Source organism: Paenibacillus sp. Soil522 (assembly GCF_001428245.1).
Taxonomy (GTDB): domain Bacteria; phylum Bacillota; class Bacilli; order Paenibacillales; family Paenibacillaceae; genus Pristimantibacillus.
In genome coordinates this window covers 114234-171904 of sequence record NZ_LMRV01000088.1, presented here as the reverse complement: position 1 = coordinate 171904, position 57671 = coordinate 114234, and the positions used below count along the sequence as shown (strand labels likewise).

At 48.7% G+C, this 57671-nt stretch carries 51 protein-coding genes, 7 tRNA genes and 2 riboswitches (2 of these 60 cut by a window edge); of the genes, 46 read left to right on the top strand and 12 right to left on the bottom strand.

All coding sequences use genetic code 11. The features are described 5' to 3' along the window. The 11 genes from ASG81_RS26265 to ASG81_RS26210 form a co-directional block, all read left to right on the top strand. On the top strand, window positions 1-214 hold the end of the coding sequence (locus ASG81_RS26265; RefSeq protein WP_056641566.1) for a PilZ domain-containing protein. 227 nt of this gene lie to the left of the window's left edge; the window shows 214 of its 441 coding nt (coding positions 228-441); its start codon lies off the left edge, out of view; it ends in the stop codon at window positions 212-214. 48 nt (window positions 215-262) lie between these two features. Then, the gene (locus ASG81_RS26260; protein WP_056641563.1) at window positions 263-1645 is read left to right on the top strand and encodes a sugar phosphate nucleotidyltransferase; all 1383 of its coding nucleotides are present in this window, start codon (window positions 263-265) and stop codon (window positions 1643-1645) included. A gap of 11 nt (window positions 1646-1656) precedes the next feature. Continuing rightward, on the top strand, window positions 1657-2115 hold the full coding sequence (locus tag ASG81_RS26255; protein ID WP_056641559.1) for a hypothetical protein: 459 nt from the start codon (window positions 1657-1659) through the stop codon (window positions 2113-2115). 452 nt (window positions 2116-2567) lie between these two features. Then, the gene (locus ASG81_RS26245) at window positions 2568-3488 is read left to right on the top strand and encodes an ABC transporter ATP-binding protein (protein WP_056641553.1); all 921 of its coding nucleotides are present in this window, start codon (window positions 2568-2570) and stop codon (window positions 3486-3488) included. After that, window positions 3481-4275 (top strand): ABC transporter permease, encoded by a 795-nt coding sequence (locus ASG81_RS26240; RefSeq protein ID WP_056641551.1) that lies wholly within the window; start codon window positions 3481-3483, stop codon window positions 4273-4275. The genes ASG81_RS26245 and ASG81_RS26240 overlap by 8 nt, the downstream gene beginning before the upstream one ends. A gap of 311 nt (window positions 4276-4586) precedes the next feature. Beyond that, a complete protein-coding gene (gene rfbC / locus ASG81_RS26235; protein WP_056641549.1) occupies window positions 4587-5144 on the top strand; it encodes a dTDP-4-dehydrorhamnose 3,5-epimerase in 558 nt (185 codons plus the stop codon). Window positions 5145-5153: 9 nt separating this feature from the next. Further along, window positions 5154-6176 carry a dTDP-glucose 4,6-dehydratase gene (gene rfbB / locus ASG81_RS26230; RefSeq protein ID WP_056641546.1) on the top strand — a complete coding sequence of 341 codons (1023 nt, stop codon included), beginning with the start codon at window positions 5154-5156 and terminating at the stop codon, window positions 6174-6176. 1 nt (window position 6177) lies between these two features. Next, a complete protein-coding gene (gene rfbD / locus ASG81_RS26225) occupies window positions 6178-7053 on the top strand; it encodes a dTDP-4-dehydrorhamnose reductase (protein ID WP_056641543.1) in 876 nt (291 codons plus the stop codon). A 108-nt stretch (window positions 7054-7161) separates the two neighbouring features. Then, a complete protein-coding gene (gene cls / locus ASG81_RS26220; protein ID WP_056641541.1) occupies window positions 7162-8592 on the top strand; it encodes a cardiolipin synthase in 1431 nt (476 codons plus the stop codon). A gap of 122 nt (window positions 8593-8714) precedes the next feature. Then, window positions 8715-8897, top strand: a complete 183-nt coding sequence (locus ASG81_RS26215) for a hypothetical protein (protein ID WP_056641718.1) — start codon at window positions 8715-8717, stop codon at window positions 8895-8897. A gap of 54 nt (window positions 8898-8951) precedes the next feature. Next, window positions 8952-9137 (top strand): H-type small acid-soluble spore protein, encoded by a 186-nt coding sequence (locus tag ASG81_RS26210; RefSeq protein ID WP_056641536.1) that lies wholly within the window; start codon window positions 8952-8954, stop codon window positions 9135-9137. An 87-nt stretch (window positions 9138-9224) separates the two neighbouring features. Here the strand turns inward: ASG81_RS26210 and ASG81_RS26205 are convergent, their stop codons facing one another. Then, window positions 9225-9536, bottom strand: coding sequence for a hypothetical protein (locus ASG81_RS26205; protein ID WP_056641534.1), 312 nt, complete (start codon window positions 9534-9536; stop codon window positions 9225-9227). A 77-nt stretch (window positions 9537-9613) separates the two neighbouring features. After that, complete coding sequence (locus ASG81_RS26200; protein ID WP_056641533.1) at window positions 9614-10060, bottom strand: cupredoxin domain-containing protein; 447 nt, start codon at window positions 10058-10060, stop codon at window positions 9614-9616. Window positions 10061-10227: 167 nt separating this feature from the next. Here ASG81_RS26200 and ASG81_RS26195 point away from each other — a divergent pair, with 167 nt between their 5' ends. The 5 genes from ASG81_RS26195 (at window position 10228) to ASG81_RS26175 (ending at window position 15369) form a co-directional block, all read left to right on the top strand. Further along, a complete protein-coding gene (locus tag ASG81_RS26195; RefSeq protein WP_056641531.1) occupies window positions 10228-10836 on the top strand; it encodes a DedA family protein in 609 nt (202 codons plus the stop codon). Window positions 10837-10898: 62 nt separating this feature from the next. Continuing rightward, entirely contained in the window at window positions 10899-11465 is a 567-nt protein-coding gene (locus ASG81_RS26190) for a thioredoxin family protein (RefSeq protein ID WP_056641528.1), read from the top strand. A gap of 13 nt (window positions 11466-11478) precedes the next feature. Further along, window positions 11479-12138: an MBL fold metallo-hydrolase gene (locus tag ASG81_RS26185; protein WP_442952962.1), complete on the top strand. Its 660-nt coding sequence runs from the start codon at window positions 11479-11481 to the stop codon at window positions 12136-12138. Window positions 12139-12161: 23 nt separating this feature from the next. Then, window positions 12162-14417: a Tex family protein gene (locus ASG81_RS26180; RefSeq protein ID WP_056641521.1), complete on the top strand. Its 2256-nt coding sequence runs from the start codon at window positions 12162-12164 to the stop codon at window positions 14415-14417. A 277-nt stretch (window positions 14418-14694) separates the two neighbouring features. Further along, window positions 14695-15369 carry a nitroreductase family protein gene (locus ASG81_RS26175; protein WP_056641518.1) on the top strand — a complete coding sequence of 225 codons (675 nt, stop codon included), beginning with the start codon at window positions 14695-14697 and terminating at the stop codon, window positions 15367-15369. A 94-nt stretch (window positions 15370-15463) separates the two neighbouring features. Here ASG81_RS26175 and ASG81_RS26170 read toward each other — a convergent pair whose 3' ends face one another. The 3 genes from ASG81_RS26170 to ASG81_RS26165 form a co-directional block, all read right to left on the bottom strand. Further along, the gene (locus tag ASG81_RS26170) at window positions 15464-16084 is read right to left on the bottom strand and encodes a TVP38/TMEM64 family protein (RefSeq protein ID WP_056641515.1); all 621 of its coding nucleotides are present in this window, start codon (window positions 16082-16084) and stop codon (window positions 15464-15466) included. A gap of 235 nt (window positions 16085-16319) precedes the next feature. Then, a complete protein-coding gene (gene cmpA, locus ASG81_RS31445; protein ID WP_155971954.1) occupies window positions 16320-16463 on the bottom strand; it encodes a cortex morphogenetic protein CmpA in 144 nt (47 codons plus the stop codon). A gap of 80 nt (window positions 16464-16543) precedes the next feature. Beyond that, a complete protein-coding gene (locus ASG81_RS26165) occupies window positions 16544-16906 on the bottom strand; it encodes a hypothetical protein (protein WP_056641512.1) in 363 nt (120 codons plus the stop codon). A gap of 129 nt (window positions 16907-17035) precedes the next feature. Here ASG81_RS26165 and ASG81_RS26160 point away from each other — a divergent pair, with 129 nt between their 5' ends. The 9 genes from ASG81_RS26160 (at window position 17036) to ASG81_RS26120 (ending at window position 18981) form a co-directional block, all read left to right on the top strand. Further along, window positions 17036-17515 carry a SprT family protein gene (locus tag ASG81_RS26160; protein ID WP_056641509.1) on the top strand — a complete coding sequence of 160 codons (480 nt, stop codon included), beginning with the start codon at window positions 17036-17038 and terminating at the stop codon, window positions 17513-17515. Between the two features lie 27 nt (window positions 17516-17542). Next, a tRNA-Asn gene (locus ASG81_RS26155) sits at window positions 17543-17618 on the top strand. Window positions 17619-17623: 5 nt separating this feature from the next. Continuing rightward, window positions 17624-17714: transfer RNA gene (locus tag ASG81_RS26150), tRNA-Ser, on the top strand. 106 nt (window positions 17715-17820) lie between these two features. Then, a tRNA-Glu gene (locus tag ASG81_RS26145) sits at window positions 17821-17895 on the top strand. 51 nt (window positions 17896-17946) lie between these two features. Beyond that, window positions 17947-18022: transfer RNA gene (locus ASG81_RS26140), tRNA-Lys, on the top strand. 54 nt (window positions 18023-18076) lie between these two features. Then, window positions 18077-18161: transfer RNA gene (locus tag ASG81_RS26135), tRNA-Leu, on the top strand. A gap of 179 nt (window positions 18162-18340) precedes the next feature. After that, entirely contained in the window at window positions 18341-18655 is a 315-nt protein-coding gene (locus tag ASG81_RS26130; RefSeq protein WP_056641506.1) for a hypothetical protein, read from the top strand. A gap of 112 nt (window positions 18656-18767) precedes the next feature. Beyond that, window positions 18768-18842: transfer RNA gene (locus ASG81_RS26125), tRNA-Glu, on the top strand. 54 nt (window positions 18843-18896) lie between these two features. Continuing rightward, window positions 18897-18981 (top strand) — tRNA-Leu (locus ASG81_RS26120). A gap of 117 nt (window positions 18982-19098) precedes the next feature. On the opposite strand, the gene ASG81_RS26115 is transcribed toward ASG81_RS26120, so the two are convergent. Both ASG81_RS26115 and uraA read right to left on the bottom strand, forming a co-directional pair. Continuing rightward, on the bottom strand, window positions 19099-19437 hold the full coding sequence (locus tag ASG81_RS26115; protein WP_056641503.1) for a L,D-transpeptidase: 339 nt from the start codon (window positions 19435-19437) through the stop codon (window positions 19099-19101). Window positions 19438-19538: 101 nt separating this feature from the next. Next, window positions 19539-20837 (bottom strand): uracil permease, encoded by a 1299-nt coding sequence (uraA, locus tag ASG81_RS26110; protein WP_056641500.1) that lies wholly within the window; start codon window positions 20835-20837, stop codon window positions 19539-19541. Between the two features lie 105 nt (window positions 20838-20942). Here uraA and ASG81_RS26105 point away from each other — a divergent pair, with 105 nt between their 5' ends. From ASG81_RS26105 to hflC, 3 genes are all read left to right on the top strand, one after another. Then, window positions 20943-21242, top strand: a complete 300-nt coding sequence (locus ASG81_RS26105; RefSeq protein WP_056641497.1) for a hypothetical protein — start codon at window positions 20943-20945, stop codon at window positions 21240-21242. A gap of 169 nt (window positions 21243-21411) precedes the next feature. Beyond that, the gene (gene hflK / locus ASG81_RS26100) at window positions 21412-22470 is read left to right on the top strand and encodes an FtsH protease activity modulator HflK (protein WP_056641494.1); all 1059 of its coding nucleotides are present in this window, start codon (window positions 21412-21414) and stop codon (window positions 22468-22470) included. Further along, window positions 22467-23333: a protease modulator HflC gene (gene hflC / locus ASG81_RS26095; RefSeq protein ID WP_056641488.1), complete on the top strand. Its 867-nt coding sequence runs from the start codon at window positions 22467-22469 to the stop codon at window positions 23331-23333. Before hflK ends, hflC begins: the two co-directional genes overlap by 4 nt. Window positions 23334-23370: 37 nt before the next feature. Here hflC and ASG81_RS26090 read toward each other — a convergent pair whose 3' ends face one another. Next, window positions 23371-24324: a hypothetical protein gene (locus tag ASG81_RS26090; RefSeq protein WP_056641486.1), complete on the bottom strand. Its 954-nt coding sequence runs from the start codon at window positions 24322-24324 to the stop codon at window positions 23371-23373. Between the two features lie 302 nt (window positions 24325-24626). Between ASG81_RS26090 and ASG81_RS26085 the strand changes: the two genes are divergently transcribed. From ASG81_RS26085 to ASG81_RS26050, 8 genes are all read left to right on the top strand, one after another. Further along, window positions 24627-26393, top strand: coding sequence for a vWA domain-containing protein (locus ASG81_RS26085; RefSeq protein ID WP_056641482.1), 1767 nt, complete (start codon window positions 24627-24629; stop codon window positions 26391-26393). A 24-nt stretch (window positions 26394-26417) separates the two neighbouring features. After that, window positions 26418-29807 (top strand): tubulin-like doman-containing protein, encoded by a 3390-nt coding sequence (locus ASG81_RS26080; RefSeq protein ID WP_056641480.1) that lies wholly within the window; start codon window positions 26418-26420, stop codon window positions 29805-29807. A 2-nt stretch (window positions 29808-29809) separates the two neighbouring features. Then, window positions 29810-32239 (top strand): transcription initiation factor TFIID, encoded by a 2430-nt coding sequence (locus ASG81_RS26075; protein ID WP_056641477.1) that lies wholly within the window; start codon window positions 29810-29812, stop codon window positions 32237-32239. A 56-nt stretch (window positions 32240-32295) separates the two neighbouring features. Beyond that, the gene (locus ASG81_RS26070; RefSeq protein ID WP_056641472.1) at window positions 32296-33174 is read left to right on the top strand and encodes a vWA domain-containing protein; all 879 of its coding nucleotides are present in this window, start codon (window positions 32296-32298) and stop codon (window positions 33172-33174) included. Window positions 33175-33196: 22 nt separating this feature from the next. Further along, window positions 33197-33832 carry a hypothetical protein gene (locus ASG81_RS26065; RefSeq protein WP_056641470.1) on the top strand — a complete coding sequence of 212 codons (636 nt, stop codon included), beginning with the start codon at window positions 33197-33199 and terminating at the stop codon, window positions 33830-33832. A gap of 14 nt (window positions 33833-33846) precedes the next feature. Then, complete coding sequence (locus ASG81_RS26060) at window positions 33847-35106, top strand: TRAFAC clade GTPase domain-containing protein (RefSeq protein WP_056641467.1); 1260 nt, start codon at window positions 33847-33849, stop codon at window positions 35104-35106. Then, on the top strand, window positions 35106-38096 hold the full coding sequence (locus ASG81_RS26055; RefSeq protein ID WP_056641465.1) for a GAP1-N2 domain-containing protein: 2991 nt from the start codon (window positions 35106-35108) through the stop codon (window positions 38094-38096). Before ASG81_RS26060 ends, ASG81_RS26055 begins: the two co-directional genes overlap by 1 nt. A 174-nt stretch (window positions 38097-38270) precedes the next feature. Further along, entirely contained in the window at window positions 38271-39113 is an 843-nt protein-coding gene (locus ASG81_RS26050; RefSeq protein WP_056641715.1) for a hypothetical protein, read from the top strand. 114 nt (window positions 39114-39227) lie between these two features. Here the strand turns inward: ASG81_RS26050 and ASG81_RS26045 are convergent, their stop codons facing one another. Next, on the bottom strand, window positions 39228-39536 hold the full coding sequence (locus ASG81_RS26045) for a hypothetical protein (protein WP_056641461.1): 309 nt from the start codon (window positions 39534-39536) through the stop codon (window positions 39228-39230). A 1044-nt stretch (window positions 39537-40580) separates the two neighbouring features. Further along, window positions 40581-41882, bottom strand: a complete 1302-nt coding sequence (locus tag ASG81_RS26035) for a glycosyltransferase family 39 protein (protein ID WP_056641456.1) — start codon at window positions 41880-41882, stop codon at window positions 40581-40583. A gap of 194 nt (window positions 41883-42076) precedes the next feature. On the opposite strand from ASG81_RS26035, the gene ASG81_RS26030 reads away from it, so the two are divergent. From ASG81_RS26030 to ASG81_RS25995, 8 genes are all read left to right on the top strand, one after another. Further along, window positions 42077-42856, top strand: coding sequence for a YheC/YheD family protein (locus tag ASG81_RS26030; protein ID WP_056641454.1), 780 nt, complete (start codon window positions 42077-42079; stop codon window positions 42854-42856). A gap of 126 nt (window positions 42857-42982) precedes the next feature. Beyond that, a riboswitch (guanidine-I (ykkC/yxkD leader) is annotated at window positions 42983-43136 on the top strand. A gap of 73 nt (window positions 43137-43209) precedes the next feature. Beyond that, a complete protein-coding gene (locus ASG81_RS26025; RefSeq protein ID WP_056641452.1) occupies window positions 43210-44223 on the top strand; it encodes an ABC transporter substrate-binding protein in 1014 nt (337 codons plus the stop codon). Window positions 44224-44229: 6 nt separating this feature from the next. Then, window positions 44230-45030: an ABC transporter permease gene (locus ASG81_RS26020; protein ID WP_056641450.1), complete on the top strand. Its 801-nt coding sequence runs from the start codon at window positions 44230-44232 to the stop codon at window positions 45028-45030. A gap of 123 nt (window positions 45031-45153) precedes the next feature. Next, window positions 45154-45316, top strand: a riboswitch (guanidine-I (ykkC/yxkD leader). A 57-nt stretch (window positions 45317-45373) separates the two neighbouring features. Continuing rightward, on the top strand, window positions 45374-46093 hold the full coding sequence (locus ASG81_RS26015) for an urea amidolyase associated protein UAAP1 (RefSeq protein ID WP_056641447.1): 720 nt from the start codon (window positions 45374-45376) through the stop codon (window positions 46091-46093). Between the two features lie 33 nt (window positions 46094-46126). Further along, complete coding sequence (locus tag ASG81_RS26010) at window positions 46127-46777, top strand: urea amidolyase associated protein UAAP2 (RefSeq protein WP_056641444.1); 651 nt, start codon at window positions 46127-46129, stop codon at window positions 46775-46777. Between the two features lie 54 nt (window positions 46778-46831). Beyond that, window positions 46832-50467: an urea carboxylase gene (gene uca, locus ASG81_RS26005; RefSeq protein ID WP_056641441.1), complete on the top strand. Its 3636-nt coding sequence runs from the start codon at window positions 46832-46834 to the stop codon at window positions 50465-50467. Beyond that, entirely contained in the window at window positions 50464-52371 is a 1908-nt protein-coding gene (gene atzF, locus ASG81_RS26000; protein ID WP_056641438.1) for an allophanate hydrolase, read from the top strand. Before uca ends, atzF begins: the two co-directional genes overlap by 4 nt. 338 nt (window positions 52372-52709) lie before the next feature. Further along, on the top strand, window positions 52710-53360 hold the full coding sequence (locus ASG81_RS25995; RefSeq protein ID WP_056641436.1) for a hypothetical protein: 651 nt from the start codon (window positions 52710-52712) through the stop codon (window positions 53358-53360). A gap of 144 nt (window positions 53361-53504) precedes the next feature. Here the strand turns inward: ASG81_RS25995 and ASG81_RS25990 are convergent, their stop codons facing one another. Further along, a complete protein-coding gene (locus ASG81_RS25990; protein ID WP_056641434.1) occupies window positions 53505-53714 on the bottom strand; it encodes a hypothetical protein in 210 nt (69 codons plus the stop codon). A gap of 1011 nt (window positions 53715-54725) precedes the next feature. On the opposite strand from ASG81_RS25990, the gene ASG81_RS25985 reads away from it, so the two are divergent. Together ASG81_RS25985 and ASG81_RS25980 are read left to right on the top strand one after the other, a co-directional pair. Continuing rightward, complete coding sequence (locus ASG81_RS25985; protein ID WP_056641432.1) at window positions 54726-55310, top strand: SET domain-containing protein; 585 nt, start codon at window positions 54726-54728, stop codon at window positions 55308-55310. A 392-nt stretch (window positions 55311-55702) separates the two neighbouring features. Next, entirely contained in the window at window positions 55703-57178 is a 1476-nt protein-coding gene (locus tag ASG81_RS25980) for a protein adenylyltransferase SelO (protein ID WP_056641429.1), read from the top strand. Window positions 57179-57555: 377 nt separating this feature from the next. Here ASG81_RS25980 and ASG81_RS25970 read toward each other — a convergent pair whose 3' ends face one another. Further along, window positions 57556-57671, bottom strand: partial view of a LysR family transcriptional regulator gene (locus tag ASG81_RS25970; RefSeq protein WP_056641422.1) — the 3' portion only. The gene runs 763 nt beyond the window's last position; only the last 116 of its 879 coding nucleotides appear in the window; its start codon lies beyond the right edge, outside the window; the stop codon is at window positions 57556-57558.

Sequence of the window (57671 nt, the reverse complement as noted above, 5' to 3'; positions counted from 1 at the left end):
CGTACAAATTATTGTTCGCGGCCGAATCGTTTGGAATGCAAAGAAAGATAATCAATATGCTCACGGCGTGCTGTTTGAATGTTCAAATACGCTTCGTTCTTTAATTATAGGCGTGATGAATCAAGAAATATTGGAGAGACAGCCGCAGCAGCGAAAAATTCATTATTTATACAGCAGATTATTGAATAAAAAGCGGATGCATTACAGCGGCTAGCTCAATCATTAGCAGCTTGGCAATCGCATGAATGAAGGGGGACAAGCTTTGAAAATCATATTATTATCAGGCGGATCAGGGAAGAGACTATGGCCCTTATCGAATAGCAATCGTGCAAAGCAATACTTATCGGTGCTGGGAACCCCGACGGGCGGCATGGAATCGATGCTGCAGCGGCTTTGGCGTCAGCTTGACGAAGCCGATCTACAGGAGCATACCCGCATTGCGACCTGTCGTCAGCAGGTAGAGCTCATACAGGGGCAAGTAGGCGAAAAAGCACCGCTCATTATTGAACCTGAACAACGTGATACCTTCCCGGCAGTGGCGCTCGCTGCTGCTTATTTATATTCAATCGCTGGTGTATCTTTAAGTGAAACGGTCATTATTATGCCGGTGGACGCATATGTTGGTAGTGATTTCTTTACATGCATAAGAGGGCTTCCTAAGCTGTTCAGGGAAAGCCGGTCGGAGATGCTGATGATTGGGACAAGGCCTAGCTTTCCATCAGAGCAATACGGCTATATCGTTCCTATGGCAAGCCCTTATACCGACGATGAGGAGATGTATGAACGCAAGGTGCGTACATTCAAGGAAAAGCCTCATGAGGCGGAAGCGGAATCGTTAATCAAGAATGGTGCATTATGGAACAGCGGCATCTATGCGTTTCAGCTTGATTATATGATCTCGACGCTTATGGAACGCGGCCTGCCTATTCATTATGATGAATTATATAAACAGTACGGCAGAATGCCGAATTCAAGCTTTGAAGCCGAAGTCACACAAAAAACGTCTTCTCGATCAGTCATTTGCTTCGATGGGGAATGGAAGGATCTAGGGAGCTGGAAAACGTTGTCTGAGAAAATATCCTTTGATCGGCTAGGAATTGGCGAAGTATCGGATGATAGCGATCAGTCTCAGCTTATTAATGAGCTCGACATTCCTATCTCGATTATCGGTTTAAATAATGTGATTGTAGCCGCAAGCCAGGATGGAATTCTTGTAACAAGCAAGGATGCCGGTTCCGTGTTAAACGCGAAGCTTCTGTCTATGAATGAGCGACCCAAGTTTGAGGAACGACGCTGGGGACATTCGAAAGTAATTGATTCAGCCGTACTGCCATCAGGACTACATACCGTCACAAAGCGAGTGTTTATAGCTGCAGGACAGAACATCAGCTATCAAATGCATTTTAAACGAAGAGAGGTGTGGACTATATTATCTGGAAAAGGGCTGCTGATCTTGGACGAGGCGTATCGCGTTGTTGAACAGGGTGACGCCATAACCATTCCAGAACGCTCCAGACACAGTATACGTGCTGTTACGGATCTTGAGCTAATCGAGGTGCAAACCGGTAAACAAATCAATGAGGAAGATGTTATCACGCTTGGTGTGACGTGGGACGAGATTACGAGTCAACTAAATATGGCGTAGGAGACAAGATTATGGTTCGGAATGAGCTGGCTGTCATTATTGCGAAGGTCATTGAAAATCGGGGCTCAATCGATGTTACATGCTACGGTGATGCGATGTTTCCATTATTGCGTGATGGAAATGTGACGACTTTCGTTCGCGTGCGTGAAGAGGAGCTGCAGATCGGAGATGTGTGCTTGTTTGAAACGAATGAGGGTCACCTTTTGCTTTATCGCATGATTGATATTGACGATGAACAGCAGCCAGCGATGTATACATTCCGGGGCGATACATGCGATATACCACAACAACCCGTTACCTTTTCCCATATTATAGGTAAATTGAAAGCTGTCCACCGTGATGGAAAGGTATTGTATGTGAATCATTGGCGGTCGCGTCTATTGGAGGCAGCGGTGCTTCAAATTCCGTTCTGGTCGAAATTTTCCAGGTGGATGGCTAATCGGCGTTATGATCGGGCATCTGCCATTTAACGCAGCATCCCGCAAATTACCCTAGAGGTTGAGACATTCATTACGAAGAGAGAGGAAGCGATCTATCGGATGAAATGTTCAGAGGACCGTTTTTATTGTGTTAGTTGCGGACAGATGGTTTTAAGCCCTGAGGCGGATATTTTGTTTCGAACAGGATTTTTTCGAGTGGTGCATCCAATGGGTTATTGCTTATCATGCAGCATAGAGCAGGATAAGCTGGATGCTAAAGCCGGATCGCCGGGTAAGACCAGTAACTACGATTATAAAATGTTCCTTCGTGCAGACGCGAAAGCTGCCGAACATGTTATACAACCCTACCGGACGAATGATAATGAGAACCTCTGCTCTACAGTATAGCTGTAGAGCAGAGGTTATTTTTTGTAAACTTCCAATTGTTTCCTGAATCGTTTATAATAAATAGGATTTGGATTTTTGGAGGAGGAGCACTGAATATGGAGCAGCCCATCGTTAAATTGCAAAATGTGACTAAAAAAATCGGTAACAGAACGATTATTGACCGGTTGACACTTGATTTACCGCTCGGAGAAGTATTCGGTTTCCTCGGTCCCAACGGCTCGGGCAAGACGACTACGATTCGGATGATGGTTGGCTTAATGTCTCTTACAGACGGTGAAATAACAATTGGCGGACATAGCATTACGAAGCATTATGAAAAAGCGATTCGCCATGTTGGCGCAATTGTAGAAAATCCGGAAATGTATAAATATTTGAGCGGGTATGATAATTTAATTCATTATGCGCGTATGATTCCAGGGATTACAGAGCATCGCGTTCATGAGGTCGTTAAGCTTGTAGGCCTTGAAGGGCGAATTCGCGATAAGGTGAAAACCTACTCGCTTGGCATGCGGCAGCGGCTGGGCGTAGCGCAGGCAATATTGCATAAACCGCAGCTGCTTATTTTGGATGAACCTACAAACGGCTTGGATCCTGCGGGCATACGCGAGCTGCGTGATTACTTGCGCTTGCTTTCCAAGGAGGAGGGTATTGCCGTATTCGTGTCGAGTCACTTGTTATCCGAGATGGAGCTTATGTGCGACCGCGTTGCCATTATCCAGAATGGTAAACTGATTGACATCAGGACGATTCGCGGCGAGCATGCTGCTAAAGTAAATAACCGCGTCGTCATCGAAGTCGACCGCCCGCAGGGCGCTTTGAAGGTACTTCAGGCTGCTGGACGATCAGGGGAGTTTGATGGTGAGAACGCGCTCACGGTTGAGGCTGACAAGGAAGGTACCGCTGCTATTAATGCTTCGCTTGTGTCAGCCGGAATTAAAGTATACGGCATTCGGGCACAAGTCAAAACGCTTGAAGATCAATTTTTGGAAGTAACGGGAGGGGAACGCATTGGTTAATTTTTTGCCGCTTATTCAAAATGAGAATATGAAAATTTACCGCCGTCCCCGCACGTGGGTGATGTCAGCTATTATGGTTGTGATAGTGTTAACCATATCGATATTATGGCTCATTTTCGGCGGACGGGATACGTCGATGTGGGATGTCGCTTTTATGGAGTCATCGATTTTGTTTCTGCTTGTAACGATCTTTACAGTCGTTATCGCTGCGGGCGGAGTAGCGGAGGAGTTTACGAGCGGTACCATTAAGCTGCTGCTGATTCGTCCATGGTCGCGGTCGAAAATATTGTTGTCCAAATATATTTCGATTATGATATTTGCTATCATGCTCGCCATTCTATTGTTTGCAAGTACCCTATTTGTGAATTGGATTTGCTTTGGTATCCATGCTTCGCCGGATGTAAAGCCAACCTTTGCTGGAGCGGAAGGGGATAATCCCCTTACCTACATGCTGAAATATTATGGCTTAACTTTAATTTCACTTGTCGTGACGGTAACGCTTGCTTTCATGCTCTCGACAGTGTTCCGCAGCAGCGGTCTTGCAATTGGGATGGCGTTGTTCCTTCTGCTCGGCATCAACAGCTTTATCGGCCTCATTGCGATGCTGGACTATAAATGGATCGATTATCTGCTGTTTATCCATTTGAACCTGACGCAATATCTAGACGGCAACCCGATGCGGCAGGGCATGACCTTAGGCTACTCGCTTAGCGTGCTTGGCGTTTATTACGTCATCTTTATCGCGTTAACCTGGTATATCTTCAATAAGCGTGACGTTGCCTCATAGGCAGCTTAGTTTTAGCAAAAAGCCGTTCCTGCTGCTGCTGAGGCTTCTCCGGAAGCAAGGCAGCAGCAGGAACGGCTTTATTTTTGTTAAAATATAAGAGTGTATAAGTTTCACCCTTATTTCTGCTTATATTTCACCGCGAAACGAGCTGTTGCCGCCAAAGGACGGCGACAGCCGTTTACGCTTATCCTGCACCCTGTCCGGTCAACGTGTCTGCAGGTCGCTCCGCTGCCTGCATCTCGGACAAATTATTGTCATATGATGTAGGTATCGCTGAGGTGGCGGACAGATATAATGGGTGGTGATTGGCGTTGAAAGTGAATGCTACGAAATTTTCGGGCGTTATATTAATTGAGCCTACAGTTTTTGGCGATCAGCGCGGCTTTTTTATGGAGAGCTATAATCAAAGCACATTTAATAAACAGGGTATCACAAATCAATTTATTCAAGATAACCATTCCCTCTCCAGTGAAAAGGGTACCCTTCGCGGGCTGCATTACCAATTAGCCCCTAAGGCGCAGTCGAAGCTTGTAAGAGCTACCGCTGGAGAAATTTATGACGTTGTATTGGATATTAGGAAGGGTTCTCCGACCTATGGACAATGGCAAGGCTTTGTTCTATCGGCTTCGAATAAGATGCAGCTGCTAGTTCCGCGAGGGTTTGCTCACGGCTTCTGCACGCTATCTTCCTATAGCGAAGTTCAATATAAAGTGGATGAAGGATATAGCGCCGAACACGACCGGGGCATAGCATGGAACGATCCCCTACTGGCAATCGACTGGCCGACATCGAATCCGATATTATCGGATAAGGACAGCAGGCATCCGCTGCTGGCCGATGCGGAAATTAACTTTGTATATGAAGGGTGAGCCAGACACGTGAAATTACTCGTAACCGGCGGTGCCGGCTTTATAGGGAGCAACTTTGTTCTATACATGATTAAACGCTATCCCAGCTATGAGATTGTCAACGTCGATGCGCTTACTTATGCGGGTAATCTGGAAAATCTGCGCTCGATCGAGCAGTACCCGAACTATTCGTTCGTGAAAGCGGATATCGCAAACCGTACGCAGCTGGAGCCGTTATTCACAGCAGGCGTCGATGCAGTCATCAACTTTGCAGCTGAATCGCATGTGGATCGAAGCATATTGCATCCGGAAATATTCGTGCAGACGAATATCCTCGGTACGCAAACGCTGCTCGATTTGGCAAAGCAATATAACATCACTAAGTTCGTTCAGGTGTCTACAGATGAGGTTTACGGTACGCTTGGCGCTGCGGGGCTATTTACTGAAGAAACGCCTATTGCGCCAAACAGTCCGTATTCGGCAAGCAAAGCGGGTGCGGATTTGCTCGTTAGAGCTTATCACGAAACATTCGGCCTGAATGTCAACATTACACGCTGCTCCAACAACTATGGTCCATTTCAGTTCCCGGAAAAACTGATTCCGTTGATGATCCAAAATGCGCTGCAAGATAAATCGCTTCCGGTTTACGGGGATGGCCTCAATGTTCGTGACTGGCTGTATGTAGAGGATCACTGCAGCGCTATTGATCTGGTACTGCACAAAGGGCGCGACGGTGAGCTGTATAACGTAGGCGGCCGGAATGAGCGCAACAATCTGCAGGTTATAGGCACTATCCTTGAAGAGCTTGGGAAGCCGGAGACGCTTATCTCGTTTGTGAAGGACCGTCTGGGTCATGACCGCCGCTATGCGATCGATGCGGATAAGATCCGCAATGAGCTTGGCTGGCAGCCGAAATTCAACTACGAGGACGGGATTAAGGAAACGATTCGCTGGTATGTGAACAATGCGGAATGGATGGAGCAGGTCGCGTCCGGCACTTATCGGCAATACTATGATACGAAGTATAAATATCGCCCGGAGGCGAACGGATAACATGTCTAAATTAAAAATCGTCATTACGGGTGGGAATGGACAGCTTGGACGTGAATTGACGGAGTGGCAGTCAACTACTGCCGACATCATTGGCTTCGGCCGTCATGAGCTGGACATTACCAGCCTTCCAGCATGCCGCAATCTATTCACGCTTCACCGTCCGGATGTTGTCATTCACTGCGCAGCCTATACTGCCGTAGATAAAGCCGAGACCGAAAGGGATGAGGCTTTTCGAGTGAATGCAGCGGGAACGCGCAACGTGGCGGTTGCTGCCCGGGAGGCAGGCGCTAAGCTTTGTTATATAAGCACGGATTATGTATTTGATGGAACAGGCACAGCGCCGTACAATGAATTTGACCAGACCAATCCTCAAACCGTATACGGTATGTCGAAGCTTGCCGGCGAGCAAGCCGTACAGACGCTGCACGATCGTTTCTATATTGTACGCACTTCATGGGTATTTGGAAAATACGGCAATAATTTTGTGAAGACGATGCTGAAAATAGCCGGTGAACGCGAACAACTCAAGGTGGTGGCAGATCAAATCGGATCGCCAACCTATACGTATGATCTTGCTGCTTTCTTATTAGAGCTCGTGCATACCGATTTCTACGGCATCTACCATGCCTCCAATAGCGGAATTTGCTCATGGTTTGATTTTGCCAAAGTGATTTTTGAAAAAAGCGGCGCTGACATTACAGCGGAGCCCTGTACAACGGCTGATTTCCCAAGACCGGCGCCTAGACCAGCCTATTCGGCTATGGATCATTCCGCCATTCGCAGTAACGGGCTAAAATTGCTGCGGCCATGGCGTGAAGCGTTAAACCACTTTCTCAAACAAAACGATCATATTATAAAGCCAAGCCTGCCAGAATAGAAATAATCGGTGGGCTTTTTTTGAAAATAAGTATACGTATCGAAGCATGCGCTCAAACTAGAGACACTTGTCAGCGGCCCCTCGGCAAGGAGAAAAAGAGGTGTATTTATGGCTTTGTGGTGCATTTGGCTGATTGCGGCGCTAGTCATTTATATTGTTCAAATAGCGGCTGTGTTCTTAATGGAGCATCGACGTCCGGCACAGCTGACAGCGTGGCTGCTGCTTGCTTTTGTATTCCCGGTCCTCGGTTTTATCGCATATATTTTGCTTGGGAAAGATTTTACGAAGCGCAGGCGTATAGAACGCTTTAAGCAGGAGGCTGTACGTTACGCAAGCCAAATATCAGAAAAGGTCAGCGGGCCGGCTGATATGGGAAACGAGCAGCTAAAGGGACAAGAGAAGCTGTATGCCATGCTTACGGGGCTTGTCCCGTTTCCGGTTACCCGCAACAACGAAGCGCTAGTGCTCACGAACGGTCATGATACGTTTGAAGCGATATTAGAGCAGCTTGAGCAGGCAAGCCATCATATACATATGGACTACTATACGATTCGTGATGATGATATAGGCAAACGTTTTTTGCAGGTGCTGACGCGAAAAGCCCGGGAGGGTGTAGAGGTCCGGTTGGTATATGATGGAATCGGCAGCTTGCGTTTGAGTGAATCCTATATTGACGAGCTGCGCCAAGCAGGCGTTCGGACGAGCTGTTTTCTGCCGCCGCGGGTCGCCTTGCTCGACAGAAAATTAAATTATCGCAATCATCGGAAAATCGTCGTTGTAGACGGCAAGGTAGGCTTTGTCGGCGGTATTAATATTGGCGATGAATATATAGGGAAAGATCCGAAGTTGGGCTTCTGGCGCGATACTCATTTGCGCTTAAAAGGCGACTCCGTCTATTATTTGCAGGAGCTGTTCATGAACGATTGGGCTTTTGCGGCGAAAGAAGAGCTGGATGGCAGCGTTTATATGCCGCGGCATCTTTGCGAGGGGAAAGAACGTGTATTGATCGTCTCCAGTAAGCCCGGACAGCATGATCACAAAATCATCGAGGTGATGTTTGCGGCCATCACGGCAGCGAACACACGGATTTATATAACCACTCCGTATTTTATTCCCGATCCCAGTCTGATCATGGGTCTCAGGACAGCTGCGCTCAGCGGTGTGGACGTGAGGCTTATCATACCGGGCAAAGCCGATTCCAGGCTCGTGCTGCTGGCGACTTTATCGTATATACAGGACATGCTGGAAGCAGGAGTGAGGGTGTACCGTTACGAGAAAGGCTTCGTTCATGCGAAGGTGATGATCGTAGATCAAATGCTGGGAATGGTTGGGACGGCGAATGTCGACATGCGCAGCTTGTACAGCAATTTTGAGCTGAATGCGGTGCTTTTTGATGAAGGAACGATTAACCGTCTGGAAGCTGATTTTATAGAGGATTTGCGGCAAAGCCGGGAGCTGGAGCACAAAGCCTTCATGAACCGTCCGAAGCGGCAAAAGGCGGCTGAGGCTCTCCTTCGTATGCTCTCGCCGCTGCTTTGACCGATGCATGGTTGACTGCAATTTCGGGCATATTTTTCGTAATGGCTTATCATAACGAGCCGTCACAGCGAATGCAGAGGCAGCTGCCTCAGCGTTCGCAAAACTTTTGGGAGGGTATCATTGTGACCGATACAAATAATGATCAAAAGCAAGCAGCAGCAGATCCGAAGCATGAGGGTCGGGACGATTATTTTATGGATATCGACAGGATGGTAAATGAAGGATTAGGCGGCGGCAATGTGACGCTGCAGAACGGCCTGATTGACGAATCAACGACGGATACGATGGATCAGGAAACGAGGTAAAGGCTTACCGCGTTAGGAAATGTTCCTTAGAAAAGGGTAGGAGGTATAGACGGAATGGATACAGCGCGTGCGATGCAGATTTACGAGTCGGAGCAGACTTTTTTGGTTAAACTGGACGAGGATTCGGTTTGGATTGAGGATATAGACCAAGCGAACGGCATGGCCACCGTTATGGTCAATAACAACCCTGTGAATACGAAAACGGTATCTGTTGACAGGTTGAAGGAAGTCAGTAAATAAATAATTAGTTAATTCTAAAGCTTGTATAAAATGACAAGAGGCTATCCCGCAAAATGGCGGGGTAGCCTCATTGCGTGTAATCGGCGTTTACCCGCCGTACGCATCTCTAAACGCAGTGCATAGCTGAGAGCGATCAACTTCCCACAGCTCCGCAATTTCAGCGCTGACATTCTCTTCCCACCAATCGCATTGAACCTTGCGGTTGCTTTTATTTTCGTAGATCCAGGTCAGGTTTAGAATAACCTTTTTAAAATAAATGTCTTCGGCCTTCTCCATCTTTTCCTTCGATATCCACAGCTTCATCCGCTTGACGGTGCGGTACAGCTCGTTGCTGCAGGCTCGGCGAATTTTTCGCGCGGTTGGATAGCCGGCGGAATGCTTTTGCGCATCAGCTTTCATTGCAAACCGACTCCTCTCTATCCCATATGTATGCGCATGGCGAGGAGCAGGTCACTTCGATTAGCTGGATAATGCGGTCACTGCACGACGATATAGCCGACCATCGGTCCGCTGTTACGCATATCGGTATGGGTTAAGCACAGAATGGGGTAAGTGCCCGCCTTCTCTGCCGTAAAACGTACAATCGTGGTCTTCCCCTTCGTTACTTCGCCACGAAGCCCTAGGCCCTCCACGACAAAAGGATGACTGTTTCCGTTCACGCCGTTAATTTGCAGCTCGATTGCCTCTCCTTTGTTCACGATAATAGTGCCTGGGTCCCAGCGGTACACTTCCAGCTCCTTGCCGTCGGCGGTTTCCGTTTTGTATTCGCCCGTCACCAGCTGGATGACACGAGCTTCCGAGGCCTGTCCGCTAACCTCTCGCGACCGGTCCCAGCTTAAGTAAACGCCGGTCAAAATGATTAACGCTGCTACGACGATAAACAATTGAATTTGCCGTTTGCTTATAATAAAAATCTTGGACATGAAACAATCACCTCATCTATTCGTATCATTTAAGGCTAGTCTATGCGTAAGCTTGACAGCACATGACAAAAGTGGAAGGCTGTCCGTATCGTATGATAGAATAGCTTCAGCGCTGAGTAGAAAGAGAAAGCTATATTTTATTAAAGGAAGGCGGATTGAGAGAAGAGATGGAATGGATTCATGGGATTTTGGATGGTGCGCTGCAGTGGGTTGAAAGCTTAGGGTATTTTGGCATTTTAATTGGACTTTTAATTGAAGTGATTCCGAGTGAAGTCGTATTGGGCTATGGGGGGTACCTTGTATCGCAAGGGGAGATTAACTTCTGGGGAGCTGTTCTATTCGGCACGCTCGGCGCGATTGGCCAAAACTGGATCCTTTATTGGATTGGCAGATACGGCGGACGTCCGATCGTAGAGAAGTACGGGAAATATATTAAACTCAAACAGAAGCATGTCGACACCGCTGAAAAATGGTTCAACAAGTACGGCGCTGGAATCGTGTTCACGGCACGCTTCGTTCCGGTGATGAGACAGGTGATTTCCGTTCCTGCTGGTATGGCACGCATGAATTTTGGATTATTTACGCTTCTTACAGCACTGGCTTCGCTGCCCTGGTCTATTTTATTTATTTATTTAGGAAGCACGCTTGGTGAGAATTGGGATAAAATCGACGAAAAAGCCGCGCCATATGTACAGCCTGCCATTTTAATCGCAATAGCGCTGCTTATCGTATATGTGCTGTTCAAATTTGTACGTTCGCGCGGCAAATCGGTATAATGGAAAAATGTTGAATGCGTCATGAATGGATTAACCATTAAATAGACGAAAGAAGGATTATTGTGAGCAAAAGCGTAGCAGATAAGCTCGGCAAAGGAATTAGTCCGCAGCAATTTATTGACGGCATGACAAAAAATAAAGAGCAGTTTACCGATTGGTCTGAAAAGTTCATCTGGACGGATGAGAGTGATAAAGAGTATTTTGAGTCGCTAAACAATCGTGACGATCTTCGCGTTTTGATTTTGATGGCGGATTGGTGCGGTGATGTCGTGCGCAATATCCCTGTCGTGTTCAAAGCGCTCGAGAACAGCGGAATCCCTACTGAGGTGCTTATTATGGAAGAGCATCTCGATACGATGGATCAATTTCTGACGATGGGCGGCCGTTCCGTACCGGTTGTTATTTTTGCGGACACAGGCGGAGCTGTGCTTGGACAATGGGGACCGCGTCCGAGCCATGTACAGGAAGCGATGATTGCGTTCAAGAAAGAAAATCCGGACCGCGAAGCAGCTGATTATCAAGAGAAGCTTACGGTTACCCGGCAAGAGATGGGCCGCCGTTACGGTGAAAGCACAGCTTATCAGTCCATTATTGTGAAAGAGCTTCGCACTTTGCTGGAGTCGTTTTAAAAGGGACAGGAGTATGAATATGCGAATTGAAACATTTACATTAGGGCCTTTGCAAACGAATGCGTATTTGATTACGGTGACGGAGCCTGCGTCCAGCGAAAGCGAACAGCCCAGGGAGCGGGCAATCGTCATTGATCCGGGCATGAATCCAAAAAAGCTGCTCGAGCGTCTTGAAGGCGTAAAGGTGGAGGCTATCCTGCTGACCCATGCCCATTTCGATCATATGGGCGGAGTGGATGAGGTGCGCAAGGCGGCTGATTGCCCTGTCTACATACATGATCTGGAGGCGGATTGGCTGACAGATCCGCGCAAGAACGGTTCGATGAGATGGCAGGACGTAACGCCGCCTCTCTCGACGGATGCGGCCGAATACGCGCTTGCGGAAGGCCAAAACTTAAATCTGCTCGGCTTATCCTTCCGGGTCATGCATACACCAGGGCATTCTCCCGGCAGCGTCAGCTTCTTATGCGGCAGCCATCTATTCTCAGGCGATGTGCTGTTTAAATTGTCGGTTGGCCGCACGGATCTGCCTGGCGGACGTGAGCGGGATTTGTATGATTCCATTCGCTTGAAGCTGTACAAGCTAAGTCCGGATGTTATTGTATATCCAGGACATGGCGGACGTACGACGATAGGGTTTGAAATGGCGAACAACCCGTATACGGGAGCATAATGCATTAGGAAGGGGCATGACGTTTGGCGGATACGAAGGTACAGCATTTTACAGAGGAATCAGAAGAGGCGCAGGGGAAGAAGCTGACAGCAGAGCAGAAAGCGGCTGAGAGCGTACGGATCATTAACGGCATCGCCGCAGAGTTATCCCTCCCGGTAACAAAGGTGAAATCGGCAGTAAGCTTGCTCGATGAAGGCAACACGATTCCGTTTATCGCCCGTTACCGTAAGGAAATGACCGGCGAGCTCGATGAGAATGCCTTAAGATCGATTGAAGAGAAGCTGCAATACATGCGTAATCTGGAAGAGCGGAAGCGCGAGGTTATTCGTCTTATAGATGAGCAAGGTAAGCTGACGGAAGAGCTGCGTACGGATATCAATAAGTCGGTTAAGCTGCAGGAAATCGAGGATCTTTACCGTCCTTACCGGCAAAAGCGCAAAACGCGTGCCAGTGTAGCGAAGGAAAGGGGGCTTGAGCCTCTGTCTGAATGGCTGTGGTCGCAGCCCCGCAGCGGTGATCCGCTTGCCGAAGCAGCCCGCTATGTGAATACGGAAAAAGGGGTGCCGACTGCGCAGGATGCCTTGAGCGGCGCTATGGACATCATCGCCGAAAATATTGCAGATGACGCTTCGATTCGCGCGTGGGTGCGCAAATTTACGTTCGATCAAGCGCTTCTAAAGACGGAAGCAAAGAACGCCGCCGAGGAATCGGTTTACGAAATGTATTACAGCTATCAGGAGCCGGTTCGCAAGCTGCCGCCCCATCGCGTGCTCGCCATTAACAGGGGCGAGCGCGAGGAGGTGCTGCGTGTCGCTTTCGACGTTCCAACTGCCCGTATCCATGAGCATATTCAGCGGAAGCTGCTGCGAAACGGTACGATCCAGTCTGTACGCGATGTGCTTGTTGCAGTCATTGAAGATTGTTACAAGCGTCTAATCTCGCCTTCCATAGAACGCGAGGTGCGCGGCGAATTGACGGAGAAAGCAGAGGAGCATGCGATCTCGATCTTCTCCGAAAACTTGCGAAACCTGCTGCTTCAGCCGCCCGTTAGGGGTAATATCGTGCTCGGTGTAGATCCGGCGTTTCGTACCGGCTGTAAGCTGGCGGTAATTGACGACATTGGAAAGCTGCTTGAGGTCGCGGTCTCCTATCCGACGCCTCCTAACAATAAGGTGGCAGAAGCGGAGAAGCTGATCAACAGCTTGATCGACAAGTATAAAGTGGAATTGATCGTCATCGGCAACGGAACGGCCTCGCGCGAAACGGAGCAGTTTATCGCTGCCTTAATAGGCAAGCGTAAAGCGGCGTCAGCGGACGGCCCCGAGCTGAAGTACATTATTGTCAATGAAGCGGGCGCGAGCGTCTATTCGGCCTCTAAGCTCGCTCAGGAGGAGTTCCCGGCGCTTGATGTGGCAGAACGCAGCGCGGTATCGATTGCCCGCCGGCTGCAGGACCCGCTTGCCGAGCTTGTCAAAATTGAACCAAAGGCAATCGGAGTCGGCCAATATCAGCATGACGTGAGTCAGAAGCGGCTCGATGAAACGCTTGGCGGAGTAGTCGAATCGGCTGTTAACCATGTCGGAGTTGATGTGAACACCGCATCGGCATCACTGTTATCCTATGTTGCGGGCATTAATGCTACGATCGCGAAGAACATCGTGAAATACCGCGATGAGAACGGCCGCTTTGTAAAGCGTACGCAGCTGCAGAAGGTGCCGCGCCTTGGCGCTAAGTCGTACGAGCAGTGTATCGGGTTTCTGCGGATCGCCGAACCGGTTAATCCGCTCGACAGCACACCAATCCATCCTGAGTCGTATGACGTGGTAGACAAGCTGTTCAGCGAGCTGGGCCTTACGCTTAAGCAGCTGGGTTCCGAGGAGTTGAAGGCTAAGCTTGCTCAGCTTGATACTGAACGAACTGCCCCTGCGCTTGGTGTGGGCGTTCCGACCTTGCGCGATATTATGGACAGTCTGCTCAGGCCGGGACGTGATCCGCGCGAGGAGCTGCCTCCGCCGATTTTTCATACGGATGTGCTGAACATTGAAGACTTAACGCCGGGGATGGAGCTTCATGGAACGGTGCGCAATGTTATCGACTTCGGCGCTTTTGTCGACATTGGCATCAAAAATGACGGTCTCGTTCATATTTCTCAGTTGAGCGATAAATTCGTTAAGCGGCCGATGGATGTGGTATCCGTTGGCGATACAGTAACCGTGTGGGTGCTAAGCGTTGATTTGAAGAAAGGCCGCGTAAGCTTGACCATGCGCAAGCCTGATTAACAGCATCTAGATAAAGGGTTTGCCTGTCATAGGGCAAGCCCTTTATACATTTATGAAAGAGCATGGGCATCCGGCACCACCAAGAACCTTATTGCATTCATCAACTAAAAGTTAATTTATTAAAGTAAGTCGATTGACAAACGTAACGACTCGAACTATACTGTGTATATAAATCATACAGTTTGTCGACGGTTAACTGTGCCATTCTGGTTTCTATTTGAAATTAACGGAGTTGAATTTTGCACAGATAAAAATTAAAATTTTGGAGGGAACTATTATGTCCGCAACTCAAATCGATTCGCAAGTAACGGTTCAAACAAATGGCCAATCGGAGCCTTCTTTTTTCCAAGTGCTGAATGATCGCCGTTCCATTCGCAAGTATGACAGCAGCGTCGTTATTACCGAGGAAGAAATACGTGATATTTTAGAGATCGCTACGAAAGCTCCATCCTCCTCGAACATGCAGCCTTGGCGTTTTCTCGTTATAACCGATCCGGAGCTGAAGAAGAAGCTTCATCCGATCGCATTTAATCAGCAGCAGGTTTTAGAAGCATCGGCAATCGTTATTGTACTCGGCGACTTGGAAATGTACACTTTATCGGATAAAATCTATGGGGCGGCTGCAGCTGCGGGCTATATGACAGAGGAAGCCGCGAATAACTTTATTGCGAACTCGACCAAAATGTACCCCTCGCTTCCGGCAGAACGCTTGAAGGAAATCGTCGTATTTGACACAGGACTTGTAGCAATGCAAATTATGCTGACTGCACGTGCTAAAGGATACGATACCGTTCCTATGGGTGGCTACAATCGCGATCAAGTGAAAGAGCTGTTTAATATTTCGGACCGTTATTTGCCAACGCTGATGCTTCCAATCGGTAAAGCGGCTGTCGAAGGCCATCCGACGACCCGCTTGCCGGTCGGGGATATTACTTTTTTCAACGGGCTGTAATAGATAGTCTACAAAAAAGTGAAAATATAAAGACCGGCCTTCCTTGCGGAGGCCGGTTTTTTCGTTGCTGAAGAGATACGCCTATAATTAGTTATCATTTTTCCAGCTGCGTGCCCCGCCAGAGCCGGTAAACGAATAAGGACAGCGCAAGAAATAGACCATATATCCCAATAACAGCTAACATATTTATTGGATTGCTTATGAGGTTGTCGCCTACTGTCACGAAGAGCAGCATGGCCGGCATTTTGCCAAGCGACGAGGCGATTGCGTAAGTGGTAAAGGAAACACGGCTTAAAGCTGCATACATATTGATAGCGATTGACGGGATAAACGGTATAAGCCTGGCAAACAGAATGGTCAGAAAGGCGTTGCGCTCGAACAGCTCCGTCAGTCTCCCTATGCGGTTATAGCGATGCAATACGTGTACGCCCCATTCCCGGTAACCGTATCGAATGAACAGAAACATAACAATAGAAGCGGCCGCCGAACCAGCCCACGCAGCGAATCCGCCAAGCGCGGGTCCAAGCGCCGCACCGATTATTCCTGAGACAACCGGGTAAGGAATAATGGGAAATAGAGCCATCAAAGCAGCCATGAGGATAACGAGAGGAACGTTGTCCGCCTGCTGAAGCCATGCCAATATCGCGTCGCCGTATGTATAAAGTATGAATGCAGCAGCTGCATAAATGATTGCAAGGCATAATTTTTTTAACATTATTTTCTCCCGACATGTAATTGCCTATATCATACCATAGCCTAACATGAAATTCAGATGCTGAAAATGCAGGCCTCCCAGATATGTGAAACGCGCAGGACCAAATGGTCCTGCGCGCTTTATTTTACTATTGTTATGAGCTTCGCCTTTGTACTCTGCTTATATTTCACCGTGAAACGGTTTTTTTTCAGGAAAAATGGCTGCATCCGCTTGCGATTATGCGATCCGATTGGAATCATTGAAACTCGGTGACGCTGCCTTGTTCCTTCGGACTTTGTTTGTTACGGTAGAAATACCAGCAGTCGTTAAGCAGCTTGATTTGCCTGCGGTCTTTTTTCTGAAATGCGCGCATCAGTTGATTGCACAGCCACTGTGGCATATATTTCGTCCTCCTCCCGGGGCCTAACTTATTGTAATACTACAATATGGAGGAGGGCGGGTGTCCGTGCAGGTCCAAGGCTAAATGCTCTGTTCTTCTTCGTACTCCTCGTACCACTGCTCAAGTTGAGCTTGCAGTGCGCGTATTTCCGTCAGCAGCGAGATAAGCGGATAGGATTTCTCTTGCACGCTTGCAAAATCCTGCTCTAAGCTGTTGATGTAATCCAGCCCTGAGACGATGGAGATCGATGAATCGTGCAGCAGGACATCGTTGCACTCCGCTACCGCGTAAGGCAAGCTTGGAACGTGCTCGGCCGTCAATTTATCGATTTCTTTATGCAGCCGCAGGTTAAGCGCGCTTAGCTGATAAGCGTGCGAATCGGGCATCTCAACGAAAAAGATGGTGTCGCTTTGTTTCAATAAGACGTAGCGCATATTTGCCATAGTAGTTATTGGACTCCCCTCGGTTATTACCATACTTCGAATGCAGGATTTTTTCGTATTTAATAATTCCTACTTGACAGTGTAGCGTATCGCGGCTTTAAAATTCAAGTAGTTGGGGGAGAATAATCGATGAATAATGAAGCACTGCAGCAATGGGTTGAACATATTTCAACAGCCTTTTTTGGTCGGCCGTTCTTGCATCAAGCGACATTCAACAGCCGTTTGAAAGCAACGGGAGGACGTTATTTTACGCGGACGCATAACATAGAAATCAGTCCTCATCAGCTTTCTGCCTTCGGGCTTGAGGAAACAGAAAAAATTATTAAGCATGAGCTATGTCATTATCATTTGCATATCATGAAGCGGGGATACCAACATCGCGATGCCGATTTTAAAAATTTGCTTGCTCATGTCGGCGGCTCACGCTATTGCCAGTCACTTCCCGAACGCGCGCAGCGCAAGCAGCAGCCGTTTCGGTACAAGCTTGTTTGCAGCAAATGCGGCATGGAGTACTTACGGAAGCGGAAGCTTGATCCCGCAAAGTACGCCTGCGGAAAATGCCGCGGAAAATTATTATTAAAATCGATTGACAATCAAAATGCTACGTGATATATTATTACTTGTCACTTTTACTTTTCCCTGATAGCTCAGTTGGTAGAGCACTCGACTGTTAATCGAGTTGTCACAGGTTCGAGTCCTGTTCGGGGAGCCAAATTTGGAGAGATACCCAAGTGGCTCAAGGGGACCCTCTGCTAAGGGGTTAGACTGCGTAAGTGGTGCGAGGGTTCGAATCCCTCTCTCTCCGCCACATTTTTTCACAAGTGTTTGCAACGGTAAGACCGTTCAACCGGTCTTTTTTATTTGCCTTTCGAGGCTGCGCCATTGTGGAAATCCATTATTGATTAGATCGATACGGCCCGTTGGTCAAGTGGTTAAGACACCTCCCTTTCACGGAGGTAACAGGGGTTCGAGTCCCCTACGGGTCACCAATTATCCTCAAAGTGTACAAGTTCTAAGGAGCTTGGTTACAATCACAGCGAGAGCCATTAGCTCAGTTGGTAGAGCACCTGACTTTTAATCAGGGTGTCGAAGGTTCGAGTCCTTCATGGCTCACCATTTTCTTGGCAGGACTAAGGAATTGTGAATGAAGATTGCTCGGCTTATAAATGTGCGGTAGTGGTGGAACGGCAGACACGCTATCTTGAGGGGGTAGTGTCCCATGGACGTGCAGGTTCAAATCCTGTCTACCGCACCATAACTTACTCTTTGCCGATGTATATAGGTGAACTTAGAAGGTGTCAGTAATAAGCACTTTTCTGATAGATGATGCCACTTTATATTCAGATCATAAATCTGACTAGAGAGTGGTTTTTTCGTTATAAGTTACTCGAGCCGTCCAAACAGATGCATCATTAGAGATGAGGAGCTGTAAACATGAGAATCAACTTAAACTTTACGAACAAGGGTCAAGCAGCGATTGGGAAATTTAATAATGAGGAATTGCTTGAAATTTTTGGGCGTTACAGCAACACTTTAATGAAAAAATATTCGATCGAGGTTACTGTGCCTGCCGAAGGTAATGAAGCGATCATTGAAAAAGGCAAGCTATCGGTTTATGTAGATAAAATCGAATGCGACGTGGAAACTTTCTTTAAAGAATTGGGAAGAGATGTTAAAGTGCCATTGAAGAAGAGACTAACGCCGGAAGACAAATTAGACAATGTATTTAAAGCAGAGACTATCGAATAAAAGCTGCGCTTATTGTGCTGAAATTTTTTTTGGGAAAGTACTTGTACTCCAGCGTATAAGCTGATATAATCATTTTTGTTGCCAAAAGATTATATGGATTTATGTTCTGAACGGCCCGTTGGTCAAGTGGTTAAGACACCTCCCTTTCACGGAGGTAACAGGGGTTCGAGTCCCCTACGGGTCACCAATTCCTTTGCAATCCGAAGCGATGCGAGTGAAGAAACGTCCTAACTTCAAATGTGCGGTAGTGGTGGAACGGCAGACACGCTATCTTGAGGGGGTAGTGTCCCATGGACGTGCAGGTTCAAATCCTGTCTACCGCACCATAACTTATTAAATGGAAAGCCTTGCGCAGCAAGGCTTTTTTTGATTTTAGCTCATATTTTCGGACAGGTATGCCTGCGTGAACTTTTGCCGGTCATGATCATGACAACGAAGCTAGGCTAGGGCCGGATCGTTACACGCGTATGGATGGGGACGAGCTTTGACAAGGCTAGAACGTCGGCGTTATACATGCGAATGCAGCCTTGTGAAACCAGATGGCCGATGGAGGAAGGATTGTTAGTGCCGTGGATGCCATAATGGGGCTTGGAGAGTCCCATCCAGAATGCACCGAAAGGACCGCCTGGATTTGCTTGCTTGTTCACGATCGTGAATTCGCCAGTAGGCGTCTGGGTAACCATTCTGCCGATGCCAACGGGAAAGGACCGAGTGACGATGTTGCCGTCCAGCAAGTGCAGTTGGCGATCGGAAAGATCGATGATAATGCGGTAGTCGGGCATAGAAGCTTCACTCCTTTCCACTTATGTTATGTATGGAGGCGGAGATTTGCTTCATCGGATATAGAACGAGGGGCGCCTGCAGCGAGGCGCCCCTTTCCTATTTAATGCTCCGAAAATTCATGGTCGTTGGACAGCTTTAGTACGTCAAACACTTTAAACAGCAGGCTGAGCACGATAGCGACTACGGTTGCGAGAGCCATTCCCGATAGAGAGAAATCCGAGATCGTAAGCTTCACACCGCTAAGTCCCGTTACGAGAACAACCGTTGTAAGGAATAGGTTAGTAGGCTTGCTGTAATCCACTTTGGATTCAACAAGCATCCGAAAGCCGGAAGCGGCGATAACGCCGAACAGCAGCAAGGAAACGCCGCCCATAACCGGACCTGGAATAGCGGAAATGAGTGCGGAAAATTTTCCGGAGAACGAAAGCACAATTGCAATGACTGCCGCGCCTCCAATAACAAAGGTCGAGTAGACCTTCGTGATAGCAAGCACGCCGATGTTTTCCCCATAGGTCGTGTTTGGGGTGGACCCTACAAAGCCGGATAGGATAGTAGAAATGCCGTTGCCCAGCATAGAGCGGTGAAGGCCGGGGTCCTTCGACAGGTCTTTGTCCACGATGTTGCCGGTTACGACCAAATGCCCGATATGCTCGGCAATGACGACAAGCGCCGCAGGCGCGATTGCAATGATTGCCGTCCACTGGAACTCAGGGAAGGTGAAATGCGGCAATTGTACGAAGCTGCTCTCGGCAACCTTGCTGAAATCGGTAAAGTCCATGAAATAAGCGAGCACATATCCTGTTACGATACCGATCAAAATCGGAATGATGCGCATGAATCCGCGGAATAGCACGGAGCCAAGCACGGTTACGGCAAGAGTAACGGTGGAAAGGGCTACGATTTTCGGATTTGGCGACCATGCTGCATCCGCTCCAGGCGGCTTTATCCAGCCGGCCATGTTTGCTGCGACCGGAATAAGCTCTAAACCAATAATCGCGACGATAGCGCCCATAGCTGCCGGCGGAAACAAGACGTTGATCCAGCCGGTGCCGGCTGCTTGAATGATAAGCGCGACGATCGTGAAAATTACGCCCGATATAATAAATCCGCCTAGAGCAGCCGCATAGCTGCCGCCTCCTGCAGCCTGATCGCCGATAACGGCGCCAGCCGGCGCAAGGAAGGCGAAGCTCGAGCCCAGATAGGCCGGGATTTTGTTGCTGCATACCCAAAGATAAAGCAGCGTTCCGATTCCGTTCATGAGTAAGCAGATAGCCGGATCAACGCCAAGTATATTTGGAACGAGCACGGTGGAACCGAACATAGCAAATAGATGCTGCAGACTAAGCAGTAAGCTTTGCAGGGTAGGAGGTCTTTCATGGACCCCAATTGCGTTTTTCATTTGATTAAGCTCCTTCTATGATGTAAGTTGTCTGTTTTGGCCCTTGTCGATTCTACATAGTTCTGCAATGGTTGGCAAGTGTTTTCTTATATAGGATGGTCATAAATGAATCCATTAATAATGAAGGGGAGGAGGCAGAATGGAGGGCAGAAGCGGCAGCAAAGGCGAAGACCTGTTTCGCTGAACGCCCGGGAAGGCACTTACGTTGCGGCCTTCAACTTCGATGCGGAAACGGAAATGGTTAAGCATGCATCATTTGCAAGAATGGGCATAGATTCGTCTAAGGGGATAGTCGTTCGGGATTTATGGAGCGGACAAGAGTGGCGTATAGACCCGGCGGACGACGAGCATCGGATTGATCTGGCGCCGGCTAAGTCTAAACTGCTGCTATTTAAACATGCTTAATTTTAGCTAGGACAGCTTATAACGCAGAAAAATGAAGATATGTGAATGTTTATCAGGAAAAATTATGAAATTTGCGAAAATCCGTGACCTAAAGGCTTACTTCCCGTATTATCCCCGATAGCGCATTTTTTGAAAAATATGACAAATGCTTGAAAGGGGAGAGATGTCAGTGAGCTTAACGGATCTTAACCAGAATGAAAAACCTGGTATGGGCGGCCGCAGGCCGCCGGAATTCAAGCCAGGCACGGTAAAGAAAATCGTTATCGGTGTCGTTGCGGCAATTATTATCATTTCTATAGGGACGTCTTCCTTCTACACGGTACAAGAGCAAGAACGTGCTGCCATTTTAACTTTCGGGAAGTATTCGAATGAAACCTCGGCAGGACTGCATTTCAAATGGCCTTATCCGATTCAGCAGGTCATTACCGTTCCGGCCGAGCTGACGCAGCGGATACATATCGGCTACCGTCAGGAGGGCTCGGAGGCGGTTCCGGTCGAAGAGGAAGCGATGATGATTACGGGCGATGAAAATATAGTATCGGCGGACGCGGTTGTGCAGTGGAAGATAAGCAACATTCGCGATTACTTGTATAACATCTCGGACCCCGAGCAGTTTTTGCGTAATGCGGCAAGCTCCTCGATCCGTGCGGTAATCGGTTCAGAGAAGCTGGATTATGCCATCACAGACGGTAAAACGGTCATTCAAGACAAAGTTCGGGAGAAGCTGATCGAGCTGCAGGCCAAATATCAAACAGGCATCCAGATCATTGATATTAAGTTCCAGGATATCGAGCCGCCAAGCGGTCAGGTAGCGGAAGCCTTCCGCGAGGTAACGAACGCGCGCGAGGAGAAAAATACGAAAATCAATAACGCCGCAAAGTACGAAAATGATCGCATACCGAAAGCGCGCGGTGAGGCGCAGGCTCTTCTTGAGAATGCGGAAGGCCAGAAGAAGTCGCGGATCTTGAATGCGGAAGGTGACGTTGCCAAATTTAATGCGATATACGGAGAGTACAAAAATAACCCGAATGTTACAGAGAGCCGTTTGATTCTCGAGACGCTGGAGAAAATATTGCCGGATGCCAAAATATTTATTACGAATTCCAACAGCGATACGGTAAATTATTTGCCGCTCAATGAGCTGCTGCGCGGATCGGGCAGCGCGGCGGCTCCGCCGGCAGCAACGCCGCCAGTCACGGAAGCTCCGCAAGGAGGTGACGCGCAATGAAGAGAAACCAATGGCTAACCCTTATCGTCGTGCTGGTTGTTTTTATTTTGGGCTCAGGCTCAATGTATATCGTGAAGGAAGGCGAATATAAAATCGTGCTTCGGTTCGGCGAGGCAATGAGGACCGTATCTGAGCCAGGCTTACAGTTTAAGCTCCCGTTTATTGAGAACGTATCGATGCTGCCTAAGTACCAAATGACATATGAGAGCAGTCCGACTTCGATATTGACGAAGGACCAGAAGCCGATCGTAGTAGATAATTACACGGTGTGGCGCATCACCAACGCATCGCAATTTTTGAGAACGGTGCAGTCGGTCAGCGGAGGCATTCAGCGGATCGACGAGGCGGTTTATAACTCTGTCAGACGCAAGCTGTCGGAGGTCAATTACGATAATATCATTAGCGAGAACACGGCGCGGGGCAACATTAACGACGAGATTACGAAGGATGTTGTAGCGGCGCTAACAAGAGATAACTACGGTATCGAAGTTATTGATGTCAGGATTAAGCGCACCGATTTGCCGGAAGAAAATAAGCAAAGCGTATACAACCGGATGATTTCAGATCGTCAATCGATCGCGGCCCGCTATTTGTCCGAGGGAGACGAGGAATCCCGCAAAATTACTTCAAAAGCGGATCGCACAGCTACGGAGCTGATCGCGCAGGCTCAGGCCGACGCGAAAAAAATTGTGGCCGAAGGCGAGCGTGAGGCGGCGGTTATTTATAACAAAGCGTATGGCAAAGATCCACAATTCTATCATTTCTACCGGACGCTGGAGAGCTATGCGGTGACATTGAAAAATGAACCTGTCATTATGATACCGATTGATTCTCCGTATGCCAAAATTTTGCTGGGACAATAATCGAGAAGCCCTTCGCTGATGCGGAGGGCTTTTTGTGCTACAAGCCCCGATCCTTGCCCGCGCGCTGGAAGTCCTCATCCCATTTGAACTTTTCGTTATAAGTATTCATGACCTCTTCATATAAAGGACCGAAGCTTGCGTTCGGGCTGCTCTGAATGATCCGGTATAACCGCAGAAACCGGTCTTTAGGAAGCTTGCGCGCATAGCGCAGCACCAAATACGGATAAAGGGCAACGTATCGTTTCATTCTGACTGCAGCACCGGCAACGCCGACTAATATGTTCTCGCCATGCTCCATTTTCAGAATCTGGGCTTCATGCACCAAAATATACCGGAACGTATTTTCCTTGAGCAGATCCCGCCTGATTTTCGCGAGCTCGCCGATATATTCAACAAGATCGGGATTAAAATGGTCCATTAGCAGCGGGTCCAGCATAAGGTCCATGTCCTTGCGCAGCACAAACGATTGAAGCAGCAATATTTGCTCGATCCGAAGCTGGTCGGTATGGACGAGCGCTCCGATTTCTCGCAGCATTTCATAAGCGAGCGGTTTATTGCCGCTATGAAACACCTGAATAGCCGAATCACGGTCATTAACAAGGCCTGCAATGAGGGTATAAGCTTCATTTTGAAATAATTTTTGTAGCTGCAAGCGCAAAAGTGCAGGGGTCGACCGTCTCTGGATCGTCCATAATAGAGCGAGTAACGCCAAGCCTCCTGCGGCGGACAGGCTGGACTGCATAGTGGACCCGCTCATCGCCAGGCCGGCGCCGATAATTAACAATGCAATGAGCCGCGCTTTCCACATCGATCGCTGCAGCATGGAGGATGCTCGTTTCTCCACGCTTTGCAGGGCAGCTTTGCCGCATATTGGGCATTTTGCATCACCAAGTACAGTGAAGTAATTGCAGCGTCGGCATATTTTAAGCTTATTATAAGGGTAGCGTGCTTTAATATAAGGGTTAAGAAGTACCGGCAGCTTCTTTGTCATTCGCGGTCACGCTGCCCGCTGCTTCTCAGGATAGATAAGACAAGCTTGTTAAGGTCCTCATGAGAAGGAGCCCGCTTCCGGCGTGAATGGCAGCTAATAGCATTGATCATGACAAAAAGAAACAATAATCCAAGACAGACGTATGTAACCATGTATTATTCCTTTCTTACAGTAAAAGTGATTTCTGGAAATCTATCAGGTATACTTATTTAATAGTATATCATCATCTTGGGAGCAGTTACTAACCGTGACTATTGGTCTAGGCGGCAGATGCTCTCGTCCCATTGCAAAGGAGTACAATAATGAATCGACTTAAACGTTTGTCACATCAACTTATATGGGTTTCCGCCCTGCTATTGCTGCCGTTCAGCGGCTTATCCACGGCGTACGTGGCGCAAGGCGCCTCTCGAATCGATGCGGTGCTGGTGCTCGATGTGAGCAATTCGATGAGCACAAGCGATCCGGGCAAAATTGGCAACGAAGCGATGAAGATGTTTATCGACATGCTGTCGGCGCAGGGCGATCAGGTTGGAATCGTTGCCTATACCGATGAGATCCAGCGCGAGAAGGCGCTGTTGGAAATCCAGTCGGCGGCGGACAAGGAGAACCTGAAGGGCTTTATCGATCAACTGAACCGCGGCGCCTACACTGACATATCCGTCGGAGTTAAGGAAGCTGTGCAAATTTTGGATGATGGAGCTGATCCCGGTCACGAGCCGATGATTATTTTGCTTGCTGACGGCAATAACGATTTTAATGAAGATTCCGGCAGAACAGAGGCCCAGTCCGACGCGGACATGAAGAAGGCCATTAAAGAAGCGAATGAAAGCGGCGTTCCGATCTATACGATTGGTTTGAACGCCAACGGTAAATTAAATGAGGAAGCGCTGGCCGAGCTTTCGGATTTGACAGGCGGAAAGTCGTTCTCAACCGATTCGGCAGATGATTTGCCGCAAATATTAAGTGAGATTTTCGCCAGCCATCAGGAGCTGAACGTCGTGCCGGTCGATTCGTTTACGGCGGACGGAAACTATCAAAATGTGAAAATCTCCGTTCCAAATGCCAATGTATTGGAAGCGAATATTTCGATCATGTCATCTAAACCGGTTGAGGCGAAGCTGGTTGATCCGGCAGGCAACGCTGTTGCGATTCCTTCGGACGGCGTCCTGCAATCGAGGTCGAAGAGCTACTCCCTGCTCAAGCTGCTTAAGCCGTCCGAAGGTGAGTGGACGCTGCAGGTTAAAGGCGTGAATCGCGATAAAATCGATATCAATCTTATTTTTAACTATGATCTGAGCCTTGCGATGGACCCGCTCGGTTCAACGGCCTATTCGAAGGGCGATAAGGTGCAATTCAGCTCTTATCTGGTAAGCGGAGGGAAAAAGCTGGAGGACAAGACGCAGTACAGCAACATGAGCGCGGTTTTACTCGTTAAAGATTTGGACACCGGTACAACCGAGGAATTACCGATGGAAAATGCGGGCGATCATTTTGAAGGAACGTATAAAATTGCCGAAGAGCATGACTATGAGATCAGAGTAAAGGCCGAGGAGGAAAGCTTCTTCCGTGAGACGGATGCGGTTACCATTACGGCCAAAGCAGGAACGGCACCGGCCAAGCCGGAAGGCAAAGCAGAGAAGCCATTCCCGGTTGTGCCTGTCATTATAGGCGCGGTAGGTCTGGCGGTTTTGCTTGCAGCAGGCTACTTCATGCTCCGTCTTCTAAAGCAGGCGAACCGCGGCTTTGTCGGCCAGCTCGTCATTGAAATCCGGGACGAGAATACGGGTGACAAAACGTCGCCGCAGTATAAGAAGCTGTCTGCTTTCAAAGGCAAGCTGCTGCTCCATCAGCTGCTGCAGCTGGCGCCTGAGCTGAAGGAAACAGAGAAAGTCGTCTTCAAACCGGGCAGCAACGACCGCATCGTACTGGAAAACGGCTCCTCATGCACGATTGAGAGGTCGGGACGGGCAATCGATGCGGCCCGCCCATTGGAAATGAAGAGCGGAGACCGCCTTACGGTTTCGCTGAAGCAAGTGGATAAAACGATATTAATTGAATATCTCGTTTAAATAGAGCTCAGGAGGTAGTAATGAATGAAACCCATCGTAAGAGAACATATTCAGCAGCTCGACGTTTCACTTGGCGGAGGTATTGTCAGTGAGAAAATTCGGGTAGACACGATTGATAACCCGATTTTGATTATTGGACTTGGCGGTACCGGCATCGATGCGCTGCTGCGCTTGAAATATCAGATTAACCGCCGTTTTAAGCTGCCGGAGGATCCGGTTTCCAAGCGAAAGCGCGATAAGCCGAACAACGTGGAGTTCCTTGCCTTCGAAACGAATGAACAGGACCGCAACAAAAAGTATAAAGGGATCGGTCTCGATCCGATTAATGAATTCGTGCTGCTGTCCAATCCCGAGGTTGGGGGACTGCTGCAAAACCGCAGCATTTTGGAGCCGTACATTACAGACTGGCTGTCGCCTGAGCTGAGCATTACCGATGGGATGAACGGTGCGGCTGGCGTGCGTCAAGCAGGCCGGCTGCTGCTGTTTACGAAGATAAACCAAGTCGTGCAAAGCATCGACAAAAAAATTAAGACGCTGTCTGTCGGCACGAATAAGAAGCTGATGGTATTTCTGCTCACTGGCTTATCCGGCGGAACGGGCAGCGGCTGCTTCCTCGATATTTCGTATATCGTCAGAGGGATTATCGAGCGCGATCACGGCTCTGCAGGCATCGACCGGGTTAACACGCTTGGTTATTTGTTCACGCCGGACATTAATCTTGCGAACAAAAGCTTGAGCGATCATACGCGCGAGTATATCAAGAAGAACGGCTATGCCGCACTGAAGGAATTGGACTATTGGATGAATGTGGACAGCCGGGGAGAGCGGTTCAAGCAGCAGTACGGCAATATCCTGTCCGTTAATTCGCCGCTTCCGCCCTTTAACCTGTGCCATCTCATCTCGGCCACAAATGCGGAAGGCAAGCTGCTCGAGAATGCCTACGATTACTGCATGAACGTGACGGCGGAGAACATTACGAACTTTATTTCGAGCGAGGAGAAGCAGTCCGGCGAAGAATTCGCCATTCATGATTATATTAGCAACATTCGGACGAATATCGCTCAAATGAACAAGATGTATCCGGCCAACTACGACTACAACATTATCGGAGCTTCTTCGGCGGTACTGCCAATCGAGGAAATGACGACGTATTTAGCCTACCGGCTCTTTAATAAAATGGACAAAATGTTCGAGAAGGCGCCGAGTCAGGACGATGTGGAGAAATTTGCGCGCAAGCTTGGAATCGACCTCGAAACGATGATGAAGACATTCGATTCACGCGTACCGGAGCCGCTGCCGGGCTTCGAGAACAGTGAGCGCCTCAGCTATAATAACGTGGTGAAAATGCAAGCCGTGAACATGGATACCGAGCTGGAGCAAAACTTCCTGACCCGTGCGCGCGAGGAATATATCAAGGCCAAAAAACAGCTTCCGGGTGAAATCGTCGGGCAATTTACCGATCAAATTCGCCGTACGTTCCTTCATCCGGAGCAGGGACCGTTCTACGTATCCCGTCTCCTGTATACCGAGAAAGGCTTTTGCCTGCTAAAGATGCTGCTCTCTTATATTGAGACGCTTCGCGAGGGGCTGTCGCGGCTTCCGCGGGAAATTGAAGCGGCCAGAGAACAGGCGAATGAGCGCATGGGTGATGCGAAGAGCGCGTTCGTATCCAAGGAGAAGAAGAAAAACAACTATATTGAAGCGAAAATCAATGAGTACTGGCTGCATGCCGATGTCGAGCGTATGGAGCAATTGATTGAGTTTTATGAGGATCTGCACCAGCTCTTGAACAACGAGAATAACCGGATCTATAACGTGTTTACGGAAATTTTAAATGTACTTAATTCGATTTTTGCCAAAAACGGTGACATTCTCACAAACGGGGAAGAGCAGTCCGACCATAAGGGGAACAAAACGTATTATTGGAACATCGTCGGCGTGCCGGACATATCCGATGTCATCAGCCGGTTAATGGATAAGAAAGATGGGGACGATCTGATTCGCGACTTTACGCAGGAGCTGCTGGATCATTCGAACCTATGGGTGAAGGAGCAGGAAATCGATATCGTCAGCTCGATCTCGGAATTTTTGACCGATAAATTCGGCGACCTTATTACGAAATCGATGGAAGAATTCCTCGTTATGAAATACGGAAACGATGAATCGATCGAGAAATTTGTTGAGCGTCATATCGCAAGCAAGCTGGATGAGGAAGCAGTTCCAGTATTCCATCTCAGCAACAGCTCGGGCAATTTGCATGTCCCGTCATGGGGCTTCGTGTCGGTGCCGGTGCAGGCGCCCAGCATTTTGCGGGGAATTCGGAACTATCAAAATAACTCGATCGGTAAATCCCACTTTACGATCAAGGAAAGCGAAGTCAAAAACCGGATTTTCTGGCTGAATACGAGAAACGGCGTGCCTCTATTCGTTTATACGCCGCTCAAGGTATACGAGGAAAGCTATGAACGAACGATTTTGGACAAGGAAGGTATCGGGCGCCACCTGGTGCAGACTGAACGGGTCAATTGGACGTATTTGCCGTCGCCGATTCCAGAGAAATCATGGGGAGACACGTACGTCAATCCACGCGTGAAAAGCTATAACGCCAGAGTCCGCGAAGAGTTTGCTAAAGCGAAGGGCTACCGCATTATCGAGGAGAAAGGCATCGATAACAACATGAGCAGCCGTTATTCGGTTCGTTTCACGAAGCCGTTTCAGCTGTCTGATGCGCTAAAACCTTTCAATATGCAGCTCGATGCGGCAAAGCCGAATTTGGGCGAGGTCAAACGGGCGTGGAGCGAGCTGAAGCGCCTTCTATCCGAAGGGCTGGAACTCGAAACGACGAAAGATATATTCGGAAGCTTTACGGAGGAGCTTGCACAGGAAAATCTGATTCGTTCGCCGGAGCAGCTAAGACGGGTTCGCGAGGAACTCACGAAGTACGAGTCTATTGCGGTTAAATCAAACGAGCTTGAGCAGCTGCTTCATCAGCATCAGGATGAGGAAAAGTGGCTCGATCATTTTATCGAGGCGCTGTACACGGAGACGATCTGCAAGAAGGGGGCGCTTTATGTGTACGACCGCGAACCTGAGGAGGAGGCTTGGCAGCCTTTCGCCAACTTAATGAAGAGCAGCAGCTTTGTTGAGCATGTGGTGTTCGAGAGCTTCCGCCAGCTGGATGAGAAGAGCCGCGGTACGCTCTTGCGCAAATCAGCGCGCAGAGTAACGGAATTGACGGCAACGGAGGATACCTCACTGCTGGTTGCTAAGCTGGATGAGCTGTTCGGCATATTCCTTGATGCGCGCGAGCGTCTCGAATATGAGAAGGTCGAGCTTGCAAACGGTGAGGACTTGCACCGGTTTTATAAGGAAATGACTACAAAGCTTAATGAAATTCGCAGAAAGTTGAAATAGTTATGAGAGTATTATTGGATCGATATGCGGCCGGCTATTCGGCCGCTGAACAGAAGCTGAGCGGTCTTGAGGATGATCAGAGCAGCATTTACTATCCAACCGTGTTTCTATTTATCGGCGATGAAGCAGGGCATGCGATTGAGCCGATGATTTACTCGAATGAATTGAAATGGGACAATAATGCCGGGGTTATTTACTTTCATGTAGCATCAAGTGAAACGAATGCCAGCGTCGAGATGGGGAATCCGTCTAAACCGGCGTCATCATACCGTGAGGGTAAGACTGGCCAATCTGCTCCGAAGGTCATGCGGGCTGCGCTGACCGGAATTGCTGAGGGTCAGGATGATAACCGGACAAGACGCAAGGATATAGGGGCCGCCTTCTACGCTGAGGGCCGTTATTTGGCCTTGCTCAACCGGGCGCTGCGGCAGGTTAGCGACACGATTGCAGATTTTGGCCGCTTGTACTCCTCCTTTGACCGCCTTCATCTTGCCGTTATTACTAGGGTTGATGATCCGCTTAACGTGCTTGTCCCAGAAATATCGCTGCTCGCGCAATCGATTTTTCTGCAGCTGTTCAAATCGGTACAAATGGATTTGTATGTTTTGATTAATGAACGGGAGCAATCGGAGACGTTCGGTTATGCCAGCGCGGCGGGAGTCAGCTTCTTGCGCGAGCTTGACGGCATGCAGTCACCGGATTATTCGTTCTCCGCGCGGCTGCAGGTGACCGGAGACGGCTTATCGATTCCGGTCGTTCATAAGCCGTCTCCATTATTTGATCTTGTCTATGTATTATCTGACCGTAACGAGCGGGGAATTACGACTCTTAACGGGATGCAGGACAACTATGAGATCATTTGCCACATTCTGCTGTTGAAAAACAGGAAGAGGAAGGATGCCCAGGTACAGTCCAATGACGTAAGCTACAATAATTCGTCCTTCAAGAATAGCTTAATGGCCGAATCAGGAAGACAAGGCTACGTCTCAGCCGGGCTTGCCAAGGTGAAGCGTCCCAATTATTCGATCGCCTTAACCGTGCTGTACCACTTCTTCAAGGAAATGAAAGCGCGGCTGCAAAGTGTGCCTGATCCGGGTACGAAGGAGAAGCTGGCGTTTTTCGGGCTCGATATGGCGGCGACGGAGGCGCGTTTGGCCGAACTTGTTCCAAGCGAAGATAACCTTGCCGATATGACCGGGCTCTTAACGAGCGGCATTCGATACGAGCAGCTGCGGCGTATGTCGCTGCGCGAGGCCGAGGAGGCTTTGTTCAGCGGCGGCTGCGCCGCTTTCTTCCGTAAGCATTTCACAAGTACAGCTGAGGAGCGCCTCGGCTATGTAAAGGCTGGGGAAGAGCTGCGGCGCACTGTTAACCGAAATATGCAGGAGCGTCCGCAGATCAGCTTTTATCAGGTGTCCGAGTGGACGGACGAGAAGAATGAGGCAGGCAGTGCGCTAGAGGCCGTTCGCGCTCGAAAACGCGATTTGGTCAGAGAAATCGATTTAGCCGGGGAGGAGCTTGAACGCGTCCGCGAAATACGTGTCGAGGACTTGAAATTTCAACGGCTTCCGTTTATGGATAAGCAAAATTTACGCTCCTTTATACGCGTTTTTTTCGAAACGGTCTATCGGCAGCAGTGGCAGCTATTACGATTGGAGACTGAACTCGCCTTGTATCGAAGGTTCGCAAGCGAGTTGGAGCTTCTGCACGAAGGCCACCGAAAACGTGTTGAGCAAATGGCTGCGCTTGCGGAAGAGCTTAAGACGGCGTCGCTTCAAAGCATCCGCTCGGCGGATGACTATATCGGGCAAAATATTTTCGATTATTACGAGCGTGTAACCGGGGATGTCGTGAAGGACATCGAAGAGAAGCGCGGCGCATCAGCGTTCTTCGAGGACCGATTGTTGGGCAGCGTGACAAGGCTTCTGGAACAAGAAGATCATGTATTTGTAGAGCGATTGATCGATATTTGCCGCAAGCACATCCTGACCGCAGAGCCCTTTGCTCAAACCTTCGAGGAGGAACTGCTGCTGCGGGCGAACGTATCCGTTGCTTACAGCAATCGCAAAGCCTTATCTCGGGATGAGCTGTTCCACCTTCTGTACCGGACGCTTGAGGATAACGCGGCTATTCATATCCGTCTGCTTGACTATACTCACGAGCATCGCTACGAGGAAAAATATTTGTTCGGAGACCGGGAGAGCGAATTTATCCGCTATGCTCTTGGCGTTGACGAAACAACGCGCATCTACAAGCTGGGCTGTGTGCATGAGAAGCGCAGCAGCGGAGTCGAAAAATTAAATATAATGGGCGGCTTTCATTTAGAAGATTTGATGTATTACCGCAACGGCAAAGTATACTATGAAACTTATCTGCAGAATGGGTACGAATTTCACACGATTCATCCATCCCTTCTGCCTGAGCTTCGCTGACTGTTATACATCGATAATCGCTGCGGTCCACCAGCAAGGGAAAGGATGCTGTCATCATGCAACGAAAAATGAATATGCTTCTCCTCTTGTTCAGCTTGATAGGCGGTACAATTGGATTCGCGATCGGCGAGGTTATACTGGGCAAGCTGTCGGAAGGGTGGCCGCGCTTTGTCGTCGTTGGCCTCTACTACGGCGTCCTTGCTCTATGCATTGGACTGTCCTGCTTGATTGCCGAAATGATTTCGCCGCGTTTAAACGGGGCTTCCTGGCGGCAGCGCTACATCGATTTATCCTGGAAGCTGCTCGTACCTGCGACGCTGGCGCTGCTGTTCGTGGTCGGCGGATTGGTTCAGCTTATTTATGGGCTGCAATTCGGCGGCTTGAAGCCGGTGAAGGATATCGTGCTTGTCATCGATAATTCGGGAAGCATGCTGGAAACCGATCCTGACAACGAGCGGTTTTCAGCTGCGAAGCAGCTGATTAACAACATGGAGAGCGATAATATTTACGATAAGATCGATAAGCAGACGCTCTTAACAGAGCGTACAGGTACGATTGCAGATAGTACGTTCTACACGCTGCTTCGTATTTTATCATTAGTCATTATCGGTGCAGCGATTGGTGTAGCGCTAGGAATTCTGTTCGACAATCGGTTTTTGGCGGTTAGCTTTGGCGCTGGCGGCATAGTCGGCGGATTGCTGGCAGGCTTTATTCTAGACTTCGGCTTGTCTGGGCATGTGCTCTCGGACGGATTATCCCGTCTAGCCGCTGTGCTCGTGTTGGCGGCAATCATTGCTTTATTTACGCTTGTTGTTCCAGTGGGAGAGAAAAACGGCACTAAGCCGCGCGGAGGCGGAAGAAAAGGCAGTTTACAGGACCGTCCCGCCGCGGGCTTGGGCGGACGGACGAAGGATAGCCGCAGCCATGGATTTTAAACGATGCGGGAGGCGGATATAAATGCGGTTTATCGATGCGGAGGACAGTTCTCCGATTATCAGCGGCTTGACCCGCGTGATCGAGGAGGACCGCTGCACGCTGCGCTGGATTTGGCCGGGAGGCATAGAAGCGGTTTACATCGGGAAAACGCCTGCCGAACAGGCGGAGAACGGTTCCGGAATCACCGGAAACGTAAAGCTGTATACGAAGGCGGAGTATAAAGCGAATAACGGCTATCACAGCCGGATAGAAGGTTTCGGACTTTACGTCTTTACGGTATATGCCTGTCAGGAGGGGAGCGGCGGCCTGCAGCTCATCCTTCAGCAGGATCGTGAAAATAGCATAGAAATCAGTGCCGACAAGGCTAAAATTTATTATTCGGTCTCGGATAAAAGCTGTTTTTTTAGAAAGTTCAAAACGATTCAAATTCAGGTGACGACAGAAGTCCCGATCGCGAAGGACGTGCTCTGCTATGTGAAGAAGCAGGGCGGTTACCCCTTAAATAAAGAAGATGGTATGTTGTATCCGTTTGTCGCGCCGTTTGCAGCGGGGAAAAATGTTCTGCCTGCAATTGAGATAGGAAAACAGGATTTTATCCGGTTGTTTTTCACCGATGGCCGGAAATACGGGCAAATTTACGAATTGATTTCAGTATAAAGGAGGAAGATCGTTTGAGCATTTTCGATATTTTCAAAAAAAAGCCGGAGTCGAAGCCGCGGCCATTATTTTACGATATTGTCTGTCCCTACTGCTTCAGCAAATTCACGCCGGAAGAGGTCGTGTTCCGCGCCACCCATTCCCGCGAGGACGATGAGGATTATGCGCTTGGGGAAGACGAAGAGCTGAACAAATACCGCGAGCGCTTTGGCCTCGATTCTGTACATGATATGGAAGCGGTGCTCCGTCCGCACGACGTGCCTGAAGAGCACCTTGTATACTCCGACCATGTGTTAATCGGAATTAATGACCGTTACGGCGAGTTAACCCGCAGAAGGCTTTGTCCAAAATGCCATAACGAGCTTCCGGTGACGGCAGGCAAGGTGCCAAGCAACATTATTTCCATTATTGGCGCTTCCCAAGTAGGTAAATCGGTGTATATGACCTCATTGATCCATACGCTGCAGAACACGACGGCGGATCATTTCAATGCAGCCTGCATGCCGCTCAACGCTGAAATTAGCCGAAAGTTCCGTACCTATTACGAAGAGCCGTTATTCGAGCGCGGCGATCTGCTTGCATCCACCCAGAAGGAGAAGATGCAGGAGCCGTTTATTTTCCAATTCGTCTTTAAAGATGAGAAGAAGCCGCCCTTGACGCTCGTATTTTTCGATGTGGCGGGCGAGGGCATGGTAGAACAGGATTACCTCGGTCTGCACGGTCAGCATATTAAAAACTCGGCAGGCATCCTGCTGATGGTTGATCCGCTGCAAATCCGTTCGATCCGCGAGAAAATTAGAATGAACCTGGGCGATAAGCCAGGTGTTTGGGTCTCCCAATACGATGAGCCGCGCGACGTGGTGCTGACGATGTTCGGTGATTTCATTGCCTATCAGGAAAATAACAAAACGGATATTCCGACTGCCGTCGTTCTGACTAAGAGCGACATGCTTCATTCCTTGAAGGATGAGGATGGCGAATATATTAAATCAAACAGCAATATTTTCAACAATATGGTGCACCGCAATTATTTTAACCTGACTGAATTTGAAAATATCGACGGAGAAATCCGCCGCTTCATCGAGAAGGTCGACCGGCCGTTCAAGGGTACGATGGACGTTTATTTCAGGGATACGGCTTATTACGCGGTATCCGCTTTGGGAAGCAATCCGGTGGATCAGAAGCTGCAGACCGTCGTTAGTCCAATCCGGGTCGACGAGCCCTTCATTTGGCTGCTTTATAAGCTGAATTTCATTGAGGGGAGAAGAGAATAGTGCGCGATTCTACGCCCGGCAGAAAGATCCAGCAGCAGATGTACGCACGGGAAAGACGCGGCATTTTTAGGTCCACGGAGGGCTATGATACGATTGCCAAGTCAAGCGGTTTAGAGCCTTCTTTTATCAAAAAGGTGCTCCATCCGTTCTGCGTGTACGATGCGCCAGCCGAGCTGGCAGCGCGCGGCGAGAAGGACGGCGCCTTATATCCTGAGACTATGCATTTGCTCCATCTGGAAAATGGTGACGTTCTGCTGGGGCGCAGCGTCTATCAGGCAGCGGATTTTACTGGACTTCGCAGCGCGTTCTTTACGCATAACTATATTATTCCCAGCGGGTACGGCAGCAAGTCCGCTAGTGATTACAAGAACTGGCTGCAAGCAGCTTTCACGGATAGCTATGATATCGATAGCGGCATGGAGATAGCGGAACTTACCAGCCTGCCGCTTCATGCGGCTGCAGCGGTTAAGCCTGCCTATCATTCGATATTAACACTGCTGAATATAGGAGAAAAGCGATTTAAGCAGCTGTTGTATGCGGTGATGGCGGCAGTCGGCGGCAAGAAAAAGATTTACGTTGCGCTTGATGTGCCGATTAAGCAGCTGCCGGATAAAGCAAAGCTGCTGCTTTCGCTGCTTTATGCATGTCTGCCTTACGCCTTCCGCAAGCAGCTTGGCTTTATTACGTACGCGAAAGAGCCGCAAAGCCGAAAATCGGTGCATCTCACGTTCGTGGAGAAGGGGAGCCTGCGGCAAGGGGACCGCAGCATCGAGAAGGATTATACGTTTGATTTTGTAAACGACCGCATGATGAATGTCGATCTAGACGGAACGGATCAGCCGTATTTGGATTTTGCGTGGGACAATTTAGACCGCCCTGAGCGAGCGGACAGCTTCTTCCAATTTGCTGAGCAGATGCTTGCAGGCATGGAACCGGAGCGTCAAATTACTGCGGCCAGCTATCACGAGCTAAACGTCATCTATCAAATCGAGGAAGGCAACGATTCGTTGTATGAAGAGCATAAAACCGCAGTGCTGCGCGGCTTGCTCGAATATATACAGCCGTCCGGCTCGATAGATTACAAGATTCGCCTGAATGATTTATTTCTGTCCCGATTTGACTATGAGTTTGACCGTGTGCGGCAAGGAGTAGTGCCGGAAGCGTTCATAGTGGATGCCTTTAAGGATTACTACCGGATCGTTGGCAGAAATATCGAAAACAAATTCGTCTCGTTCCTCATCCTGGCGCTCAATAACGCGAAAAGGCAGAACGAGCAAGAAACGGCTGCTTTTTTCTATGCGGCCGTTGAAAGCAATTCAGCCTTAAGCAAGGCTTTCTTTACAAGGCTTCTGGCTGATTCTAGATACGCCTCCACCTTGTTCATTCCCTATCTGGAGAAGAAGCTGAAGGCTGCAGCGGGAGCGAAAAGCGTGCTTCAGATGATTGAGCATTGGGGAAACAATCATCCGAGGCTTTTCGGCTATGAACCGTTTCATACGTTTGCCCGTCAGCAGCTGACGGACAGGCTGGAACGCGAGTGCTATTCGATACCAGCGGTAAGTAGCGCTCTAGATCAGCTGCGCAGGCTGGAAGGGGAAGCTCGGCTAGGAAGAGAGAAGCATCCGTCTTCTCATAAAGAAGTTGACTTGTATCAGGGGCTGGAGCTTGCAATCTATCGTGCGATGCTTTCCGAGCTGGATTTTGACAGCCTCACCAAAGATCAGCTCGCGTCAGCGCAATTTCTCAGCTATAAGGATCAGCTGCAGCGGTGGAACGGACAGCTGCAGGATCCTAGGCAAAAATCGGCTGCTCATGAGCTGCTAGCCATATATGAATGGTTTGTGCTGCCGGAGCCGGCTGAAGCGTTATTCGGCCGTCTGTCTCCGGCAGAGACAGACCATGTTCAGCAGGCAGGACGCCGGCTATTGGCGGGAGAACTGGAGCCCGCTGCATTTTCTCGCCTCGTACCTGCCTTCTTGCGCAGCACGGATATGGTAACGGTAGATTATACGGGGATGCTCGACTATTTGCAGCGGAATGCTTCGAATAAGGAGATGATATACCGCTTCTTCCAATGGTCGGAGAATCATCCCGATTTCATGAGGTCAAGAGGCTTCGTGCCAGCCTATACGTCAGCCATAGTCGGTTATTTTATGAAATATGACCGCGATGCTTTCAAAAAACGTGCGAATCGCAAGCAGCTTTTCGATAAAGCGGGGTCTTCTCTTACTGCCGTTTATAAGCAGGCTGAACAGGAGCTTTCCTCGAAGCGATCCAAATTATTTTTTCGGAATCGTAAAGCGACGATAATTACATCTATAGCAGTGCTGGGAATAATTGCCGCAGGCATCATGTATTCATTCTCCGGCAAAGGTGATGAGAATCCAAAGGGTGCGGCTTTGCCTGAGGTGAAGCCTACAGCAGAAGCAGGCACAGCCCCGCCGGATACGCTCGTATACGCCGAGCAAACTGCTGGGACTGAGGGCGGGATGGCAGCAACCTCCCTTGTGTTCTTATTCAAGGATGTATCAGCTTGCACACAGTTTGCGCCGGGTTCATTAGCGATAGAGTCTCCGGGTGTTGAAGCAGTGGAATACACGGAGCTTGAGCTCTCTCCTGCTTGCAGCGGTGATACGGCGAATGACAGCACGGAGGGTAATCCGTCCGAAGGTTCGGCGCAGCCGGCAGAATCCGCTGCTCCACCTGCGATTTTGCCTACAGCAACGCCCGTTTCAAATGCCGGTACTGCGACCGATTCTTCCAGTACCGATGAGAGTGACAGCCTGAATGCTGCTGCCTCTGATTCGGTGGGTCGTACCGGTACAAGCTCTCAGCCAGAGCAAAGCGGCAGCCCGACGCTTGAGCAAGAAGGCTATACGAGCCGGGTTGTTGTTCATCTCGGCAAGCAGACCGATATTCCGGCTGACAGCATCATCCGGGTTGGCGAAGCAGAATATGAGGTTACTGTGCTGCGCGTTGTCGATAAATAAAAGTGATTTAGAACCTTTTTCTATACGACTTTAGTCGAGAACAAAACCATTCCACAGGTCCGCTGGAATTCAGACCGGGGCCCGTTAAATTTGGTATATCCTTCCTTTAGAGTTGGAGTAACAACTTCTCTATAGAAAGGGTGTACGAAATTGAATAATCAAACGGTTGGTGAAATGAACCCGGCGGTCAAGTTTTTTGAAGGGGAAAAATGGCTGGTACTTACCGGGTTACTTGGCTTTCTGCTTGCAGGGGTATGCGCGGTATGGGTAATGTTGTATGGAGGACCGGTAGCCCCGGACGGCGATTTGGCCAAAGCAGTCTCGTTTAATGCGGCACTAGGTATATTTTTATTGTCTACGGCGGCTATCATTCCGTTTTCTGCGATGGGGGCAAAAAGTAAAGCATCCTTTCGATGGTCGTACATCATACTTGCGCTTTATTCTTACTTTGCGGAAACCGCCCAAAATTTTCGCGGCGTAAATCCGAGGTTCGTGAAGGATGGCACAGCCTTTGATACTTCAGTCGCTACCATTTTTGGTTTGGTGGCTCTGCTTTTGGTACTGTTTTATTTAATCCTGGTGATTCAATATTTCCGCAAAAAAGCGTATAAGCTGCGCCCGGAACTGGTACTAGGTATACGCTATGCAATGATTGCGGTAATGATCTCGTTTATGGCCGGTATCTGGATTTCCTTCAATCAGGGCCGAATCATAGGGCTGCATGGAAATATTATTTGGCTCCATGGTCTCGGTTTCCATGCTTTGCAAGCAGTACCCTTTGTCGCTTGGTTGACTGAACGCAAATCGCTTCACACCCCGGTTCGCCTTAGGTTGATCCATATGACAGGTATCGCTTACTTGCTCGGTCTAATAGTAATCGGCTGGCAAACGTTTCTAGGATCCTCTATTTTTGAGTGGGCCTTACTTCCGCTTCTTGCCTCCTGCTTTTTCCTGATCGCGTTAGTACCAGTAGTGCTTATGCTGCGTCGTGCAAATTTCATGGATAGAAGTTTTTAAAATCTATGTAATTCCTCGGGTAACAATAGAATATCCAAAGGGCTGCCTTATAGCAGCCCTTTGCTTCGTAAAAAGCACAGGATGAATGGGCGGAGCGAAGCGAAGCGTCATTGTTTACCCTTCCACAATATCCGCCCTTAATTCGCCCGCAACCTCAATCATTAGGGGGATCACTGCTTCATTGGTGCCGGATACGTAAATATCTCCCTGATAATGCCTGAATGGGATCTTAGTATCGCCGTAGCTCCACATGAAAAAATCTCCCTCAATGGACATGCTGGTAGTACCTGTCACCGTAAATATGGATGAATAGGAAAAATCAGGTTTTGATGCGAAATACTGTTTGCACTCTTCTAAAGATATTGTTTGCGCTGAATTGCCATTTTCCTGAAATGCTCTTGTAATTCGATAGCGTTGACTCATTGAAATGCCTCCAATATTATCTCAACAATGGCTCTCGATCATGCCGACAGCCTTTATCTTGTTGTTGAACTAACGTTCTCCGCTAGCATAGCAAATTGTTATATATTTTGAAACCACTCGGTTGATGCCCATTATTATTAGTTAGCCTTGCTTTTTTTTCGAAATGATAGAAATGCCAACCGAATTGTGATGTAAATCAGCCAAATAAAAAAGCTGAACATAATAAACACATTCATTTTGTGCTCTAAATGGTATGATTTAATTCTAAAGAAATAAGACATCTGATCAATAAGAGTATCAGGCAGTAAGAAAAGAAGAAAATATAAACCAATGAATAATAGGAATCCCCTTGCCATTTTTAGACACCCCCAAAAACTGATTTAACCATTAAACGCTACAAAATACTAAATGTTTCTTGTATATAAATTGGTAATATTATCAACATTGCATGTTTTCAAACTCCTTTACCTTGCTACCGATCACGAAAGTCTTTTATGATGTCGTTAACATCAAGTCTTAATATCATTATTGCTGCCTCCTGAACTTTCCCCATATCATTCAATTGTAATATCTCCGTTGATTTAAATACTAGATACAGTTTGGGAATATTTTAATTATCTTGCCATTTAGCTGAGCGAGGGGCTGCTCTCGCGTTAGCTATTCTGGTATTTAACTAGCGCGTCCTTTTAGCACAATAGCGAATGCCTCAGCTGCATTATCTTCAATACCTATCAAGCGCGAAAAACCCTGATCCATAACCGCTTCGGATAACAAATCAGGGTTTGCTCTCTCGTATTCGACTAATATTGAACATAAAAGTAAAGCGTGTCCCAAAGGGACGAAAGCGTTCCAATGTAAACATCCCCACCATGCGTCTCTTTTTCTCTAACGTTAGTCCCGCGCGGGTGTCCAGAGGGCGCAGCGCCTCGGGGCCCTCCCTTGGAAGGGAGAGTTTGGGAGGGTTCGAAACGCCTTTGAAGGTTTTGGTAGTAAAGCCTTTAAAGGTTTGGTAGTAAAGCCTTCAAAGGCTTGGTAGCAAACTTTTTAAAGGTTGGTTGCAGAAGGCCTCGCTACCAAGCGTTTAATCACGCGAATGCTCACCAGCCGATCAATAAAATAAGCACCCGCCAGGAAAATAAGAAAAATATTCGGGTAGCCGTATCTTGAAAACGCGACGAAAGGAACATAAATAACGGTGAAATAAGCTAGCGTAAGCAGTAAGAGCAAATAGGGTATATTTCGCTGCCTAACGGCTTTGAATAACATGAGCAGCAATCCGGCGGAACCAATCAGCATCATAAGGGTATGAGGGACAAATACGAACGCGATAGATATATCGAACACCGTTCTCCAGTAATAGGGTCCGAGGTACAGCCCTTTTACTTTTTCGACGGTATACCATTTGAGATAATCCATCGGCTGATGTGTAAATCCGTAGCGCATAATTTTTTTCGCTGTTTCTGCCATGGCATCATCTGAGCCTACGAATAAGCTGGCTCTATCGCCGGCATATTCCGGGTGAGCGTCGAAGAAAGGCTTTGCAGGAGCCGCGTATTTTATTAATGCTCCCAGCAGCATCGGATTTCCTGCTGATTTGGTGAAGGGAATAAACTCGTCAAACGTTATGTAATTGCGGATCCACCAAGGGCTGAGCAGAAGCACCATCGTAACGGATATGACGACTGTATGCTTCACGATCGTTTTCCAGGACACTTTATTGATCATCCATAACATAAATAGAACGATTGGAAAAAGTCCGGTATGCGGTTTAAAATAGCAAGCCATAATGACGAGAACGGCTACGATGACATAGTGCTTGGTTTGATTGCTCTTTAAAGCAAGCAGGCTGAAGCAGATTAACAGCATAAATATCGTCCGGAATATCGTTTCGGATAAAATAACGCCGGAAGAGAAATAATCGGGTAAATATAGCGCTGTTGCGATGCTGGCAATAAGAGCGGCCCGGCTATTAAATAAATGATTCGCGATTACAAAAATAAGATAGATAGAGAAGGCTTGCAGAGCTGCCTGCAAAATTCGAAATGCGATTACGGCTGCTTCTCCTTGTCCGAAAACTAGCATCAGGCCTGACAAAACTAGAGGCATACCGGGCATAATAAAAGAGGAAGGAGACTCCCCGCTATTGTAAGCAAGTGTATGCTTATTCAATAAAATTTTTGCGCTGTTCACGTATTTCACGTCATCATTATTCAATTTTTCATAGGAGCCCAGTAAAAAATGATCGCCGTAAATGAGAACGGATGCTGCGCTGATAGCGAATACGAGAGGAATGATGACGAGAAGAGCGATTTTGACCGACCTAGATATTTGACTTAAATTAAACAAGAACGACACACCTTTCGATTATATTAATAAAAGCTTTAAAAAGAAGTTTCTTCCATTATAAATTAAAACGAACAAATGTAGAAAAATGTTCCAGCACATTCGAAGTGTACTGCAGTTTATTATTTTTGGTGTCTATAAACAAACGTACAATTGCTATCGACCGTTCTTTCATATAGTAAGATGAGGTGATAGCAATGCTCAAAAAAAAATATGCTAGCCGAAGTATAGTAGGGAAGCAGCGCGTCTGCAAATACTTATCAGCCAATAAAACGCTGAAGCGTCACGTTCCGCAAACCGTATCATTCAGTCTCGATCATCTGGAAATGATGATTAACAAATATGATATGCTCTACGTGAAGCCCGATGTGGGCTCGCATGGAATTGGAATCTTTAAACTGAAGCGGTCTGATTCAGGCTATGAGCTGTTTGAGGTTGTCAAAAAGAAACAAATAAGCAATCATTATCATTCTATTTCGGACGTGTATGACCGCTTGAAGAAACAAAAGTCGGCAAAGCTCATTATTCAAAAAGGGATATCCTTAGATACAGTGAAAGGTTGCCCGTACGATATTCGGGTGATGGTTCAACGGAAGCCTGGAGGTTCTTGGGTTTGTACGGGCTTTATCGTAAAGGTAGGGGCACGCAATAAAATTGTAACGAACTATTATCAAGGCGGCACCATTCATACGATGATACAGCTTGGCAAAATGCAGGGAGTATCGAATGCAGCAACCGCTGCCCGGGTACGGAAGATGACGGAATTGGCACTTCGAATATCGGGTGCATTAAGCAAGAAACGTTCAGGGATGCATGAAATGGGCATCGACTTTGCTTATGACAAGCAGAATCACCTTTGGTTGATTGAGGTGAACTCCAACCATCCGCAATTTCATCCGCTAAAACAGCTTGATCGCAAGGCTTACAACAAAATGATGCACTTCGCGGCCAGCTACGGCAGACGCGGTGCAAAATAGTTCGAAGAGATTATGTAATAAAACCTGACATACTTATTGACATATCCGTACGTTCCACACTATAATTCGGATAAACGTAAGGTTTCGTGACAATCAAATAGGGTTCTCGAGCACGAATGATGAGAACAACAAGCAGTCTAGGGTTCCGTTAACGATGGCTCGGCGCAAGCAAGAAAGCGTCCGGCAAATGGTTAAGTCTGGTCCAAGAGACGGCGTATAGATGATGCGGACGTACCGTCCGCCCATCTATATAACACGGAAGGATAAAAGCCTGGGAGATCACTCTCCCTGGCTTTTATTTTTTTTTTATAGTCCTATTTGGTGCTACTTAAAAGATGACAGGAGTGGGGAAAATGAAAAAATCATTTAAGGCGACACTGGTTCTGATGCTAATCGTATCGATGACTTTTTTGGCTGCTTGTTCCGGAAATACTAAGGAGACAAAGGAAGGAACGACGGATGATCCGATCACGATTGCGCTTAGTCCTTGGCCGGGTTGGTATATCTGGTATTTGGTAGAGGAGAAGGGGTTCTTCGAGAAGCATGGCGTTAACGTAAAGCTGGAGTTTTTCCCGGTATACAGTGACTCGCTCCAAGCGATCGCAGCCGGCAAGGTTGACGCGAACAGCCAGACGCTAAGTGATTCGCTGGCGCCGCTGTCGAAGGGTATTGGTCTGAAGGCTGTTCTCGTTAACGATAACTCCTTTGGCGGCGATGCCATTGTAAGCAAACCTGACATTGATTCTGTCAAAGATTTGAAGGGGAAAACGGTTGCAACTGAGCTCGGTACGGTGGATCACCTCCTTCTGCTTACCGCACTTGCTGAAAACGGGATGGACGAAAAAGACATTAATTTCGTCAATATGACGGTGAATGATGCCGGACCTGCTTTTATTTCCGGCAATACGGATGCATCGGTGCTTTGGGAGCCGTTCCAAACGACTGCCTTGAAGGAAGGCAAGGGCAAGGTGCTATTTTCTTCCAAGGATACGCCGGGACTCATTCCGGATCTGCTTGTGTTCCGTGATTCGGTCGTGAAGCAACGTCCGGAGGATGTGCAAAAAATCGTCGATGCCTGGTTTGACACGCTGGCATGGTATGAGGATAACAAGGAAGAAGCGATCAAGCTTTTAGCTGAGAAGGCAGAGACAACGCCGGAGGACTTTAAGCTTGGCTTAGACAGCATCAAGCTATTCAACGTAGCGGATAACATCAAGGCGTTCGAGGAGCGGGAGGAATACACTTCGCTTAGCTACACAGGCCTGAAAACGGCAGATTTTCTTTTGAAGCTCGATATGGTTGATAAGCTGGATAGCGTTGATGAGCTGCTGGATCCTCAATTTGTAAATAATAAAGCAGGGAAGTGATGAACGATGGGGACGCCAATGCGGCGTAAACCGTATAAGTTTCAAATATACAAAGATATCGGACCAAAGCCGTTTGCCGTAACGGCGGGATTCTCCTTCGTTTTGCTGCTTGGCCTATGGTCACTGCTAAGTTATACGGAGACGGTCAGTCCGATCTTCCTGCCGAAGCCGCATGCCGTGCTCGTTCAGCTCATTCTAAATCTCAGCAGTCCGGAGTATTGGGGACATATCGGCATTAGCGTATTCAGGGTGACGGCCGGTTTTTTACTAGCCTGTGTGATAGCAATACCAATCGGACTTTTTGCCGGTACGTTCAAATTCGGAGAAGCTTTCGTGGAGCCTCCGATGGAATTTATCAGGTATATGCCGGCGGTTGCTTTCATTCCGCTCATCATGGTATGGGCCGGAATCGGAGAGTGGGCAAAGGTGCTGCTCATCTTTATCGGCTGCTTCTTCCAGCTCGTTCTGATGGTGTCGGATATTACGCGGCGCGTACCGCATGATCTGCTGCATGCATCCTTTACGCTGGGGGCGAGCAGATGGAAGGCGATCGAAACGGTTATTATTCCGGCTATTCAGCCGCAGCTGATGAATACGCTCCGTCTTATTCTCGGGTGGGCGTGGACGTATCTCGTCGTAGCGGAGCTCGTGGCAGTAAGCAGCGGACTGGGCTACCAGATTATGAAGGCACAGCGTTTCCTTAATACCGATGAGATTTTTGTCGGCATTATCGTAATCGGTTTGCTGGGGCTTGTAAGCGACCGGGTGTTTGCTTTTCTGAACCGCCGGCTCTTCCCTTGGGCCTAGAGCTTGCGTCATAATTTCTGACATGAATGATTGACAATGACGGTTGGGCGCTATTATACTCCGATTAAACGTCAGGAAACATGACAACAACAACATATAGGTTCTCATGATTGCCATTGAGGACGACAAGCTGTCTAGGGTTCCGCTAATGACGGCTGATGCATTTATTTTGACCAAATAAATCGTCAGCCGGAAGCAGGTCTGGTCCGAGAGACGGCATATAGCAGGCTGTTTTTTCGCTGAAACAGCCGGCTATAGTACACGGAAGGACAAAAGCCTGGGAGATTACTCTCCCGGGCTTTCTTTATTTTTAAAACCAACATTTATTTGAGGGGGAACAACGATGAGCAGCATTTGGAGCACAACCGTTCGTCCAGGCGGCAAATGGTCAGGAAATATCAGCCGGGGGAGATTGCTGAGGTTCACCGCGCTGGGAGCGGGAGCGAATGTATCTTTGCTTTTCTATAACGCGAAGGATTTGACAGAACGTTACAATATGCCGGATACGCTAAAAGCGCAGCATACCTCGCATTTAACCAAGGGGAATGTGCTGATGAGCGATAACGGCCGGTCACTGGTCAGCATCGTAGACGATCAGCTCGGCTGGCATGATACGATATGCGGCTATACGAGCCGCGCGGCGACGGATGCGAAATACGGCAAGACCACCTACCAGGAGCTTCGCAATGAGTGGCTGCGCAGCGGACAAGAAAATTTTGCGGTGGAGCTGGTCAGAAACGGACTGGGCGTACGTGATCTTGCTCCTGTCATGAATCTGTTCTCCAAGGTGTATTGCGATGAGCAAGGCGTTATGCACTTTAGCCCGGAGCATTGCCAAGCTGGAGCAGCTGTAACGCTAAGAACGGATATGGACGTGCTGCTGGTGCTGTCGAACACGCCGAACCCGCTTGATCCAAGCGGCGATTATCCTTCCGTGCCCGTTCAAATCGAGGTGCTGGAAGCGGAGGCTGTTCAGGAGGATGATTTCTGCTTGAACTTCCGCCCGGAGAACCGGCGCGCTTATGAGAATACACAGCAATATTACTTGCTGCAAGGTCTATAAAGCTTATCAATCATTGATTAGGAGGAAAAACAGATGTCTGTTTTTAATCGAGTAGAAAGCCCGCGTAAGGAAGAGGATGCCATATACGATGAAATGATAGCAGCCGGTGATGGCTGGATGTACGATCTGCAGCCGGGACAGGTGCTGAGAATCGTCGATTTGGATGGCAATCAAGCGGCAGACACGTTATTTTACGATGCAGATCATCCGGAGGATCATTACAGCGCGGTTGCGACAATTGCCGGACAAGGCAACATTTATTTAACGGCAGGCACGGTGCTTCTCTCCGAATCCGGCAAGGAGCTGCTGAAGATCGTAGCGGATACCTGCGGCCGGCATGATACGGTCGGCGGCTCTTGCTCCGCTCAAAGCAACACGGTTCGATATTCGCATGACAAGCTTCATATGCATAACTGCCGCGATACGTTTATGCTGCAGCTGGCGAAGCGGAATGAGCATTATACGAAGCGGGATTTGGCACCGAACATTAACTTCTTCATGAATGTTCCGGTTACGGCTGACGGAGGGCTTCAGTTCGCAGATGGCGTATCGTCGCCTGGCGCGTACGTTGAGCTTCAATCCCTTTGCCGCACGACTGCGCTGCTCAGCAATTGCCCGCAGCTTAACAATCCATGCAACGCCTATAACCCAACGCCGGTGCGGGTGCTCATTTGGGACCGATAGTTTCCTTCAGCTTACAATAAAAATAGTAGAACGACTTTGCGAGGAGAGATTACGATGTTCACAAAAGTATTAATCGCAAACCGCGGCGCTATCGCTGTCCGCATCGAGCGCACGCTGCGCAAGCTTGGCATTGCATCGGTTGCCGTATACACGGGAGCCGATCAAGACAGCATGCATGTCGATCATGCGGATGAAGCCGTTCTAATTGGTGATGGTCCTGCCAAAGAAAGCTATTTGAATGCAGATCTTATTTTGCAAACGGCGCTTGAAACGGGGGCTCAGGCGATTCATCCCGGCTATGGCTTCCTCAGTGAAAATGCTGATTTTGCCCGTGCTTGCCGCGAGCACGGTATCGTATTCATCGGACCGACGCCCGAGCAAATGGAGATGTTCGGCCTAAAGCATTCGGCGCGGGAAATTGCCGAGCGGGCAGGGGTTCCGTTATTGCCGGGCACGGCATTAATTACGGAGCTTGCGGAAGCGCTGGTGCAGGCTGCTCAGATCGGTTATCCGGTCATTCTAAAAAGCACGGCGGGCGGCGGCGGCATCGGGATGCGGGTATGCGCGGACGAACAAGCGCTGCGCCTCGCTTATGACGGCGTTAAGCATTTGGCGGAAACGAACTTCAAAAACGGCGGATTGTTTTTGGAGAAATATATTGCGAGAGCGCGTCATGTCGAGGTGCAGATTTTCGGCAACAGCTTTGGCGAGGTTGTTACGCTGGGCGAGCGCGATTGCTCGATCCAGCGCCGCAACCAGAAGGTCATAGAAGAAAGTCCGGCCCCAAATCTGACGGATGAGGTCCGGAATGCCATGTTTGAATCCTCGAAGCGTCTTGCAGCGGAAGCGGGTTACCGCAGCGCGGGAACGGTCGAATATTTGTTCGATCCGGAAACGGGAGAGTTTTATTTTCTTGAGGTGAATACGCGGCTGCAGGTGGAGCATGGCGTAACGGAAGAGGTTCTGGGTCTTGACTTAGTGGAATGGATGGTTCGCGAAGCGGCGAATGAACTTATTGACTTGCAGTCGCAAGTGAAAGCGCCTGTCGGACACAGCATTCAGGCGCGGATTTATGCCGAGGACTGCTTGCAGAGCTTTCGTCCCAGCGCGGGGCAGCTGGACCAAGCTGTATTTTCGGCTAACGCCCGCAATGAGTCTTGGGTAAGAGACGGCCTTACGGTGACGACGCTTTACGATCCGATGCTCGCGAAAATTATCGTTCATGGCGCGAACCGCGAGGAAGCGATAAGCAAGCTGATTCGGGCGCTTGGCGAGACCAGAATGTACGGCATTACAACGAATTTGCAATATTTGCAAGCGCTGCTTGGCGATCAGGAGGTTGCAGACGGCAATGTCTACACGCAGCTGCTGAATGGTTTTAAGCCTGCCGAGCATGCGCTTGAAGTAATTGACGGCGGCGTGCAAACGACTGTTCAAGATTGGCCGGGACGAATAGGTCACTGGAATGTCGGCGTCCCGCCGTGCGGACCAATGGATCCTTACTCCTTCCGGATCGGCAATAAATTGCTCGGCAACGATGATCATGCCGCCGGTCTTGAGCTGACGCTGCGCGGCGGCGCTTATAAATTCCGCAGCGGCGTATGGTTCTGCGTAACCGGCGCGGATATGGGGGCGGAGCTGAACGGCGTGAAGGTTGAGCTGTATAAGCCGACGTTTGCGGATCGCGGTCAGGTGCTTAGCTTCGGGGAAGCGCAGCTAGGCTTGCGCACGTATTTGCTCGTTGCCGGCGGCTTCGATATGCCTCGCATTCTGGGAAGCGCGGCGACCTTTACGCTCGGCGGCTTTGGCGGGCATGGCGGTCGCGCGCTGCGTGCGGGCGACGTGCTTGGTGTAAACAAAGGGGCTGAGCCTCCTGTTTTGGCGGAGCTCGCTCCGAGTGAACGTCCGCAGATGACGCGTGAATGGACGATAGGCGTTATTCCCGGGCCGCATTGCACGGGAGAATTTTTGAAGCCGGAATATTTGAAGCAGCTTGCAGGGACGGCTTATGAGGTTCATTTTAACAGCTCGCGTACCGGGGTTCGGCTGATTGGGCCGGCGCCGCTATGGACGCGGGAGGACGGCGGAGAAGCCGGGCTTCATCCATCGAATATTCACGATAACGCGTATGCGGTCGGAACGCTTGATTTGACTGGCGATATGCCGATTCTGCTCGGACCGGATGGACCGAGCCTCGGCGGCTTCGTATGTCCGGTTACGACGGCATCGGCTCAATTTTGGAAAATCGGCCAGCTCCATGCCGGGGATAAGGTGCGCTTCCAGCTGTTGAAGCTGGAGGAAGCGGATGAGCTGCGCGACGTGCAGGAGCGCAGCTTGCAGTTGATCGGAGGAACGGCGCGCGGCGGATTGCCTTCCGCGGAGCTTCCGGCAGCGGCAGCTGCTTTGACGCCGGATTATCCGCTGCTTGTTGATGAGGCAGAGGGGCGCAGATTCAAGATCAAAATCCGCTGCAGCGGCGATGAGAATCTGCTTGTGGAATACGGCGAGCTTGAGCTTGATCTGCTGCTGCGCTTTCAAGCGCATGCGCTCATGCAGGCAATCGAGCAATCGGGACGGATCCCGGTGCTTGATTTGACGCCGGGCATACGTTCCTTGCAGGTGCACATCGACCGTTCACAAATTACGGTTAGCGAGGCTTGCAAGCTTATTTTGGAGCTGGACAGCTCGCTCCCGACGCTGGAAACGATTCAGGTGCCCTCGCGAATCGTCCGCCTGCCATTGTCTTGGGATGATCCCGCTACGCAGCTGGCCATTGACCGCTATCAGCAAACCGTAAGGCCGGACGCGCCGTGGTGCCCGAGCAATATCGAATTCATCCGCCGCATCAACGGGCTTGAGAGTATTGAAGCTGTACAAAAAATCGTATTCGAGGCCAACTATTTGGTGCTTGGCTTAGGTGACGTATATTTGGGGGCTCCTGTTGCAACCCCGGTTGATCCGCGTCACCGCCTTGTAACAACGAAATATAATCCCGCACGTACTTGGACGCCGGAAAATGCCGTCGGTATCGGCGGCGCATATATGTGCGTATACGGCATGGAGGGTCCGGGCGGCTACCAGTTCGTTGGACGTACCATTCAAATGTGGAATCGTCTGCGCAGCACGGAAAGCTTCAAGCCTGGTAAGCCATGGCTGCTGCGTTTTTTTGATCAAATTCAATTTTATCCGGTGGAGGCCGATGAGCTGCTGAAGCTGCGGGAGGATTTCCTGCGCGGCAGATATGAAGCGGATATTACCGAGACGACATTTGATCTTGGCGATTATTTGAGATTTTTAGATGCCATTGAAGAAAGCGCATCGGCGTTCAAGGAGAAGCAGCAAGCATCATTCCAAGCGGAGCGCGAGAGCTGGAAGGAGCTTGGTCTTGCCGAGTATGTAGCGGAGCATGAGCCGGCGCGGGTCGATCAGGAGGAAGCGCTTCAAGAAGGCGCTGCTGCCGTTCGGTGCACGATGCCGGGCAGCGTTTGGAAGGTGCTCGTAAGTCCGGGCGAGCAGGTGAAAAAGGGCGATACCCTGATTATAGTAGAAAGCATGAAAATGGAATTTTCTCAGCAGGCCTCGTGCGACGGCGAAGTATGCTCCATGCATGTGGAGCCGGGCGATCAGGTGCATACGGGTCAGCTGATTGTTGGTATTTTGCAGCATAAGGAAAAGGAGGCGGTCATATGACAAAGGTGACAATTCCTCGCCAATTATCGGTGGAATGGCTTCAAGGCAGCTATGCAAGCGGGTTGTTGACGCCTGAGGACGTACTGGCAGAAATCGTAGGGAGGGCTGAAGCCGATGCGGGCATGAACGTTTGGATCACGCCTCCGTCCATGGCTTCGCTGAAGCCTTATTTGGAAAGGCTTGCTGCGCTGGATCCGGCGAATGCTCCGCTTTGGGGCATCCCGTTCGCGGTCAAAGATAATATTGATGTGGCTGGTGTTCCGACGACGGCCGGCTGTGAAGCATTCGCATACACGCCAAAGGAGCATGCGACGGTCGTGGAGCGGCTCGTGCAGGCAGGAGCGATTCCGCTTGGCAAAACGAATCTTGACCAGTTCGCGACAGGGCTTGTCGGAACCCGCAGTCCTTATGGCGAAGTGCATAATGCGCTTCGTCCGGAGCTGATCAGCGGCGGCTCCAGCTCCGGCTCGGCCGTTGCTGTGGCACGCGGTCATGCCGTTTTCTCCTTAGGCACAGATACGGCCGGATCGGGCCGGGTACCGGCTGCGCTTAATGAGCTGGTAGGCTATAAGCCGAGCCTCGGCTCTTGGCCGGTAAAGGGCGTCGTGCCTGCATGTGCGAGCCTCGATTGCGTTACCGTATTTGCGCATAGCCTGGAGGAAACGCTTCTCGTGGACAGCATCGCTAGAGGCATTGACGAAACTGATCCATGGTCGCGGCATGTACCGAGGCAGCGAGCTAAGCAGCCGGCTAAGCTTTGCTTACCTAAGCAGGCGGTTGCTTTCTATGGACCATTTGTGGAGAAATATCAGGGCGCTTGGCTGGCCGCGTTAGAGAGGCTGGAGCAATTAAATCTCCCGATTGAGTATGTGGATTACGATTTATTTTCGGATGCGGCCGCCATTCTTTATGGCGGTCCATACGTTGCCGAGCGCTGGGCCGATTTGAGCGGTTTTATTGATTCAAATCCGGGTGCTGCATTTCCAGTTACGGAGCGGATTCTGCGCTCCGGCGCAGCGGCGGAGTATGATGCGGCTTCGGTGTTTACCGCCATGCATAAGCTGCAGGCATACAAGCTGGAGGCGAGAAAGCTGCTGCAGGATGCGGTGCTCGTGATGCCGACCTGCGGCGGAACGTGGACCCGCGAGCAGGTGAGGCAGGAACCGTACAGCACGAATAGTGATATGGGGCGTTATACGAACCACTGTAATTTGCTCGATTTGTGTGCGGTCGCCGTACCGTCAAGCGCAGCGGACGAGCGGCTGCCGTTCGGCATTACGCTGTTCGCGCTTGCGGAGAACGAGCATCTCCTTGTCGAAGCTGCACGTACATTCGTTAGTGACAGTGAGAGGGTTAGGGCTATTGAGACAGGCAGAGCCGAGTTATCTCAGACAGCCGTTGGCAATGCATTTTCGCAGGAGAGTAGACAGGTTTCGGTTGCTGGGGACCTTACTCAAGCGAGTACAGGTGAGGTATCTGCAATCGAGCCGCAGGCAGCTGCAATGGCTTTAGTTCCTGCTGAGAAGATGATCGTAGTTGCCGTTTGCGGCTTACATATGCGAGGTTATCCGCTTGAGAAGCAAATGAATGGTTTGCAGGCGCGGTTCGTTTGCGAAGCAAGCTCGGCACCGCACTACAAGCTGGTTAAGCTGCCAACGACGCCAGCGAAGCCGGGCATGATTAAGCAGCATTATGGCGGAGCTTCTATCGAGCTCGAGCTTTGGGAAATGTCTCCGGCATCCTTCGGGACATTTACTTCCTTGATTCCGGCTCCGCTTGGTATCGGCAAGGTTGAACTGTTAGACGGCTCGGAGGTATCCGGCTTCGTATGTGAAGCGTATGCGGCTGAGGATGCAGAGGATATTACGGCATACGGCGGCTGGCGCCATGTTCCGCAAGTTTAATTTGAAGGCGAAAGACTTCCAAATGTCCGTTAATCGGGTATAGGAAGTCTTTTTGTTTTAAGAGATTCAATTTAGCATCATTTATTTGGATTGGCTGTTGTTCAGAGGGAATTAAGGATTAGATTAACGATGTGTTATTAAGCAGAAATCACCTCACAGATACATTTACCATTGAAATTACTTTTATTCAAAATTATGAAGATGTTATTGATTGACAAATCATATATTCCACTCCTATGAAAATTAAAACCGCTCAAAACCGAAAAAAGACAATAGAAAATTAGACCCCCTCCATGATACATTAAGCAGATGGAATCCAGAGAGGCGGAAGAACAAGGATGAACAACAAATTTAAAACCTTTGGAATAGTTATGTACATAAGTATGCTAGCGCTGTTGACATCAGGCTGTACACAATTATTTGAATCTGAAACGTCTAAGCTTGAACAAATGAAAGGACCCGCTAAAATAACACAAACACCTGTTGACGTGTTCAAGGGAGAGGGAGCAAAGTTTCAACCTTTCCTTGGCGCCATGTCCGGAGCATTTAAATTACGCTATGAAGGAAATAAACCAAATGCAAAACTGGATATCGATATATGGAAAAATGGCAAGAAAGTAGCCTCAGCCGGCTCCATCGGCGACTTGTTCTTTAGTTCGGACGTAAGTGAGAGTCACGAAGTCGAAGTGATTATATCCATTGCTACAGTTTCCATCGAGGGACAGGACGAATTTAACACGATTAAAGTCGGTACAATACATGACTCCGGATCAACCCTTGCTACCTTTACCATTCCATGGGAAAAAAAGTTGACCACAAGAGGATTAATCTATAATAATGAACCGCGTACATTTATGGCTGATGAATCTGTTTATCTATGGGGGATGCAAGCAACGAGCACCAATGTAATTCATACTGCTGATCTCTCGCCGGAATCGTTAAGCAGACTCGAATCGGCACTCATCTTTACTTTGCGAATTGAAGAATAATCTCTGAGAACTGGAGGAGAAGCAGACCGTTCCGGGGGACTAGGTGATTGTGCAAAGGCTCTGCCCATTGAGGAAGGGCCTTTATCTATCATGTGAAATTTTTTAAAAATAGACCGACTATGTAGTCGGTCTAGTGATAAATCTTTAAACGAAAAATGAATTAGCAGCTCTATGGATGATGCTTCCGTCTGACATACGAATTGAATCGTCATTATACCCTACAATCGTAGATGCTGGTCTGATCTGCATTCCATTTTGCATTGCTTTAATTTTAGCCTTAACAGCAATCGCTACTTCAAAATCTTTGTTAGTAATAAGTCTTTGACCTGGTTCAAGTTTAATTTTAACTTGCATGTTATCTTACCTCCATAAATCTGTATGTTTATTATACTAAGGTCAAATAATACACCATTAACTTAAGATAAGGCAATGGAAGGGAATGCAATTGTTAAAAAAGTATTTTAAAGTGAGGAATAAAAATCAGTAGTGATTTCATTAGTTATTTCTCTTCAAATCTGTGATGAGGAAACTCGTGAGAAACGATTACGTCAAAGAAACTGGTCAGAAGAAATGCTTCAATCATAGTTTTACTGGAATAGGGGTTTTATGGATTAAGTGATTAGACAGTTTTAAGTTGGGGAGTTACAAGTGATAAACCTAGAAAAAAGTTAACGGGACACTTTAGCTCAATACACATCAGGACGAGGCTGCCGGCATGGAACGGCAGCCTCGCTGTGCTACTGGCAGTTTAAGAAACTCGCAGAGAACCGTAATGATACAACAAAAGGTCAATGTTTGTGTATTTTTCCTGATGATAAAACAGATGAAAATAAAGAAGAGGCATAAACCTGCCATCCGGGACTGTCGCCTAACCGCTCCTCACTGAATACATCTGAAGTATAAGATAATTCAAGAAAGGATGTTGGCCGTGCAAGAGCGCGACCGCCTATAAGGAGCCGAATTATTATTCTCTCATCCAAATCGACAGCCGTACCGGTCAGAATCAAAGGACGTTGGATGCTTCCGACTGTTTCGCCACTCCCATCGGCCGACCATCAGCGGAGATGAACAAACAGGCCGCCCTCATCGTGAGATACCCCCGCCCTGTTCAAATCGGGGAAACGTTTTACAATTATTTAATCCTTTGGGCCGACGTCAATCACATCCGTCAAATTGGCGGGCGGCTGTCGTTCATTTAGCCAACCTTCATTAATGGAGTTTAAGATCAATTGCGGAGAACCTTACCACAGGTAACGGCAAGTTTTTTAGCCTCATCATAATGATTCCCCTTGTGCAAAGTGACAATCTGAAAAACGGGCACATATCGTATTATGATACTGATAAGAGGAAGGGTGAACTAAAAACATGATTCATCCAGATACAGAACTTCGATTTGTAAGTGAAGAGGTAGGTGTCGGTGTATTTGCTACGAAATTCATCCCAAAGGGAACGATTGTTTGGATTTCAGATGATTTAGATATAATGCTTGATGAGGATTATGTAGATTCCCTCGATGAAATTCGGAGAGAAATGGTGATAAAATACACTTATCAAGAAAATAACGGTGATTATATTCTTCATTGGGATCACTCAAGGTACATGAATCACAGTTTCCAACCAAATTGTATTGATACAGCTTATGAATTTCAATTAGCTGCAAGAGACATTAACCTTGGTGAACAATTAACATGTGAATATGGAATACTGGGTGATGATGAAGATTTTGAATGTGTGCCTGAAGAAGGTACGTCTCGAACAAGTGTCAAAGCAGATGATTATTTAAACTATTATCAGGAATGGGACGAGATGGCTAGGGAGGCGTTTAAGTCTTTCAACCATGTTGAACAACCGCTAAAATATTTAATTAAAAATGAATTTATTGACAAAGTTAATGCAGTTGCTTGTGGACGTGAACCATTAGATTCGATTCTCACTCTTTTCACAAGTTAGTTGCACCGATACGGGAAACCGTAATCACCTTGATTTTCCTTGAGAAGAACGAAATGAAAACGGGTGAAATTTGCCTTTGACGCTCCTGGTTCCGTTTAACTCCTATGAAAATTAAAATCGCTCAAAACCAAAAAAAGACAATAGAAAATTAGACCCAGCAAAAATCGTTTTTAAAAAAGGCTGTAAGTGGCAGTTTACTGCGGCAGCTGCCCCTTAATGCTAAGCAAACTGGCAGAATTACACATGAAAAGGGTATAATAAACTGGCCGAAGTAAACACTAAAATGGCTTTCGTGTTGATATAGAAAGTAAATAACTAAAAATATCATAATGCCTATGATTTTTGTTTTATGTAAAGAAAAAACGAAGATACAAAGGAAAAAAGGAGATACGATGACTGAGGAAAAATCAATAACAGAAACAGGCTGGAACTTCGACAATAGTTATGCTCGTCTGCCGAAATCAGTTTTTACCAGGCAGGCTCCAACCCCTGTACGCTCACCGGAGTTGATCATTCTTAATGATCCGCTCGCAGCATCCCTGGGGTTGAACGTCCAAGCGCTGCAAAGCAATGATGGCGTAGCCGTGCTTGCCGGCAACCAGATTCCCGAAGGCGCTTTGCCGCTTGCTCAAGCTTACGCAGGGCATCAATTCGGGCATTTTAACATGTTAGGGGACGGCCGGGCTTTGCTGCTTAGCGAACAGATTACTTCCCTGGGTGAGCGGGTGGATATTCAGCTAAAGGGTTCAGGTAGGACGCCATACTCCCGCCGAGGCGATGGAAGAGCGGCACTTGGACCGATGCTGCGTGAATACATCATCAGCGAAGCAATGCATGCGCTTGGAATTGCTACCACCCGCAGCTTAGCGGTGGTGACAACCGGTGAGTCAGTATTCCGCGAAACCGAGCAACCCGGTGCAATTCTGACCCGTGTGGCTGCCAGTCATCTGCGCGTCGGCACCTTTCAATACGTTTCTAATTGGGGCACTGCCGAGGATCTCCGGGCTATGGCTGATTACACATTGCAAAGACATTTTCCAGAAGTTGACGCAGATGAGAACCGCTATCTTCACCTGCTTCAGGAAGTGATCAAGCGTCAGGCCGTGCTGATTGCCAAATGGCAGCTCGTTGGCTTTATTCACGGGGTAATGAACACCGATAACATGACCCTTAGCGGTGAAACCATTGATTATGGTCCTTGCGCTTTCATGGATGCCTATGACCAGGCAACGGTATTCAGTTCCATTGACATTCATGGCCGCTATGCCTATGGCAATCAGCCGAATATTGCAGGTTGGAATCTCGCGAGATTTGCTGAAACCTTATTGCCGCTGCTGCATGTTAATGAGGAGCAGGCTGTCAAACTGGCCGAGGATGCGATTTCAGATTTTGCCGAGTTGTATCACTATAATTGGCTCGCTGGAATGAGGGCAAAACTGGGAATCTTTAACGAAGAGGCGCAGGATGAATCCCTTATTGAAGGCCTCCTCAGTATGATGCAGAAGCATCGTGCGGACTACACCAATACCTTCCGCGCATTAACCTTTGATAGACCGGAGGATACGAGCCTATTTGGCACTGCGGAGTTTGCTCAGTGGCATGAGCTGTGGCAGGCGCGACTAGGCAGGCAGCAGGAACCAAAAGCCTCTTCGCAGCAGTTGATGCGCAGCAGCAATCCCGCGGTAATCCCGCGCAACCACCGGGTAGAAGACGCACTGGAAGCCGCGGTGAAACAAGGAGACTACTGTGTGATGGAGAGGCTGCTTGATGTTCTTTCGAGCCCCTATGCGCACTCCCCCGAACAGGCTGATTACTCCACACTGCCCGCGCAATCAGACCATCCTTACCAAACCTTTTGCGGTACCTGATATAAAAGCAGAAGACCAACTAATTAGTTATCAAAAAAACTTTATAATGTTTACAGAAAAGGGCATACAAATTGGCCTTTAAAACAAATGGATGAGCAGGCACTGCGGTGGCCTGCTCATTTTATTAGAAGTTTCTCGTGAAGATAAGGTGGAAGGGACTCGACTTTCAATCCATGGTTTCGTTTGAGTCTAGACAGAATATGAATGATATCTATTTTCGATATTCTGATTGGTGGATTAGGGTAGCAAACATACTTGATAAGTCTGGTCCGTTAACAACTGAAGATAAACAGCAAATTTTCGAATTGAGCCTCATTGTTTCAAAAGCAGATGGTTTTTATCCACATGATATAAACGACTGGGAAAAATAATTCAAATTAAGGCAGCAGCTCGATAAACCGCTTGGCTGCCGCAGATAACGGAACGCCGCTCAATGTAGTGATGCCAATACTGCGCGCAGGGATGGGCGGTTGAAGCGGAATTTCGATAATCT

Excerpts from the sequence above, each read along its gene's own strand:
- ASG81_RS26255 (WP_056641559.1), top strand. The coding sequence starts at position 1,657 with ATGGTTCGGAATGAGCTGGCTGTCATTATTGCGAAGGTCATTGAAAAT.
- ASG81_RS26245 (WP_056641553.1), top strand. The coding sequence starts at position 2,568 with ATGGAGCAGCCCATCGTTAAATTGCAAAATGTGACTAAAAAAATCGGT.
- rfbD (WP_056641543.1), top strand. The coding sequence starts at position 6,178 with ATGTCTAAATTAAAAATCGTCATTACGGGTGGGAATGGACAGCTTGGA.
- cls (WP_056641541.1), top strand. The coding sequence starts at position 7,162 with ATGGCTTTGTGGTGCATTTGGCTGATTGCGGCGCTAGTCATTTATATT.
- ASG81_RS26210 (WP_056641536.1), top strand. The coding sequence starts at position 8,952 with ATGGATACAGCGCGTGCGATGCAGATTTACGAGTCGGAGCAGACTTTT.
- ASG81_RS26205 (WP_056641534.1), bottom strand. The coding sequence starts at position 9,536 with ATGAAAGCTGATGCGCAAAAGCATTCCGCCGGCTATCCAACCGCGCGA.
- ASG81_RS26200 (WP_056641533.1), bottom strand. The coding sequence starts at position 10,060 with ATGTCCAAGATTTTTATTATAAGCAAACGGCAAATTCAATTGTTTATC.
- ASG81_RS26195 (WP_056641531.1), top strand. The coding sequence starts at position 10,228 with ATGGAATGGATTCATGGGATTTTGGATGGTGCGCTGCAGTGGGTTGAA.
- ASG81_RS26185 (WP_442952962.1), top strand. The coding sequence starts at position 11,479 with ATGAATATGCGAATTGAAACATTTACATTAGGGCCTTTGCAAACGAAT.
- ASG81_RS26175 (WP_056641518.1), top strand. The coding sequence starts at position 14,695 with ATGTCCGCAACTCAAATCGATTCGCAAGTAACGGTTCAAACAAATGGC.
- ASG81_RS26170 (WP_056641515.1), bottom strand. The coding sequence starts at position 16,084 with ATGTTAAAAAAATTATGCCTTGCAATCATTTATGCAGCTGCTGCATTC.
- cmpA (WP_155971954.1), bottom strand. The coding sequence starts at position 16,463 with ATGCCACAGTGGCTGTGCAATCAACTGATGCGCGCATTTCAGAAAAAA.
- ASG81_RS26165 (WP_056641512.1), bottom strand. The coding sequence starts at position 16,906 with ATGGCAAATATGCGCTACGTCTTATTGAAACAAAGCGACACCATCTTT.
- ASG81_RS26160 (WP_056641509.1), top strand. The coding sequence starts at position 17,036 with ATGAATAATGAAGCACTGCAGCAATGGGTTGAACATATTTCAACAGCC.
- ASG81_RS26130 (WP_056641506.1), top strand. The coding sequence starts at position 18,341 with ATGAGAATCAACTTAAACTTTACGAACAAGGGTCAAGCAGCGATTGGG.
- ASG81_RS26115 (WP_056641503.1), bottom strand. The coding sequence starts at position 19,437 with ATGCCCGACTACCGCATTATCATCGATCTTTCCGATCGCCAACTGCAC.
- uraA (WP_056641500.1), bottom strand. The coding sequence starts at position 20,837 with ATGAAAAACGCAATTGGGGTCCATGAAAGACCTCCTACCCTGCAAAGC.
- ASG81_RS26105 (WP_056641497.1), top strand. The coding sequence starts at position 20,943 with ATGAATCCATTAATAATGAAGGGGAGGAGGCAGAATGGAGGGCAGAAG.
- hflC (WP_056641488.1), top strand. The coding sequence starts at position 22,467 with ATGAAGAGAAACCAATGGCTAACCCTTATCGTCGTGCTGGTTGTTTTT.
- ASG81_RS26090 (WP_056641486.1), bottom strand. The coding sequence starts at position 24,324 with ATGACAAAGAAGCTGCCGGTACTTCTTAACCCTTATATTAAAGCACGC.
- ASG81_RS26085 (WP_056641482.1), top strand. The coding sequence starts at position 24,627 with ATGAATCGACTTAAACGTTTGTCACATCAACTTATATGGGTTTCCGCC.
- ASG81_RS26080 (WP_056641480.1), top strand. The coding sequence starts at position 26,418 with ATGAAACCCATCGTAAGAGAACATATTCAGCAGCTCGACGTTTCACTT.
- ASG81_RS26075 (WP_056641477.1), top strand. The coding sequence starts at position 29,810 with ATGAGAGTATTATTGGATCGATATGCGGCCGGCTATTCGGCCGCTGAA.
- ASG81_RS26070 (WP_056641472.1), top strand. The coding sequence starts at position 32,296 with ATGCAACGAAAAATGAATATGCTTCTCCTCTTGTTCAGCTTGATAGGC.
- ASG81_RS26065 (WP_056641470.1), top strand. The coding sequence starts at position 33,197 with ATGCGGTTTATCGATGCGGAGGACAGTTCTCCGATTATCAGCGGCTTG.
- ASG81_RS26050 (WP_056641715.1), top strand. The coding sequence starts at position 38,271 with ATGAACCCGGCGGTCAAGTTTTTTGAAGGGGAAAAATGGCTGGTACTT.
- ASG81_RS26045 (WP_056641461.1), bottom strand. The coding sequence starts at position 39,536 with ATGAGTCAACGCTATCGAATTACAAGAGCATTTCAGGAAAATGGCAAT.
- ASG81_RS26030 (WP_056641454.1), top strand. The coding sequence starts at position 42,077 with ATGCTCAAAAAAAAATATGCTAGCCGAAGTATAGTAGGGAAGCAGCGC.
- ASG81_RS26025 (WP_056641452.1), top strand. The coding sequence starts at position 43,210 with ATGAAAAAATCATTTAAGGCGACACTGGTTCTGATGCTAATCGTATCG.
- ASG81_RS26020 (WP_056641450.1), top strand. The coding sequence starts at position 44,230 with ATGGGGACGCCAATGCGGCGTAAACCGTATAAGTTTCAAATATACAAA.
- ASG81_RS26015 (WP_056641447.1), top strand. The coding sequence starts at position 45,374 with ATGAGCAGCATTTGGAGCACAACCGTTCGTCCAGGCGGCAAATGGTCA.
- ASG81_RS26010 (WP_056641444.1), top strand. The coding sequence starts at position 46,127 with ATGTCTGTTTTTAATCGAGTAGAAAGCCCGCGTAAGGAAGAGGATGCC.
- uca (WP_056641441.1), top strand. The coding sequence starts at position 46,832 with ATGTTCACAAAAGTATTAATCGCAAACCGCGGCGCTATCGCTGTCCGC.
- atzF (WP_056641438.1), top strand. The coding sequence starts at position 50,464 with ATGACAAAGGTGACAATTCCTCGCCAATTATCGGTGGAATGGCTTCAA.
- ASG81_RS25995 (WP_056641436.1), top strand. The coding sequence starts at position 52,710 with ATGAACAACAAATTTAAAACCTTTGGAATAGTTATGTACATAAGTATG.
- ASG81_RS25990 (WP_056641434.1), bottom strand. The coding sequence starts at position 53,714 with ATGCAAGTTAAAATTAAACTTGAACCAGGTCAAAGACTTATTACTAAC.
- ASG81_RS25985 (WP_056641432.1), top strand. The coding sequence starts at position 54,726 with ATGATTCATCCAGATACAGAACTTCGATTTGTAAGTGAAGAGGTAGGT.
- ASG81_RS25980 (WP_056641429.1), top strand. The coding sequence starts at position 55,703 with ATGACTGAGGAAAAATCAATAACAGAAACAGGCTGGAACTTCGACAAT.